Here is a 56,829-nt window from a genome sequence, read left to right as displayed (position 1 = left end):
AATGCCCAGCGCACCATATCTGATGCACCGGGCATTTATATATTTTGTATAATTTTGAACTTAACTCTTACTCAGCCGCACCTTCACCACACACTTGCGGCAGTGGGCGGGCTTCTCCGGTGCAATCCCGGGGGCGTGGGCGTCGCCGGGGAAGAAGACGGCAAACCGATCTCCGGTGAGGGTGATTTCATCCACCGGTCCGCGGTAAAACCAAATGTCGCTGTCCGGGCGGCCCTCCACTTTCTCCACCATATCCTCCAGAGGCGCAATCCCGATCTTTTCCTCCCCCTCCACCAGGAACTGGATATCAATATAGTCCCGGTGGGCCTCAGGGGTATCGTTGGCCGGCTTACTGTCGTAGGATTGGAGGGAGAAGAAGAGATCTCTCCCTTCTACTTCATACAGCTTATCCTCCAGGGTGGAAAAGTCGGTGGTACGCAGCAGCTCCAATCCCCGGTAGAGGCGGGGGAAGAGGCCTTCATACCGCTCCAGACGCTTCAGGCTGTCATAGATCATAATGGATCGACTCCTTTTTCGTCCACGGTCGGACATTTTCCGCCGCTGTACCAGATCAGCCGGTGATCTCCGAGATCTTCACCTTGCGGTCCTCCCGCAGAGAGCGGGTGGCCGCATCGGCGGTGGCGATGGCGGCCCGGGCAGCCTGGCCGGTCATGAGGGGCCGGAACTCGTCGGGAACGGGCTCGCCGTGCATGATGCCGTTAAAATACTTCATCTCATTTTTCATGATGCCGTGCAGCCACAGGGGAGGCTTCTTTCCGGGGTGGCCGTACTGGATGGCGCCGTCCATCTCAGTGCTGTGGTAGATGTGGGTACGGTCGTCGTCCTCCTCCTTGGTCTCGTGGACCAGGTAGTGCTCCTCCTTGCCGTCCTTGGTCTTTACCGTCATACCCACGTTGCACATGTCGATGCGGATGGCGCCCTCGGTGCCCTGGATGAGCACATAGTGCTCCGGCCAGTGGAACGCAGAACCATACTCAATGAGGGCGTAGGTGTTGTTGCCGAACTCCAGGTTCAGGAACAGCATATCGTCCTCGTCGCCGAACTGCTCTCCCTGGTGAGCTACATTGCCGCCGGTCATGGTGACCTCGGTGGCGGGACCCATGATGAACTGGATGCAGTCCACCTCATGGATGTGGTGGTACAGGTGTCCGCCGGATTTGGCACGGATCTTTTTCCAGCTGATCTCCGGCTGCGGCTCCTCCCAGCCGTTGCGGGCGGAGTGGGCATAGAGCACCCGGCCGATCTTGCCCTCAGCAATGAGCTGCTTGGCATGACGCACGCCCCGGAAGAAGTTCATGACATGGCCGGCCATGAAAATCACACCGTTTTCCTGGGCCGTCTTGACCATTTCGTCACAGTCGGCATAGCACAGGGCCATGGGCTTTTCACAGAAGACATGCTTCTTATACCGGGCGGCGGTCAGCACGGGCTCCTTGTGGAGGTAGTTGGGAGTCGCCACCAGTACCGCGTCCACGTCAGGCCGGGCGCACAGGGTATCCAGATCAGTCTCCACGTCACAGCCGTACTCTTTGGCGATGGTCTCCCCGTTTTCCGGGTCCAGGACGGCCACCACCCGGGCGCCTTCCTGCTCGTTCATGATGCGGCCCAGCTCGGCGCCGAAGTATCCCACACCCACAATGGCGTAACCGATGGTCTTCATAGTATGTAACCTGCCTTTCTTATTTTACCGCGCCGTCGGCCAGTCCGCCGGCAATTTTGTTTTGGATCATACAGAAGAAAATGATGGAGGGGAGAACCACAATGGCGCTGGCCGCCATCATGGAGCCCCAGTTGAGGATGTCCGCGCCCTCCAGGGTCTTGACCGCCACCGACAAGGTGGTCTTGGTGGAGCTGCTCACCAGCAGCAGGGCATAGAGGAACTCGTTCCACGCGTTGATGAACACATAGATGGCGGTGGAGACGATGCCGGGCCGGACCAGAGGCAGCACGATGCGGGTGAATACCTGGAACCGGTTGGCTCCGTCGATCCGCCCCGACTCCTCAATGTCGATGGGCACCGTCTTGAAAAATCCCACCAGCATCCACACGGCGTAGGGTACGCTGAAGGACATGTACACCAGCACCAGGCCCACCCGGCTGTTGGTCAGATGCAGCACATTCATGACCACGGCGTAGGGGATGACCAGCATGATGGAGGGGAACATGTAGGTGGTAATCAGGATCTTGGTCATGATGTTGCCCAGCTTGGGGAAGAAGCGGATGATACCATAGGCGGCCAGGGCGGAGATAAAGGTGGCGATGACCGTGGTACACAGGGCAACGATCAGGCTGTTTTTGATGTTGACGGTAAATTTCAGGGTAAACAGGACGGTTTTGAAGTTTTCCAATGTCCAGTCAATGGGCAGGAAGGTGGTGGGATGGGCCAGCATCTCCCCGCTGGATTTGAAGGCAGAGACCAGCAGCCACAGCAGGGGGAACACCGAGATGACGGACAGCACGATCAGATAGACATAGGAAAAACAGCCGCCCGGAGAGAATTTTTTCCGTTTATTCATCTTAGCCATCCTCCTTCTCCCAGCGGTTGATCACCGAGAAGTACAGCACGCACAGGATGATCAGGAAGAGCAGCAGCAGGATGGAGGCCGCCGAGGCCTTGCCCACCAGACGTCCGGTCCAGCCGGTGTCGTAGATGAAGATGGGCATGGTGGTGCTGGCGCCCGCCGGACCGCCGCCGGTGATCATGTAGATGATATCAAAGTTGTTGAACACCCACACAGTACGCAGTACCACCAGCAGACCCACCACGGTGCGGATGTGGGGGGCGGTGACATACCGGAAGGACTGCCAGGCGTTGGCGCCGTCGATCTGGGCCGCCTCGTACTGGTCCCGGGGAATGGTCTGCAGGGCCGCGTACACGTTGACCATGATGAGCGGCGCGCCAAACCAGATGTTGATTCCCACCAGGGTGGGCAGCACCAGGTCGCTGTTGCTCAAAAACTGGATCAGGCCCTCGGTCAGCCCCAGATCCTTCATCATGGTGGGGACAAAGCCGTAGATTCCGTTGAGCAGCCACTTCCAGGTCATGGCGGTGGCAATGGCCGGGAATGCCCAGGGAATGATGGCGAAAATGCGGAACATATTTTTGGCCACGTTGTTCTTTACCCGGTTAAGGCACAGCGCCCCAATAAATCCCACGATAACCTGTCCCAATACGCTGCAGACAGTCCAGAACAGGGTATGACCAAAGGCGGTAAAGAACTCCTCGTCCTTGAGCAGGCTGATGTAGTTCTGAAAGCCCACCACATCAAAATCCGGACGGATCATGGTTTTGTTGGTAAAGCTGTATACCAGCGTGGACAGCAGAGGATACACCAGCAGGCAGATCACGACCAGCATAGCCGGACCGACAAAGACCCACCGGGTCACCTTGCTTCCATAGATGCCGCCGGTGCGGGCGGCATGGCTTTTTGACTTCATAGGGTCACCTCCCACTCTCCCTTTGAGAAGCAGGGGCGGGAAGAGTGTTCTTCCCGCCCCTTCATTTCGGTTGCGAAGTTGTTACATGACCATGGTGCTGAAGATCTCGTTGAGCTTGTCTTCCGCCGCCTTGGCTGCGGTCTCCACGTCGGTGCCATTGGTGATGATGTCCTGGAACATCTCCTCAATGACGCCCTGGCTGGTCAGCAGACCGGCCTGCGCGCTGGGACCGTGCTCAAAGCCGATGGCACTGCCCTCATCCACCGCCTTGGCGATGACAGCGGCCTCGTCGGAGAACTGCTGCACGATGGGGTTGGACAGGTAGGTCTCGTTCTGGTCGATCCCCTTGATGGCGGGCAGCATGCCCACGGGAACGGCGGCCAGAAAGTTGAGGTAATTGTCCTCCTGATACAGGTACTCGATGAAGGCCTGGCAGATCTCAGGATGCTCGGAATTCTTCCAGGTCACCAGAGGAATGTGGGTAGCCTCGGCGCTGTAATAGGGGTCGCCCTCCTTCAGAGTGGGCAGAGGAGCGCAGGAGACATACTGCAGCAGGTCAGGGCGGTTGGACTCCACGCCGCTGATCATAAAGCCGGAGTTGAAGTCAAAGGCCGTGGTGCCCTGATAGTACAGGGTGGCATGGTCGTTGACGGTGTAGTTGATGGTCTCGGCGGGGGAGCAGTTCTTATAAACCTTGACCCAGAAGTTGATGCCGTCAATGGCCAGGTCGCTGGTGAGGTTGGCAGTCAGATCGTCGTTGAGCAGGCTGCCGCCGCCGGAACGGACGTAGTAGTTGAGGTAACGGGTGCACAGCAGGTCGTTGGGGCTGCAGGAGAAGCCGCAGCCATACACGCCGTCCTTGGTCAGAGCCACCGCAGCGTTATAGAACTCATCCCAGGTCTTGGGGACCTCCAGGTTGTTGGCCTCCAGCAGGTCGGTGCGGTACCACATGACCTGAGCGTGGGAGTAATAAGGTACGCCGTAAGTAGCGCCGTCCATGGTCATGTCGGCCAGAGCGTTGGCAGAGAACAGGTCCCGGCCGATGGCATCGATGGTGCTGTCCATGGGCGCCAGCACGCCGGCATTGAGCATTTCCACGACCTCGCCAGTGTTCTGGGCGGTACTGATGTCGGGCAGGTCGCCGGTGGTGATGCCCGCGTTCCACTTGGTGTTGAAGTCGCCCCAGGCCATAGTCTCAATGTTGATTTTTACGCCGGGGTTATCCTTCATGAACTGGTCGGCAGCCGCCTGGATGGCCTCCATACGGGCGCCCTGAGTAAACGAATGCCAGAAGGTGATTTCTCCGCTGAGCTCACCACCGGAGCCAGATCCTGAGGGAGTGCCGGAGCCGCCGGAGGAGGTTGCGCCGTTGTTACAACCAGCCAACAGGGAAAGGGAAAGCGCTGCTGCAAGGGAGATGCAAAGCAATTTCTTCATGTTCCAATCCTCCACTTCTGTTTTGTTTACTTTTACTATGTTTACAGTATATATTGGAGGATATTATTTTACAATATGACAAACCACCTAATACTAGCATAATACAGTCATTATTTGCTCGTTTTGTTTTGACTATTTTTTACAATCTGTTTTTTAATACCTTATTTTCTATTGTGCGTTTTTCCTGTATGCCTGAGGAGACACCCCGAAGTTCTTTTGGAAGATGCGAGAGAAATAGTTTGGGTCCTCAAATCCAACCTGATAGGCGATGGATGATATCCGGTCGTTGGTCACCAGCAACCGCCGGGCCGCCACCGTCAGGCGCAGGTCCTGAATAAAGTCGCTGGGCGATTTCCCGGTGTGCTTCTTAAACAGCCTGCGCAGGGTGGAGGGGCTGACATTGACCATCTGGCACAGCACCTCTGAGGTATAATGTTCGGTAGGGTGGGTGACGATGTAGTCCACCAGCACGTTGATCCTGGGGTCCTGCCGGTAGGCCTCCAGGTCTTCCTCTTTTTGAAGGGTACGCTCAAAGGAGTACTCCACCGTCGGCCGCTCCATGCGCTGAACATCCCCCGCCACCTGGTCTACCAGCCAGGCCACGATCAGCTCCAGATTCCCCCGGATGTGGAACACCTTGCTGGGGTTCTGGCTGGTAGCGTTCCGGTATACCTCCTGAAAGTGGCGCTCCATCTCATCCTGCTGGCCGCAGTTGTTTACCGTCTGGATACGGTAATACTCCTGCAAAAAGTTGTCGGTAGCCAGCTGGGTAGTCACCTTAAACCGAATACTGATAAACTCAAAGTAGTCCTCCAAGGCGTGACACTCCAGATAACACCCCTCCGGGATATAAATGACCTGCTTTTCATGGACGTAAAAGCTCTTCCCGTTCAAAATAAATTCCGCGCTTCCTTTTAGGATATAGCGCACCATGGTATATGGGATATAGCTATTGGGATAGATCCATCCGGACCGAAATACATAGCGGTCTACATATAAAAAGTTAAACCGCATCGCCGTATACAGGGCGTGCTCGATCTCCACTTCATCTTCCCCCTTTTGTGTCAGGTGCTTTTTTCATTCTAGCATCTGCTGTATCGGAACTCAAGGCGGCTCCCATGACATAAAGCGGGCATCCATCCCGATTTTGTGGGAATGGATGCCCGCTTTTCGATTTACAGCAATCAATATTCTCTCTGTACGATCTTTTTCTCGCTGAGAATGGCCTCTATGCGTTCCACATTCTGTGTGGACTGCGGCGCCGTCCGCCGCCCCAGTTCCGCCACCAGAGCCTCAATCACCGCCATGAAAACCATATCTCCGCTGGGATGATTGACGGAATTGGTATCAACAACCGCCTGGGCAAATTTAATAATGGGGTTCAAGCTGGTATTGGTCACCAACGCCACCGGGATTCCCAGCGAGTGGCAGTATTCTGCTACCTCAATGGTTTTCCTGGTGCAGGGCCAGGCGGAAAATACCAGCAGAACATCTGTGGACTTCATCTTCAGTCCAATCCGGTCATAAATAAACTCCGTGTCATTGCTCAGCTGAATCACCTGGGGATGGAATGTGCTCAAGGAGTACTCGCAGTACAAAGCCAATGCCTTGCTGGAGCGCAGTCCGATGGTGAAGATACGGTCAGCCTGGAACAGAAGGTCCGAAATCGCCTGAAACTGCTGGGTATTGGATGTGGTACACAGATTCTGAAGAACTTGCATTCCATCGTTGACCACCCGGTAGAGCAGGTTATTTCCATCTTCGGTCTCTTCGTTATGAAAGGTTTCTTTTAAGCTCAGGTACGACGTGGTTGTACGCATCAAAGATGCATCGAGCAGCTCCTTTTTGAACACGCTAAAACTAGGACGTCCCAGCGTCTGAACCAACCGCATCACCGTAGTGGTACCCACACCTGCGGCTTGGGCCAGTTCCGCTACCGTCATAACGCCAACTTGCTTATAATTCAGCGCCAAATAGGTACAGAGCTTCTGTTGCTTTTTCGGCAGCAGATCCTTTATGCGCACGATTTCATCCAATATATTCTCGGCCATTAAAGATTCACTCCGCTCTTTTTTGTAGAAAAAAATGGGAAACGCTTCCTATAGACACAGAATACTATGCTTCTTCTTCCGCGTCAATAGCAGCAGGCATTTATCTTAATAATCCTAACCCTCTTCATTTCTTTCTTTTTGGTTCGGAACGCTTATTCCTTTCTATTGTAAAAAGGAACAAAACGGGAGCATCCATTCTGTATAAAAGAACAAATATTCCTTTTCTAATAAAAATAGGTTGACTTATTCCTTTTTGGGTGTAGAATATAGCCAAGGTTAAGACCTGATCCCAAACAAAAATACAGCACTATATTCAGAAAGGAAGCTTTTGATTATGCAGCAGCGTGAAGTAATCTTCTACAGCGAAGGTACCAAGATGGTAGGTACCATTTACCTGCCTGATGACTACAAGGACGGCGAGAAGCGTCCCGGCATCATTGCCAACTCCGGCTGGACCGGCCTGAACAAGGTTTATCCTGCCATGTTTGCCCGCCAGATGACCAAGTTCGGCTATGTGTGCATGGGCTTTGACTACCGTGGCTTCAAGCCCTCCGGCGGCATCAGCGGCATGAATAAGTACACCACTCTGGAGATGGAAGTGGACGACGTGAACAACGCCGTGACTTTCTTCAAGCATCAGCCCGAAGTGGACCCCAACCACATCGCCCTGATCGGCTGGGGCGTGGGCGGCGCTGTCTGCGTCAATGCCGCTTATCGCGACAAGACCGTCAAGGCCGTGGCTACTCTGAACTCCTTCACCGATGGCCGCCGCTGGATGCGTATGGGCATGGGCAATGATAAGTTCTACAAGATGCTGCGCACCCTGGAGGAGGACAAGTATAAGCGGGTCAGCACCGGTGATCCCGTCCTGCGTCACCCCTATGAGTTCTATCCCAACATCGATGAGTCCGGTGATTTCTACACCGATCACACCCTGAAGGAGCTCAACGGCGGTCTGGAAGAGTCTATCGGCGGCGACTACCAGGAGCCCTTCCCCACCCCCATGTCCTCTGTCATTGCCGAGTCCTTTGTCCGCTTCAACGTACAGGACATTCTGCCCAAGCTGGCTCCTGACTGCGCTGTCTTCGTGGGCCACGGCAAGTATAACGAGCTGCATGACCGCGAGGAGGCAGAGGATGCCTATAAGCTGGCCAACGAGCCCAAGGCTTTGTACTACGTAGAGGGCAAGCACAACGAGTGGATGTTCGACGGCGACCCCAAGCTGGAGGGTCTGTGCCAGGCAATGAACGATTTCTTCCAGGCTCATATCTGATTCATTGCTGTAAAACCAAAACTGAACACACTTATGACTCCTCCGACAGAAAACTAAATCATTTTCCTTCGGAGGCGCTATTGTATTCGGCTTACTCTTGTTCCAAGAGAGACTAACAAAGGGGAGATTCAGTCCATGGAGCAGTATCCCGTTCCATATCAGGTTGCCATGATTCAAATGGCATCTGATTTCTTAAATCGGAAAGAGAACCTGGCCAAGGCTGAGGGCTATATTCGCACGGCCGCAGCAAATGGAGCCAAACTGATTTGTCTGCCGGAATCCTTTGATGTTGGATATATCAGCACAAGAATTCCCGAGATGATGGCTGCGGCAGAAAACGAGCAGGGCGAAACAGTCCTTTTCATGAAAGCACTGGCCAAAGAACTTGGCGTTCATATTCTGGCTCCCGCCTTCTGGAAAAGCCAGGATGGCGCCGTTGAAAATCGCGCTTATCTGATCGACGATGAAGGAACGCTGCTGGGAAGCTATGCAAAAACTCATCCGGTAGGGGATGAGCGGACTCTTCTGCAGCGCGGAACACAATACCCGGTATTTGATACCAAGCTGGGAAAGATCGGCATCACTATTTGCTATGATGTTTGCTTTCCGGAAACCAGCCGTCTGCTGGCGCTGAACGGAGCGGAGATTCTGCTGGTTCCCGCCGCCTGGAGGGGAAATTTCTATTTTAAAGAGTGGTGGGATATCAATCTGTGCTGCCGCGCCATCGATAACCTGATGTATGTAGCCGCAGTCAACATGTGCGGCCCAACAGGAGATCAGTATTTTGCCGGCAAAAGTCAAATCTGCAGTCCAATCGGTGAGCTTATGGCTTCCTGCGGGGTGGAAGAAGAGGGCATCCTGTATGGAACCATCGATCTGGCCAGAGTGGCAAAGGAACGGGAATTTAATACCGTTTTGATCGACCGGCACCCAGAAGACTATGATGCTTTGACAAAATAGGATCGGCCAAATATTGAGAGAGGAGAAACATCATGAATAAAGATGAACGCGTGAAACTCCGGCCAATGACCTTTTTCCCGCCCTTTATCATTTTGGCCGCTTTTGTTGTGCTGAGTATTATAAGCCAGGAAACCTTCCTTGGACTGATCAACAATATCAATAACTGGATTATTGCCAATCTGGGCTGGGCGGCCAGCGTTTTGGCCCTGGCCATCGTAATCATTTCCGTGTGGGCTATGTTTTCCAAATTCGGAAATGTACGCATTGGCGGTGAAAATGCCAAGCCCGAACTGTCTAACTTTGCCTGGTTCACCATCGCCCTGACCACTACCATGGCTGCCGGTGTCTTGTTCTGGGGACCTGCAGAACCCATTGCCCACTATCTGTATACTCCCACAGAGATTTATGGTATTGAGCCTTTGACTCCGGAGGCTATGAAGTTCTCCATGGAAACCATGTTCCTCCACTGGACCATTGTTCCCTACTGCATGTATACCGTCCCCGCTGTTGTATTCGCCTTCATGTACTATAACGCCAAAAAGCCCTTCTCCATCGCCAGCCAAATCTCTCCCCTCCTGGGCGAGCGGGTGTACTCCAATCGCTGGATGCAGATCATCGATGCGATCACGCTGTTTGCCATTGGTGCAGGCATGGCCGGCTCGGTAGCTCAGGCGTTCATGAACATCTCAGGCGGTGTCTCCAAGCTGCTTGGTATCCCCTCGGATGCCCGCCTGTGGCTGATCGTCGGCATCGTTGTAGGCGTCGTCACCGTTGTGACCGCAGTGTCCGGTATTCAGAAAGCCATGAAGCACGTATCCAACATCAACGTGTATGGCTTTGCGATCTTCCTGCTGTTCCTGCTGCTGTTCTCCAACGCTCCCTTCCTGCTCAACCTGTCCACCGAAGCTATGGGCGGCTTTGCCGGCACCTTCCTGGAGCGCATCCTGGTAACTGGCGCTGCTAAGGACAGCCAGTGGCCCCAGTGGTGGACCACCTTCTACTGGTTCAGCTGGATGGCTTGGGCTCCCACTTCCGGCGCTTTTATGGGCCGCATCGCCTATGGCCGCAAGGTCAAGCATGTGTTGGGCATGTATGTTGGTGTTTGCGCTTCCATCAGCGCGATCTGGATGGTTCTTGTCAGCGGCACTTCCCTTTGGGTTGAGAAGGCCGGTCTGGCCGACCTGTGCGCCTCCTATGACCGCGGCGTAGAGAACGTAGCTTATGACATGCTGGAGGCCCTGCCCGGCGGCAAATTTATTATCCCTCTGTTCGTTATCTTGATTTTCCTGTCCACGGTAACGGCCTGCAACTCCAACACTATCGCCATGGCGGGTATCTCCACCCGGGGAATCAGCCCCGACAACCCCGAGGCTCCCATTTGGCTCAAGTGCGCCTGGGGCTTTGTGGCCATGGCTGTTGGTTATATCATGATCGCCACCGTAGGCGTGGACGGTGTTAAGATCATCGCCAACTTTGGCGGTATGTTTGCCGCTCTGATCATGATCGGCGCCACTGCCAGCCTGGGCATTCTGATTAAGAAGTATAAAAAGTTTGATAAAACAACACAGCTTGACGAAGCAGAAGAGCTTCAAACGAAGGAATAAACAACACAAAGGGGCGGTCCGATGGATCGCCCCTTTTTCTCTGACCAAAATTGATAAGGAGTACATTATGAACCAGAACGAATCGCACCAGGATACCAAGTTCTTACTGTCAGGTGGTTACGATCTCCATACCCATACCATTCCCTCCCATGTCTCCCGCTCCCTGGACGATTTTGAGCTGATTGAGCAGGCAACGCGCGCCGGGATGAAGGGGGTCATGATCAAGTGCCACTATGAACCCACCGGAGCCCGGGCCGCATTGGTAAACCGCAGGATGCCCGCTGGCAGCGCAAAAGCATTCGGAGCCATCCCCTTAAATCATCCCGTGGGAGGAATCAATCCGTACGCGGTTCACAGTGCTCTGAAAATGGGCGCCAGTATGGTCTTTATGCCCACCCGCGATGCAGAAAATTGTCTGTTGTCCGGAGACATGCCCGGCGATTTCTTTCGCCGGCCTGGTATCTCCCTGTTGGATGAGTTCGGTTCTTTAAAACCAGAAGTATACGATGTAATGGATGTAGTCAAAGAGTACGACGCCGCCTTAGCTACCGGACACATCAGCACAGAGGAAAGCGTCAAACTTTGCGTGGAAGGCCGCCGCCGCGGAGTGCGCATGGTTTTGACTCATCCGGAGTGGGATCGTACGACTGTCTCTCCTGAAATCCAAAAAAGTCTGGCCCAAATGGGGGTCTGGGTAGAAAAGTGCTGGTACAACGTAGGGGAGGGGAACTGCTCCATAGAAGAAATGGCGTCACACATCCGTATTGTCGGTGCGGAACACTGCTTTTTATCCACAGACCGGGGACAAGCCGGTCGTGAGACCCCTGTAGAAGGAATGAGTTGCTTTATTTCTCAGCTGCTGCGGCAGGGCATCACGATGGACGAAATCCACACCATGCTATGTGTCGTTCCGGAGTACGTATTGGGAATTCAAAAATAAAAATCCGTCTTTATTCTTGATGTTGACGTTGTTGAGCAGGGGAGTATACTATGGATTCGTATCGCTTTGTCTTTGATGTGGCTGTTATTTTACTTACCACAAAACTCTTTGCCATGCTGACCAAACGGGTAGACCTGCCTCAGGTGGTAGGAGCTTTGGTCGCAGGCATGATTCTGGGCCCGAGCATGCTTGGAATTGTGTCCTCTACAGAATTTCTGGCGCAGGTTTCGGAACTTGGCGTGATTGTTCTAATGTTCGCTGCAGGTCTGCAAACGGATATAAATGAATTAAAAGCCTCCGGCAAGGCCTCCTTCTGGATCGCCCTGTGCGGGGTATGTGTCCCCTGGTTGGGAGGATTTGGCGTAGCTGCGCTGTACAATCAGGGCAACGGCGCATTCTGGGAGAATGTATTTGTGGGCACGGTACTGACTGCCACATCGGTCTCTATCAGCGTAGAAACATTAAAAGAGATGGGAAAACTGTCCACTCGCTCCGGCAGTGCGATTTTGGGTGCCGCCTTGATTGATGATGTCCTGGGCCTGATCCTACTGACCTTTATCACCAGTGCCTCCAGTCAGGGAAGTGAATTAGGCATCGTCCTGATTAAAGTACTGCTCTTTTTTGTAACCACGGCAGTAGTAGGAAAACTGGTCCACCATCTCATTCAGGCCTGGATGGATTGCGCCCAATGGAACCGGAAACGATTTGCCGTAATCTCTTTGGCTTTTTGCTTTTTCTACGCTTATATTGCAGAGGCAGTGTTCGGAGTTGCCGGCATCATTGGGGCATTCTTCGCCGGTTTGATGATTTCCAATACAACCAGAGCAACCTACATCAACTCCCGCTGTGAGACCTTGTCTTACATGTTTCTCTCTCCTATATTTTTTGCCAGCGTCGGTCTCAAGGTTTCTTTAGAATACATGGACTGGAATACTGCCGTTTTAACTCTCATCATTACCCTGGTGGCTATTGTAACGAAAATCATTGGCTGCGGCATCAGCGCCCGTATTTGCCGCTATACCACAGATGAGTCTCTTCGCATCGGCGTAGGCATGGTGTCCCGAGGAGAAGTTGCCCTGATTGTAGCCAATAAAGGTATTGCCAGCGGTATGATGAGTCAGGTATTCTTGGCTCCTGTGGTTCTTATGGTTGTGGTTACTACTGTCATTACCCCGGTCATGCTCCGCGCGGTTTATCCCAAGAGCAAGAAGGCTTTGGAAGGCGATTTGGTATACAGCAAGCTTGTCGATGACTATCAGGAACTCCGGGAATTTGACGCAGCAACTCAGACTGTGCTGGATTTAAATGATGCGCTTCGTGGCAGAAAGCAAAAAAAGCCATAACCCGGTTTATCATTCCATGTCATAGATGATTTTACCCCAGAGGAAGGCAAAAACATGCGTGATTCCTGCTCCGCTATGATTTTTGACGAGGACAACATCTGGAAAATCCTTTTTCGCATTGCACCTCCCGTTATGCTGGCCCAGCTCATCCAGGCCATGTATAACATCGTGGACAGCTACTTCGTGGGCAGATATTCCGGCGACGGACTGACCGCTCTGTCGGTAATTTTCCCAGTCCAGCTTATCGTCACTGCTCTGGCAGTGGGAACCGGGGTAGGCGTAAATACGCTGATGTCCCGGGATTATGCCAGAGGACGGGTGCAGAGAGCAAACCGAACCGCCGGAACAGGCGCTGCTTTGGCTGTGATTAGCTGGGCCATATTTGCTGTACTGAGCAGCCTCTTTATGCGTCCCTATGTGGCAACTTCCGCTGAGTCTCCGCAAGCAGTGGAATATGCAGTCACCTACGGCCGCATCGTATGTGTAGGCAGTCTGGGTGTTTTCTTGGAGAGCATCTGGAGCAAAGTACATCAGGCTGGCGGAAATATGCGCCTGCCCATGTTGGCCCAGATTTCCGGTGCACTGACCAACATTTTGCTGGACCCCATCCTGATCTTCGGACTTGGTCCCATTCCTGCCCTGGGAGTAGCTGGAGCCGGCTATGCCACTGTGGCAGGCCAGGTGGTAGCCGCGCTGATTACTTCTTCCGCTCTGCGCAGACCGCCAAAGCTGCGCGCCTTGAGCCGGTACGCCCGGCAGATCTATAAGCTTGGCTATCCCTCTATTTTTATGCAGATGCTGTACACCGTGTACATTGTGGCACTCAACGTAATTCTGGCCGGCTTCTGTGATGAGGCAGTTACAGTACTGGGACTCTACTATAAGGTGCAGTCGTTCTTCTTTATCCCCATGGCCGGACTTCAAACCTGCATTGTTCCCCTGTTGAGCTATACCAACGCCAAGGGAAATTACCGTCGCTGCCAAGCTGTACTGGTGGATGCCACTCTTCTGGCCATGAGCTTTATGCTGGTAGGAGTGGCCTGTTTTGAACTGATTCCCGATCGTCTGCTGTCTATTTTCTCTCAAGACGTCCGAGTTTTAGAGATCGGTGTCCCAGCCTTCCGTATCATTGGGCTGAGCTTTCTTCCCGCCGTTCCCTCCTTGATGACGCCGGTATTTTTCCAGGCCATCGGCAAGGCCATTCCCAGTGTGATTCTGGCTCTGACCCGACAGATTTTTTGCCTGATTCCAATTTTCTGGGGACTTTCCCAGTTTGGCCTGGGCTACTCCTGGGGCGCGTTCCCCATTGCCGAAACGGTAACCGGAAGTGTTGGCTTGCTGCTCTACCTGCGCCAGCGCAGAGAATGGCAGCTCTACAGCGCCAGAGACTCCAAGCAGAAGCAGAAAGGACGTATTTCCATGAAGATGATTACCGCCATTATCAGCAAGAAAGACTCAGACGAAGTGTGCCGTGCTCTCAGCGAGGGTGGATACTACTTTACGAAAATGGCCTCTTCCGGCGGATTTCTCAGCTGGGGCAACACGACACTGATCATTGGAACTGAAGCCGACCGGGTCAAGCCCGCCATTGAGATCATCCGTTCCAACTGTTCCAAGCGGGTAGAAAACATTCCGTCCACCATGCAGCTGCCCGCACATTCAGTTACTGCCAACACCGAGGTTGTGGTTGGCGGAGCCACTATTTTCGTCACCGAAGTGGAGGAATTTGAGAAAATTTGACCATTTTTTCAACTCTTTCATAAACCATGGCAATCATGCTGCCGCTGGACTATATTCTTTCCACCTCATATCAAAGCAGATTTACCGGAGTCCGAACCTGTAAACGCGCAGAACGCTCAGCATTTTTGCCAAATTGAATCATTCAATTTTCTCTGTTTAAATATGCAGATTGCGATTGACACCTGTTCCAATCTTCGATATAGTAAATTTATCCGATATAGATAAATAATTTTCTAAAATAGGAAAGCGATGATTTTAGAATGGGGGAAAACAGCAGTTATCTGCAGACTGTGGGTCGATCCTTGGAAATTCTGGAACTGATCGGCTTATTTCCCGGGCTCACATTAAGCGAAGTGGCCCGACAATGCAATATGAGCACCACCGTGGTCTACCGGCTTTTATATACCCTTACTGCTTCTGGTTTTCTGCAGCAGGAGCCGGGAGGAAAGCGGTATTTTCTGGGTGACAAGGCGCTTCTCATTGGGGCACAAAGTCTGGATAACCGGGAAGTCAAGCGGATCGCCCAGTACTACATGTGGGACTACTACGAGCGCACCGGCGAACACTGTATTCTGACGATCCCCTGTGCCGGACGCAGTATTTGCATTGAAAAAATTGGTTCCATCCGGGATACTTCCAACTCTGTACGTTCCGGCGGGATCTATCCCATGCACAAAGGCGCCTCGAACCGTGTGCTGCTGGCCTTTTTGCCGCCTCATGAGCAGCAGCGCTATATGGACGGGTTATCCATGCACGGCTCTGCACGGCAAACACTGGAAGCCAAGTTGGAGGAGATCGCCGCGTGCGGCTATGACTTCAGTGAGGGGACCCTTACCCCTGGCCGTTTCGGATTGGGTTTCCCCTTGTTTGACCGCAGCCAAAATCTCGTGGGTGCCATCAGCACAGGCGGCTATATCTCCGAACTCACCGACCAGAGCAAGCAGACTCTGGTACGCAAGTTTGGAGAGGTAGCGGAACAAATCAATTTGGCTATGGGTGCCTTTCCAAGTATGGAATAAAGCAAAACGGGCATGCGCCCGCTTTGTTTTCCTTTTGTCTTTCCGCATATAGAAAATATTTTCTTGTTATTGAAATATACGACGCTTTGCGCCTTATTTTGCTCCCTGTGTTTTCCGTATATCGGAAACTATTTCCTGTGTTCGTTCATTCCCTCACGAAAAGAGGGATGGAGGATAGAAGCATATTACCGAGGAGGGACCACAATGCAAACAAAGGAAGAACGCAAGAAGCAGTACAAACAAGAGACCTACATCTCGGCTTTTGAGCCCGGAACCTTGATCCCCGGAATTCTCATCGCCTTTTTGGTAGGCGCCGTATGTATGAACATCATCGGCAAATTGGGAACGACACCAAACACATCCCTGCTGGGAGCCATCGTAGCCATGCTGGTGGCCCGCATCCCCCTGAATGCCTGTCTGAAATACTGCAATCTGGAGCGTCAGAACTTGCTTCAGACCATTGCTTCGGCAGCTGGATTCTCTGCTGCCAACTGCGGCTTTATCGCTGTGGCCATGCTTTTCCTGATGGGGGAGGCCTCCTCCATTCTGATGATGGGCATCGGATGTATGATCGGCACCTCGGTCTCTATCTACATCATCGGCCGCATCTATGACTCTGCCATCTTCCCCGCCCAGGGCGCTTGGCCTCCCGGAGTGGCTACCGCTACCGCCATTCAGGCCGGCGACGAAGGCGGCAAAAAGGGCCGCCGTCTGCTGGAGGGCCTGGTGGTCGGCGTTGTGGGCAGCTACTTCAAGCTGCCGGTGGCCGGTATCGGCATCGTATTTATTGCCGATATCATTGCCATGACCGGTCTGGGCATCGGCCTGATCCTCCGCGGCTACTCCGAGCAGCTCTTCGGCTTTAACATGGGTGCTTCCAACATCCCCTCCGGCGTCATGATCGGTGCGGGCATGGTGGCCCTGGTCCAGTCTATCATCACTGTGCTCCGCGGCCACAAGAGCGCTTCCGCCCAGAAGATGGAGATCACTGTCTCCCAGGACTCCGCCAAGAAGAGTCTCGCTTTGGCTCTGGGCCTGTTTGTGGGCGGCGCCGCCATTGTCGGTGCGCTGACCGGCATTTTCACCCAGATGCCTCTGGGCATGTCCGTGCTGTGGGTGCTGTGGGCTGGCTTCTCCTCCGCCGTGGCCATGGTGCTGGTAGGCATGGCCGCCATGCACTCGGGCTGGTTCCCCGCCTTTGCCATCACCACCATTTTCATGACTCTGGGTATTCTCATGGGCTTCCCCGCTCTGCCTGTTGCCATCCTCACCGGCTATGTCAGTTCCGTGGGCCCCTGCTTTGCCGACATGGGCTATGACCTGAAGACCGGCTGGATTCTCCGCGGCAAGGGTGCCGATCCCGCCCGTGAGATTCAGGGCCGCAAGGAGCAGGTAAAGGTAGAGATGCTGGGCGGCATCATCGGCATCCTGGTGGTGCTGATGTTCGCCAACATGTATCTCTCCCAGGATATTATGCCTCCCATCAGCTATACCTTCGCCGCTGCCGCTCAGGCCGGCGCGAACCCCAGCCTGCTGCGGGAACTGCTGCTGTGGGCCATTCCCGGTGCGATCATCCAGATCATCTTCGGCACCAAGATGGTGGGCGTCCTCTTTGCCACCGGCCTGCTGCTGAATAACCCCATCTACGGTATCGGCGTGCTGCTGGCTGTGGTAGTGCGTCTCATCTTCGGCACCGAATTTATGGAAGTGCGTGACTCCGGTCTGATTGCCGGCGACGGTCTGTACGGCTTCTTCAGCAATCTCATCCGTTCTATGCTCATGTAACAGGTTTTATGATCTTGGAAAGGAAGCGGTAACCATGCAAACAAACTCCACCCGTCTCACTGCCCAGTCGGTAAGCTGGGCTGCTCTGGGAGGTTCCATCCTGGGCGGCGGCGGAGGCGGCTCGGCGGACACCGGCGCGCAGACTGGCAACCTGGCCGTTGAGTTCAGCGACCTGCACTTGACCCCCATTGACGCGGTAGACCCCGACGCCATTATTGTCACTGCCTCTATGGTAGGCGCCCCGGCTGCCAAGGAGAAGTACGTCAGTCCCGCAGACCTGCTGCGCTGCGTGGAACTGTTCACGCAAAAAACCGGTCTGAAGCCTGGCGGTATTGTCACCAACGAAAACGGCGGCGGTTCCACCTTCAACGGCTGGCTCCAGGCCTCCGTGCTGGGCATCCCCTTACTGGATGCCCCCTGCAACGGACGAGCTCACCCCACCGGAGTTATGGGCAGCCTGAACCTTCACCGGGACCCCAGCTATGTCACCACCATGACCTGCGTGGGCGGCCGGGAGGAGCTGGGCCGCCATGTGGAGTGCACCGTCACCGGCTCCATCACCCACTGTTCCAAGCTGGTACGGGCTTCCGCCGTGGAGGCGGGCGGTCTGGTCGCCGTGGTGCGCAACCCGGTATCCGCCCAGTTCCTGCGGGAAAACAGCGCTCTGGGCGGACTTTCCCACGCCATTGAAACAGGCCGGTGCTATGCTCAGGGTCTAGAGCGTTCCGTAGACTACGCCGTACATGCTGTGGCCGACTTTTTAGGCGGCCAGGTACTCACCCGCGGTACCGTAGAGGACTATCAGCTGCGCAGCGAGGGCGGCTTTGACGTGGGCACCGTAAAGGTGTGCGGCTATGAGATGTCCTTCTGGAACGAGTATATGACGGTGGACGGCCCCGATGGAGAGCGGATGGGCACCTTCCCCGACCTCATCATGACCTTTGACGCCCAGACCGGACGTCCCACACCCACTTCCGATCTGGCGCCGGGGCAGGAGATCTATCTCATCCGCACCAGCTATCGCAACCTGAAGCTGTCCGCCCCCATGTTTGACAAGGAACTGCTGGCCGAGGTGGAAGGCATCATCCACCGTCCCATGCTGGCTCACGTTGACTTTTAATTCATTGACAGGAGGTTTTTCCCATGCTTATCAAGCAAGTAATTGAACTCATCGACATTCTCGATTCTCCCTCCGCCTCCGGCGCGGCCGTGGAGCAGTACCTGCGCGCCATCGATCCCCAGGCCAATATTGAGGTCTACACCCTCCAGGGCCCCAAGGGGAAAACCGACATGGTGAAGGTGCGCATCCCCGGCACGCGGGGCAAGTCCTCCGGCGGCAGCGCTCCCACCATCGGCCTGCTGGGCCGTCTGGGCGGCTTGGGCGCCCGTCCTGAGCGCATCGGCTTCGTTTCCGACGGCGACGGCGCTCTGTGCGCCCTGTCGGTGGCTGCCAAGCTGCTGGACATGAAGGTAAAGGGCGACCATCTGGAGGGAGATGTGTTCATCTCCACCCACGTCTGCCCCAACGCCCCCACCCGTCCTCACACCCCCGTTCCCTTCATGGACTCCCCGGTGGAGATGGCTCAGGTCAACCGGGAGGAGGTCACTGACGAGCTGGACGCCATCCTCTCTGTGGACACCACCAAGGGCAATAAGATCATCAACACCCGGGACTTCTCCATCTCTCCCACCGTCATGCAGGGCTACATTCTGAAGGTCAGCAGCGACCTGGTGGACCTCATGGAGATCACCCTGGGCAAGCCCGCCCATGTCTTCCCCCTCTCCCAGCAGGATATCACCCCCTATGGCAACGACCTGTACCACCTCAACAGCATCCTGCAGCCCGCCACCGCCACCAAAGCCCCGGTGGTAGGCGTGGCCATTGCCACCCAGACCCCGGTGCCCGGCTGCGCCACCGGCGCCAGCCACTTTGCCGACATCGAGGAAGCCGCCCGCTTTATGCTGGAGGCCGCCAAGGCCTTTGGCCGCGGTGAGCTGTCCTTCTACGACAAGGAGGAGTTTGCCCGCATCCAGGCGCTCTATGGCGATATGAGTCACTTCCAGGGCTTCGGCAAACAATAACAGCTATGCGGCCCTGGTCCATCCAGGGCCGCATTTTGCAAAAAGGAGGGTCTTCTACTATGATCAAAGTGGGCGCTATCACCATCGGCCAATCTCCCAGAACCGACGTGACCCAGGACATTCTCCCCCTGCTGGGGGACCAGGTGGAGCTTCTCCAGGCCGGCGGTCTGGATGGTCTTACCCGGGAAGAGATCGAAGCCTTTCAGCCCGGCCCGGACGACTATGTGCTGATCTCCCGCCTGCGGGACGGAAGCTCCGCCGTCTTTGCCGAGCGTTATATCCTCCCCAGACTGCAAAATTGCATTGACCAGCTGGAGCAGCAGGGTGTAGAACTAATTCTGTTCCTCTGCACTGGAGATTTTCCTGCCGTATTTCACTCCAAGGTGCCTCTGATTTTCCCCTGCAAGGTTCTCAACGGCCTGGTGCCAGCTCTGGCCGGTCGAAGCAGGATCGCCGTTGTTACCCCCACGCCCCAGCAGGTGGCCCAATCGGAGAGCAAATGGAGGGAATATGTTTCCCAAGTCACCGTGATTCCCGCCTCTCCTTACGGAAACCCCGAGGAGCTGGACCGGGCAGCCCGCCAGGCAGCAGAAATGGACGTGGACCTGGTGGTGATGGACTGCATTGGATACAGTGCAGAAATGAAAGCCAAGTTCCATGAAATCTCGGGAAAGCTGGTCATTTTGTCCCGCACCCTGGCCACCCGAGTTCTGATGGAACTGTTATCTTGAAAGCGAGGTATATTATGAATCTGGTAGAAATCGGAACCCGTGTACTGACGTCCTGCATGGATGTAAAAGCGGGGGAGACGGTACTGGTGGTGACGGACGACGAAAAGTTTCAGATCGGCCAGGCACTGTATCAAGCAGCTAAGGAACTGGGCGCGGACGCCATGCTGGTAACCATGTCTCCCCGTGAGGTATCCGGGCAGGAGCCTCCCGCCTCCATTGCCGCCGCCATGAAGGCCGCCGATGTGGTTTTGTGCCCCATGAGCACCTCCATCACCCACACCCGCGCCAAGATCGAAGCGGCAAAGGCCGGGGCGCGGATCGCCACCATGCCCAATATCACGGAGGACATGTTCCGTCAGGGCGCTATGACCGCGGACTACGATACCGTGATGGAGCTGACCAACCGGGTGACTGAGATGCTCACCCAGGCTTCCACCGCGCGCATCGAAAAAGACGGCCATGTACTGACTCTGGATCTGGCTGGCCGCCCCGGCATTCCCAGCCCCGGCGTGTACCGGGAAAAGGGCCAGGCCGGAAATCTCCCTTCCGGAGAGGCCTACATCGCCCCGCTGGAAAGCGGCTCCAACGGTTCTATGATCATTGACGGCTCCATGGTAGGCATCGGTCTGCTGGACTCCCCCCTTCAGGTGCAGGTAAAGGACGGAAAGCTGCAGAGTATCCAGGGCGCAGAGGCTGAAAAGGTGGGCTTCCTGCTGAACAATGAGCGCAATGCCACCCTGTGTGAGCTGGGCATCGGCACCAACTACGCCGCCAGACTGACCGGCGTGATTCTGGAGGATGAGAAGGCCTATCAGACCGTGCACATTGCCTTTGGCACCAACATAGGATTTGGCGGAACAAATAAAGCGGACTGCCACATCGACGGAATCATCAAAAATCCCACGCTCTACCTGGATGATGTCCTGGTCCTGAAGGACGGAGCTTTCCAGATCTGAGAGGAGGTTGTCCATGGCGGTCGCACAGTTCACCCTCTGGGGCACGCAATGCCAATGGCTGATTGCCCGCTGCATCCTGGACAGCAGCCTGTTCGCCCCCTACCTCTCCCAGGGAAAAATCCTGTTCAAAGGCTCCTCCACTGTCTCCTGTCTGACTGCGCTGTTGGCTGACACCCCTATGCGTATCTGCGGACGAATTACAAAAAACGGGATGAAACGATCCTACGTGGAGAGCCAGGGCGCCCATTTTCTGCTCTATGAGCGGGGAGAAATCCGAAATGTTGATTCCTGTCTGGAGCAAACCCTGCAAGCAATGGGACCTGATGATCTGTTTGTAACCGGAGCAAACGCACTGGATGCGTTTGGCCATGCCGCACTGCTGATCGGCAGCTCCGGTGGGGGCGGCTATGGGACCTGCATGCCCTTCCTCTATACGGAAGGGATCCGCACCTTGATCCTGACCAGTGTGATGAAGCTCATCCCAGGGGATCTGACCCGGTTGAACCCGCAGATTTCCAGAAAAAAGTGTGATTTTTCCTATGGCATGGCCTGCAGTCTTGCCCCCATACCGGGAGAAGTTCTGACCGAGGCCCAGGCCATTGAGTCCTATGCCCGTGTAAACGCTCTGGTTTTTGCCAAAGGTGGATTTTCCGGTGCAGAAGCCTCCGTAGCGATTCAGATTGAAGGGGAGCAGGAAGAAGTGGAAAAAGTCCTCCACCTGGTAGAACAGATCAAAGCCCTTCCGTCCCAGCCGCCTGTGGATGCAGACAGCTTAGCGGAATGTACCTATCCCTGTTCCGGCTGCAGCCAGCACCGCTCCTGCGCATACGCCAACAAGCAGACTATTTTTCATTCCATTAAAATGTCATAAAGGCAGGGGAGTATGATATGAAAAAATACAGAGTTGGCCTGATCCGCGTATTGACCACAGACGACACCCAGCTGATGCAGATGCACGGGGCGCTGATCGAACAGTATTTCCCCATGCTGCAGGTCGAATCCCGTTGTATCCCAGACCAGCCGGAGGGAATCCACGACGACCAGACTATGGCCTTAGGCGCTCCCAAGGTGGTGGCTATGGCAAAAGAAATGTGGCAAGAGGGCTTTGACGCGATCATTGTCAGCTGTGCCGGAGACCCCGGAGTTGCGCAAGCGCGCCAGGCAGTTCCCATCCCGGTCATCGGGGCTGGGGAGAGCACTGCTGCCCTATGCATGTTCTATGGCAGCCACCCCGCTGTGCTGGGAATCACCGAGGATGTTCCGGCCGGTTATCAGCGAGTCTTTGGCGATCATATTGTAGATAACGCCCGCGGCAAGGGTGTCGAGAGCGTCCTCGACTTAATGGCGCCCCAGGGGTATTCCGCCACCGTGGAGCAGGCACAGCGGCAAAAGCAGCTGGGCGCAGACGTCATCGCTCTAAGCTGCACCGGGATGTCCAGCATTCAAATTGCTCCGGCCCTGGAACGAGAAACCGGCCTTCCCGTGCTGGACCCTGTAATGTGCGAGGGTCTGATGACCCTCTTCGAACTGATTCGAAAAGACGCTCGAACCCAATGAACTATATTGGTCTAGCCCTTTTAAAAACAGAATATTCCTTCGGTGTTATACTCACTGTTATGAGCAATGTCTGAGAATATGAGGTGTTGATATGCATACAGTCTGTTCCAGTGATGTCCTGACCCAATGCAGCTTGGCCCAGGCAGAGTATCAGGATTGGATGAACCAAGGGCTCAAGCTGAACATGGCACGTGGCAAACCCGGCCGGCAGCAGCTGGACCTGGTTTCCGGCCTTCTCACCGCATTGACCGACCCCGCAGAGTGCTTTGACGACGGCATCGACGCCCGGAACTATGGCGAGATCGCCGGTTTATCCAGCGCAAGAAGTCTCTTCGCAGAGCTGCTTGGCTGTCTTCCTGAACAGGTATTCGTGGGCGGTAACTCCAGTCTGACCCTGATGTATGATACCATTGCAAAGGCCATGACCCACGGTCTGCTGCACAGCGAACGGCCCTGGAGTCAACAAAAGGGGCTCAAATGGCTCTGTCCCGCTCCCGGCTATGACCGGCATTTCAAGATCACAGAGTCTTTCGGATTTGAACTGATTACCGTACCTATGACGCCGGAAGGCCCCGACATGGATGTGGTGGAACAGCTGATTCAGGATCCGTGTGTGAAAGGAATGTGGAACGTTCCGAAATACTCCAATCCGGATGGAATCGTCTATTCTGCCCAAACCGTCCAGCGCCTGGCCGCTATGAAACCTGCCGCTCCGGATTTTCTGCTGATGTGGGACAACGCTTATTGCGTACATGAGTTTGAGGGGGAATTCCTCCCCTTTGCCGATATCATAAGTCTCTGCGCACAAAACGGAAATCCGGACATGGTATTTGAATATGCTTCCACCTCCAAAATCACCGTCCCGGGTGCCGGCGTGGCATGCTTTGCCTGCAGCCAGGCAAATATGGAGTATATGCTCCGACTGCTGGATGTCCAGGTCATCAGCTATGATAAGGTCAATCAGCTGCGGCATGTTCGGTATCTGAAAGACAAGGCCCATGTTTTAGACCTCATGAAGCAGCATGCCGAGATTTTAAAGCAACGGTTTGATGTGGTAACAAGCACCCTGGAGAAGGAAATCGCACCCTTGGGACTGGCCACCTGGAATCGCCCCAAAGGCGGCTACTTTGTCTCGGTAAACACCCTTCCCGGGCTAGCTAAACGCACCATTGAGCTCTGCAGGCAGGCTGGTGTGATCATGACCAACGCAGGGGCCACCTTCCCCTATGGCATCGACCCAAAGGATCAGAATATTCGCATCGCCCCCTCGTATCCCTCTGTGTCTGAACTTCAGCAGGCCATGGACGTATTTTGCTGCTGTTTAAAGTGCGCCGCCTTTGAACAGATGAGCCAAAACAGCTAACCCCTGTCTTCTCATTTTCCCCCTCAGTACACGCTATATTTTACAAAAAAGCGTACCGGATCATCTTTTCCGGTACGCTTTTCTCTTTTGGTCGCTATATCGTCCGCTGTCAGCAGCAGGTGCGTTTCCCGCCAAAGGCCGACAGATACTCCGCCAGTGCAGCTGCTTCCTGCTCCACTTCGTCATAAAAGCGGGCAATATGGAAGCCATCTGCCGCTCCATGATGGATTTCAAAGGAGAGGGGCATCCTCATGCGGCCGCCGTCCAGCTCCGCTTTTCCCCAGCTGATCATGGGCGCCAGAAATAGTCCGTCCCCGCAGAGGTTGATATCCAAGGCAGAATACTTGATCCACGGCAGGCAGGAGACGCAGAATGTATTCTCCGGCATCCCCGGCACACGGTAGCCTCGGTATTCCTTGCCCGCCGCGATATCTTCCTGGCACCCGCGGTAGAACACTTCAAAGTCCGGCTCCCATCGGGACCAAATGCAGGTAAAGGTCTCGTCCTCTTCGTGGAAAACCAAATGGGAGGGGAGGACCTCATCCCACTGCACCAGCTTTTCCTCCTGAGGCAGATAGGCCAGCTTGAATTCGCTGTGCCGGTTGATCACCTTGCAGATCACATATAAAAAGGCGATATAAAAGCTTCTGCCGCAGGTTTTTGCCGCAGCCCGAAGCTGGGTGACGTCCACGTCCTTTGTGATGGACAGAAAGCACTTTGCCTGTTGGGTGAAATGGAGATAGTGCTCCTTGCGGGGCCAGGTCTCCAGATTGATCTCTTGATAACCCATCGTCAATTCTCCTTTAAAAAAATACTGTATTTGGGCTCTGCCTGCCCGTCCCGCTCCTTGGGGAAGACCTCCACAAAGGTCTTGTAAAAGTCGTATAACTCTCCATCTTCCCGGGCACACAGCAAAAACCGGCTGATAACGGCTCCCGTCCGGTATGACTTCTGGATATGGGCAAGCTGCTGCTGCAGGTTATTTTTGTAGGGCTGGGTATGTTCTTCTCTCATCAGGCATGCGGCATAGGTGCCGCCGCAATTCTGCCACAAAATCTGCTCGGGCGGGAACTGGTCCAGCTGCTCTGTCGGCACCGTCAGTCCCCGGTGCTCCTGTTGCAAACAACAGGAGTGCTGTACCCGTGAATAGAGATACGGATTTCCGATGTACTGGCGCAGCTTGTCCTGCTCGATCAGGTCAAAGGAGACGATACACTCCGTATCAATATCCTCAATGGCGTAAGGCCGCGTTCTTAACCGCTCCACCTCGTCAATGGCCGCCAGATGGCAGCGCAGTTTTTCCATCCGCAGCCGCACCTGCTCCTGCAATGCCACCAGTTCGCCCATTTTCTCCTCCAGCAACTCCCTGTGCTGACCGGGCGTTGTTTGTTCCATGTCCCGGATCTGCTTGAGGGGGAGCCCCAGGCTCTTATAAAACACAGCATCGGAAATGGCCATCAGGTCGGACACGGAATAGGTCCGGTACTGATTCTCCTTATTTTTGTCCGGCGCCAAAATCCCACATTCTTCCCAATACCGCAGCGTGGATGGGGCCAGATCAAAAAAGCGGGCAATCTCTCCAATTTGAAACGTTTTTTCCATAACATCACCTATCTCAGTGGTTGTTATCGTATCATATGTCCTCTTGACCTTCAAGGGCCTTAAAGGTTTACAATGACATCCGGAGGGATTGGAATGGAAAAAACCTTGATATTTTCTTCTGCAAGTGAGGTCCGGTTTCGCGCGGTTCTGCGTTTTATCGTCCCAACCTACCTGACTTCCTTGTTCAATACATTATATACTATTGTGGACGGCATTTTTGTCTCCTCCTATGTTGGCACCAACGCTCTGGCTGCCATCAACATCGTATACCCCATTGTTAATGTGCTGTACGGCATCGCCCTGATCTTTGCCACCGGCGGCAGTGCGGTAGCCGCTCTGCTCATCGGCTCCAGGCGAGAGGAGGAGGCCAACCGCGCCTTTTCTGTCAGTCTCATTTGCTCTCTTCTTCTGGGATGCGGGATCTCCCTGCTTTTTGGACTGAATCTGTCCCCTGTGCTGTACTGGCTGGGGGCTACCCCCGCCACCATGGCAGACTGTCAAACCTACGCAATCTGGTGGCTGATGGGCGCTCCGCTGGTCATCGGCAAGGAATTGTTCACCTATTTCATTCGGGTGGACGGAGCGCCTACATACAGCTTTCTGACCGCGCTGGCCGGCGGGATCTGCAACATTGTGCTGGACTATCTGCTGGTGGCCCGGCTGGACATGGGCATCCAGGGTGCTGCCGCAGCAACCATTCTGGGACTGCTTCTTTCCTTCTGCATGGGCATATTCTATTTTGCCGCGCGGAAGAAAATCTTTCGTTTTACTACCCGCGGTCTGACAGCCTCTCTGGCCTCCCGCTGTATGGTCAATGGCGTTTCAGAATGTGTCAATCAGCTGGCCATTGCCATTACCACAGTGGTGTTTAACCGCACCGCCATGGTCTTCGCCGGAGAGGACGGCATTGCGGCGGTCTCCATCATCATGTATCTGCAATTTTTGGTCATCGGCATCTACTTTGGGTTCTCCATGGGTATCGCACCGCCCCTTGGCTACGCCTACGGTGACGGTCAGCGGGATGTCTGCCGGGTTTTGGAGTCCTATGCCCGGCGCTTCTTTACGGTTGCTCCCTTTGTTTTATATGCCATGACCTATTTCCTGGCTCCGCTGGGGGTGAGCTTCTTTGCCCAGCCGCAAAGCAGTGTCTACACTCTGGCTGTCTCCGGGATGCGGCTGTACGGACTTGGCTTTCTCTTCTCGGGCATCAGCATCTTCTGCGCCATCCGCTTTATGGCCTATGGAAAGGGACACCTGTCCGGCATCATCACCTTCCTGCGCTCCTTTGCCCTGCTGCTTCTGTTTTTGACGTTGCTCCCCAAGCTGCTGGAACTCAATGGCGTCTGGCTCGCGGTCCCCTTTGCCGAGGTTTTGACCCTATTGGTCGCCCTGGGCATCACATATTTCGACGAAAAGCGTGGAGAGGAATAAGTACCTTTCCGCATCATACGGCCCGCTGCAATCCGCAGCGGGCCTATTTTTGTATCTGTAAACTTGCTCCATGGGACCTTGCATAATTTTTTTGGCTAAAATTATTTAAGTTGCACAAACAATTTTAAATTACAATACAGCATTTGAAAAATTGCACTATAACCATACAACTTTATCGTATTTTTCTCAAGACTTGTTGAATTATGCAGTCCTCAGATGGTAAATTAAATACAACAGGCGCGATATGATGCCTAAAAACTGGATAAATGATACAAATTGAAAAGGAGCGAATAGAATGAAAAAGCGGCTACTTAGTATGACTCTTGCAATGGCCATGACAGTTGGACTGCTTGCCGGCTGCAGCGGCGGAAACGGCGGCAGCTCCGGTTCCGGTAAGAGCTCCAGCTGGAAGGTCACCTGCCCCTGGGCTCCCTCCGGCGTGGCAGCCATGGTCAGCCAGAAGACGGCGGCGAAATCCACCCAGTATTCCGACAACATCACTCTGGTGGCCGAGGCCATTGCCGGCGACGCCGCCACCGTAAACACCTGGGTCATGGATACCAAGGCCAACGCTCCTGAGCTGGTCTTCGTGGGTGAGGGCCTGCTGTCCATCACCTCCATCATCGATCCCGCCAAGCTGCAGTTCACTCAGGACGATTTCGTCTTCGTGGAGAACCTGTATTCCTCCATCTTCGTTCTGTCCGCCGAGGCCAGCCTGAACATCAAGACCATCGCCGACCTGGAGGCCTATGTGGCTCAGGGTAATGAGATCAGCGTGGCCGTCAACGGCGCCGTGGGCTCCGAGGCCTTCCTGGCCGCCTCTCTGTTCGGCAAGATGGGCGCCGGCGACAAGCTGAAGCTGGTTGCCTACCAGTCCGCCGCCGAGGCCGCCCAGGCCGTGGCCAAGGGCGAGACCCAGTTCGCCGTCTCCCACCAGTCTCAGATCCTGGAGACCTATCAGCAGGGCGGCGTGAACATCGTGTGCGCCTTTGATGAGAAGGCCATCGAGAACGGCCCCTTCGCCGGCGTCGAGGGTGTGGGCGAGAAGGGTTATCCCTACTTCCGCAACCGCTGCTTCATCATGGCCCGTGCCGGCACCGATGAGGAAACTGTGGCCCAGCTCAAGGAGCTGTACGACAAGATCCTGGCCGACGAGGAAGTGGTCACCTGGCTGCAGGACACCATGCTGCTGGAAGTTGACACCATGAGCCAGGACGACGTAAACGCCCACGTGGAAAATGTAAAGAGCATCGTCAACGAGTACAAGGATCTCGTTGCCGGCTGATCCTGCCAATCCGTAACAATTGGGGGATGGGATGGGTAAAATCCCTCCCATCCCCTTTTTCTGTGATTTTGGTGTGTGAAGGAGGTTTCTGAATGAAATGGGTCAATGAATTTCACGCCCGCATGGACCGCTGGGGAGAGCGCCTGAGCAAAAAGGAGCTGCGCATCCCGGTGGACCTCACCGTGGGCGTGCTGTTTTTCCTGTTTGCCCTGGCCATCCTGTATGTCCTGCCGCAGCAGGTGGCCATCTCGGAGAAGGACACCGTCAACGGCCGGGCTTTCCCCACCTTGCTGATGGTGGTCATGATGATCTGCTGCGCCATGCTGGTGGCCAAGGAGATCTATAAGCTTATCACCAAGCAGCCTTTGAACTGGAAGGTCATCAACCTGCAGACCGAGCTGAAAGCCCTGGTCATTCTGGCCATTCTGGTAGTAACTTATCTGCTGTGCCGCTACACCGACCTGTTTGTGGTGGGCGCCATCTTCTGCTGCCTGGGCTTTTTGGTCTATTTCCGCTGTAAAAAGCCCTCGTACTATGTCATTACCCTGACCCTTGCGGTAGCCATCTGGGCGGCCTTCCGGTTCGTCCTGCATGTGGACTTTTAAACGAGAGGAGGCCATCTTATGCTGCAATATATCGTTCCGGCCACCGGCCTTCTCTTCACGCTGGAAAATATCCTGTGGATCAACATCGGCGTATTTGTAGGCTCGGTCTTTGCCGCTATCCCCGGTTTGAGCGTCATTTTGTGCGTCATTTTGTTCCTGCCGGTCACCTACACCATGACCGCCATCCCCGGCATGATGTTCCTGCTGGGCATCTACTGCGCCGGCGGCTACGGCGGCAGCGTGTCCGCCATCCTTATCAACACCCCCGGCACGCCCCACGCCGCGGCCACCATGCTGGACGGCCACCCGCTCTCCCGCCAGGGCCGCACCAAGGCGGCGCTGAAAATCGCCCTGTACGCCTCCACCTTCGGCGGCGTGTTCTCCGCCCTGATGCTGCTGTTCCTGGGGCCCCAGGTGGCCAAGATCGCCGCCCAGCTGGGCACCGCCGAGTACTTCATGGTCTGCGTCTTCGGTCTGACCATCATCGCCGGCGTGTCGGGCAAGAGCATCATCCGTGGTCTGGTCTCCGCCTGCCTGGGCCTGCTCATCTCCTGCGTGGGCACCGACCCCATGACCAGCTATGACCGCTTTACCTTCGGCATCCCCCGTCTGTACTTAGGCCTGGACCTGGCTGTGTGCCTCATCGGTCTGTTCGCCTTGGTGGAGATCCTGGCCAAGGCAGAAAAGAAGCTGGGCGAGCTGCGCCTGGATACCGCCAAGATGCATGACGACGGCAAGATCACCCGCCAGGAATTCAAGCGGATGATCCGCCCGGTGCTTATGTCCTCCCTCATCGGCGTGATGGTGGGCATCGTCCCCGGCACCGGCGCCTCCGAGGCCTCCTGGTTCAGCTATAACACCGCCAAGAACCTATCCAAGCACCCCGAGGAATTTGGAAAGGGCTCTGTGGAAGGCATCGCCGCCGCCGAGTCGGCCAACAACGCCGTCACCGGCGCCACCCTCATCCCCCTGCTCACCCTGGGCATCCCCGGCGACGGTACCGTGGCCATCATGCTCTCCGCCCTGATGATCAACGGCCTGAACCCCGGATTGTCCCTCTTCACCACCGACGGCGACATTATGTACGCCATTATGCTGGGCCTCATTCTGGTCAACATCTTCATGCTCATCCAGGGCAAGTTCCTCACCACTCTGTTTGCCAAGGTAGTCTCCATTCCCCAGGAAATCCTCACCCCCATCATCGTGATCTTCTGCTTTGCCGGAGCCTACTCCGTCAACGAGAACTACTTTGACGTGGCGGTGGCCCTGGTGTTCGGCGCCCTGGCCTGGGTGCTGCGCAAGCTGGACCTGCCTCCCGTGCCCATCCTACTGGGTCTGGTGCTGGGCCGCATGACCGAGACCAACTTCCGCCGGGCGCTGCTCATCTCCAACGGCGACCCCAGCATCTTCCTCCAGAGCATCTACTGCAAGATCTTCCTGGCCCTCATCATCATCGCTGTGGCCGCCATCGTCCGCGGCAAGCTGAAGGAACAAAAGGCCGCCAAGATTGCCGCCGCGGCCCAGAAGGAGAACAACTGATATGGCATACAATATCATCTTTTACTTTACCGACCAGCAGCGCTGGGACACCTGCGGCTGCTTTGGCCAGCCCCTGAACATCACCCCCAACCTGGACCAGCTGGCCCGGGAGGGCGTGAAGTTTGACAACGCCTTTTCTCCCCAGCCGGTGTGCGGCCCCTGCCGCGCCCTGTTCCAGACGGGCAAATACCCCACCGAGACGGGCTGCTTCCGCAACAATATCATGCTGCCCTCCAACATGAAGACCCTGGGCAGCTACATTGAGGAGGCGGGCTATGAGACCGCCTACATCGGCAAGTGGCATCTGGCCAGCGACGGCGAGTTAGAGAAAAAGCCTACCATCGACCACACCATCACCGCCATCCCCAAGGAGCTGCGGGGCGGCTACACCGGCTTCTGGCGGGCGGCCGACGTGCTGGAGTTCACCTCCCACGGCTACGACGGCTATGTCTTTGATGAGAACAACAACCGCATCGACTTCAAGGGTTACCGGGCCGACTGCATGACCGACCTGGCCCTGGAGTTCTTTGACCAGTACGACAAACAGAAGCCCTTCTTCATGACCATCTCCCAGATCGAGCCTCACCACCAGAACGACCGTGGCCACTATGAGGGCCCCGAGGGCTCCAAGGAGAAGTACAAAAACTTCATCCTTCCCCACGACCTGGAGGTTTTGAAGGGCAACGCCGCCGAGGAGTACCCCGACTACCTGGGCCAGTGCGCCAGCCTGGACGAGAACCTGGGCCGGCTGGTGGAGCGTTTGAAGAGGGAATGCCTGTACGACAACACGGTCATCATCTTTGCCTCCGACCACGGCTCCCACTTCCTCACCCGCAACCGGGACAGCCACCTCAACGGCTACGACGACTATAAGCGTACCTGCCACGACGGCGCCCTCCACGTACCCCTGGTCATCGCCGGCGGCCCCTACAAGGGCGGCGTGGCGGTGGAGGAGCTGGTCTCCACCGAGAGCCTGCCCAAGACCATTCTGGCCCTGGCGGGCGTGGATGTGGGCGAGGCCATGATCGGGGAGAATCTCCTTGACGTGGTGGAAAAAAGAACGGATAATAGACCTAATCAGGTGTTTGCCCAGATCTCCGAGAGCCGGGTGGGCCGCTGTGTCCGCACCCCGGACTATCTCTATTCCGTGTACGCCCCCGGCGTCAACGGCGGCGAGGCCGCCGCGTCGGACACCTACGCCGACGACTTCCTCTACGATCTGAAGGCCGACCCCTGGCAGCTGAACAACGTGGTGGCCGACCCGGCCTATGCTCAGGCCAAGGCAGACATGCGCGCTCGCCTGCTGGACTGGATCGAAAAGGCGGAGGGATACCGCCCCACCATCACGGACTGAGGAGTGGGTTTGTTTGGCGGGCTCCGGGAAAAAGACGGAAGAGGTCTACCGCTGGCTGATGGCCTACATCGATGAAAACAAGTTTTCCGGCAACCTGAGGCTGCCCTCGGAAAACGCACTGTGCCGTCGGTTGGACATGAGCCGTGAGACGGTGCGCGCTGCTCTGGAGCGCATGGCCCAGGAAGGGCTGGTGCGGCGGGTCAAGGGCAGCGGCACCTACATCAACAAGGAGATCGCCCTGTCCCGGGAGCTGGGCATCGGCTCCGCCCCGCTGAAAATCGGTCTCATTCTCCAGGGCCAGGACACCAACGCCAACTCCGAGCTGCTGGAGGGCATCAAAAGCGTGCTGCCCGCCGACCAGGTGGACCTGCGGGTGTTCTTTACCGACAACAAGTTCTCCAACGAGCGCAGCTGCCTCCAGGCGGTGGTCCACCAGAATTTTCAGGGGTTCATCATCGACGGAGTGAAGGCCAGCCTGTTAAACCCCAATCTGGACTGCTATAAGGAGATCTACCGGCGGCACATCCCAGTGATCTTCTACAACAACTACTACAAAAATCTCCGCTGTCCCCGGGTCATTGTCAACGACACGGAGTGCGCCGACCGGCTCATCGGCCTGCTTATCGAGCGGGGCCACCGGCATATCGCGGGGATCTTTGTCTACGACAACTACCAGAGCATTGAAAAGTTCCAGGGCACCGCCGCCGCCATGCAGAAGCGGGGGGTGGAGTTCCAGGACGACTACATCAAGTGGTGCGTCTCCAACGAGGCCCACGATCAGCGCTTTGCCCGCTCCATCGACCGCTTCTTGAAGGGGCTGCCCAAGTACACTGCCATTGTGTGCTGCAACTACATGATTTACCGCCTGGTGCGCCGGGTGCTGGAGGAGCAGGGCAAGCGGGTGCCCGAGGACTGTTCCCTGGTGTGCTTTGACTACTCCGGGCCGGACTGGGAGGCGGAGGGGATCACCTGCTCCGTCCACCAGGGCAGGCAGATGGGCCGCCTGGTGGCCACCCGGCTGATGACCATGATCGAGCGCCGGGACTGCGACGACAAAAACTATACCTACGTCATGAAGCCCAAAATTTATGAGGGCACCTCTATCCGAACCTTGTAAAAAAGCTCTGAGCGGCCCCCACAGGAACCGCTCAGAGCTTTTACTTATCGCAGAGTTACCGCCGCCTGGCGCAGGCGGGGCAGAGCATAGTCGAAAAATTGCCGGAAAGCGGGGCAGTAGTAGTTCTCCCCCTGGGGCCCGAAAGCCGTCCAATCCCGGGGACAGCCGCCCCGGCAGATGGCCAGGTAGGGGCACTGGGCACAGCCCTCCGGGCGGGTGCGGCCCCGTGCCAAAAATTCCTGGCTCCGGGGGCTGTTCATAGCCTGCGTCACTCCGGTCTCATTGATATTTCCTAAGTACCACTCATCCAGCACAAAGAAGTCACAGGGGTACAGGCTGCCGTCTCCCTCCACCACCAGGTAGCTGCCGCAGGCCCCCGAGGCCGCGCAGGTACTGGGCGGCCTCCCGGCCAGAATACGCAGGTAGTCGTCAAAGAGGCGAATGCTCACATAGCGCCCGGCCTGCCAGTCCCGGTACCAGCAGTCAAACAGGCCGCACAGAAAGTGGCCGTAGCGCTGGGGCGAGAGGGAGTAGGGCATGCTGCCCCTGGGAGCCTCCAGCGGGTCCAGGCAGGGGATAAACTGGAGGGGATGATTGCCCAATTTATTGAGGGACTGGTATACCTTCTGAGGGCTGCGGGCCATGGGCCCAGTGACCACACAGAGAAGGTTTGTCTCCACTCCCGCTTTGTCCAGCTCGTGCAGGGCGGCCACCGCCCGGTTCCAGGTACCCTTGCCCTGGGGGTCCACCCGCAGAGCGTCGTGAAGGTCCCGGGTGCCGTCCAACGAGAGGCCCACCAGGAAACGATTGGTTTGGAAAAACTCCGCCCACTCCGCCGTGACCGCCATGCCGTTGGTCTGGATGGAGTGGTGGACCGTCACGCCGGAGGGGATGAGCTCCCCCTCCATGGCCACAAAATCCCGGAAAAAGTCCAGCCCCGCCAGGGTTGGCTCGCCTCCCTGGAAGGTGATCTGAATAACGTCCCCAGGCTGGGCCGCCTGGGCGGCGGCACGCAGCAGGTTCCGGGCCGTCTCATGGGACATGATGCCCATGCTCTGGGTCTCCCGGCACTGGGCCACGTCCTCATAAAAGCAGTAGCGGCAGCGCAGGCCGCACAGGCTGGAGGCCGGTTTCACTAAAAAGGTGAGCTGTTTCATGGTCTCCCCTCCCTGAGGCTTTTGCTTAGTATACCAGATTCACAGGGTTCAGCCAATGGTTTGCAGCACCAGTCCCACCAGCAGATTGCCCACGCCGCACAGCACCATCACCAGGATGGGGTTCCATTTCAGCCCCCGCAGAGCGGCAAAGGCGGCGGCAAACAGCACAAGGCCAACCCAGTTGACATTGACAATGGCCATTTCTGCTCCGCCGAAGGCCACCTGGATCAGGACGGACAGACCTGCCGAGGCGATGAGAGCCACCACTGCCGGGCGCAGGCCGGCCAGTACACTCTGGAGAATAGACAAATTTTTATACCGATAGTAGATAAAAGCCAGCAGGGAGACGATAAACAGGGACGGAAAGATGCACCCCAGAGTGGCCACCAGCGCTCCGGGCAGCCCGGCAATGCGGATGCCCACAAAGGTGGCCGAGTTGACGGCAATAGGGCCGGGGGTCATTTCCGCAATGGTGACCAGGTCGGTAAACTCGTTCATGGTGAGCCAACCGTGAAGCTGAACGGTTTGGGCCTGAATGAGGGGCATGGCAGCATAGCCGCCTCCCACAGAGAACAGGCCAATCTGGAGAAAGCTCCAGAAGAGCTGCAAGTAGATCACTGGAGTTCCCCTCCCTTCTTCCGCTGGAGCATGGCAAGCACCACGCCCAGCAGTCCGGCGGCCAAAATGATGTAGATCACGTTGACACCGTAGACAAAGGTGGCGATAAAGGCAGCTGCCATTACTACCATGTGGATGGAGGACTTGGTCTTCACCACGTTGGCTCCCAGGCCCCACACCACATCCAGAATGACGGCCGCCACGCCCGCCTGCATCCCTTTAAGCACCAGGGCCACATAGGGATTGGCGGCAAAAGCGGCGTAAAAGAGGAAAATCACCGACAAAATGGTGATGGGGGGCAGCACGGTGCCGATGACCGCCGTGACCATACCCGGAAATCCTCCCACTCGCCAGCCAACCAAGATGGCGGCGTTGACCGCAATGGCTCCCGGGGAAGACTGGGCCAGAGCGGTGAGATCCAGCATCTCCTGCTCATCGATCCAGCCCAGCTCATCCACAAATTTCCGCTTCATAAAGGTAATGATGACAAAGCCTCCCCCAAAGGTGAAGGCACTGATATACAGCATACTGAAAAACAGCTTTAATAAGGTCCCTTTTTTGTCCTCCCGCGCCATAGCATCCCGCTCCTTTCCCCTCCATTATATCTGCCCGGGATGAATGAGTAAAATGCTATCTTTTTATCAGATCCATAACGAAATCAGCATGAAAAGAGGTCCAGGCCATGACGCTCCGCCATATGAAAATTTTTCTGGCCGTCTATCAGACGCAGCACATCACCAAGGCCGCCCAACAGCTGCGCATGACCCAGCCCGCCGTCACCCGGGCCATCCAGGAGATCGAGTCGTACTACGGCATCCGTCTCTTTGAGCGCATCAACCGCAAGCTCTACATCACCCAGACCGGTACCATGTTTTACACCTATGCGGTCCACATTGTGGATTCCTTTGACCAGATGGAGAAGGGCCTGCGGGACTGGGACCAGCTGGGGCTTCTCCGGGTTGGGACCACCATTGCCCTGGGTACCGACCTGCTGCCCCGGGTGCTGGTGCGCTTTCAGCAGTCCCATCCCAATTTGCAGATCCGCTCCGTGGTGTCCAACGGCGCGGCCCTTCAGCAAGCTCTGCTGGACAACGAATTGGACTTTGCCGTGATGGAGGGGAGCGTAGGGCAGGAGGAGCTGGCCCGACGGGCCATTGCCCCCGACCGGCTGGTGCCCATCCTGCCGCCGGATGACCCCAGAGCCCATCAGGAGCGTCTGGAGCTCAAGGATCTGGCCCAAGATTCTTTGCTGCTCCGGGACAAGGGGAGTGTAGGCCGCGCCTTTGTGGAGCGAGTCTTTGCCATTCATGAACTGCCCTTGGTGCCCACCATGGAGAGCGTGAGTACCCAGGCCATCATCCAGGCAGTACACCTGGGGCTGGGTATCTCCTTTCTGCCGGAGCGTCTGGTAAGCGGTGCTGTCCAGTCCGGCTTGGTGGCCACCAAGCAGCTGTGTGACGAGACCTTTGAGCGGGAAAACTACATTGTCTGGCACCGGCACAAGTTTTTGACCTCCTCCGCCCAGGAACTGATGGACTGCTTTGATCAGATGAGCCGGGAGCTTCCCTCTCCTCCGGATACAAGCGATGGGGCCTGCAACACTTGATAGCACAGGGCAAGGCCCACGCACATGAAGTTGCGGGTGGACAGGGAGATGAGGCGGGGATCCAGCTGGAGGGAGGCCTCCACGCTGGCGATGGCTCGCTTGTAGTTCTTTTTCAAGATGAGGTCGGTGATGCGGTTGGTCTTTGCCATGAAGTTGGTAAAGGTGAGATCCCCCAGCATATCCGCCGAGCCTCTGGCCCAGGCCACGGAGCGGTCGGGCTCCATCATCAGGCCCAGCAGATAGGTACGCACGGTCTCTGCCATCTGGGTGTTGATGGCGGTGTGCTGCAGGAAGGGGTAGGCCAAAGCCTTGGTCTCCAGGTATTCAATGGCCTTCTGCAGGGAGATCATGTCCGACTGGTAGATGGCGTTGATGCCCAGCAGCAGGGCCGCGCCGTAGGTCACGGTGGCGTTCTGCCACTGCTCGGACAGCATGGCCGCCCGGTGGGCATAGATGTCCGACTCGTCAAAGCGCCCCTGGACGCTGAGGGCCTCGCCCAGATAGAGCTCGTAGGCCCCGCGCCGTGATTGCCGGTGAGGGGATTGTAGACCTCCAGCATATCCCGCAGCTCATCGGCCGTCTCCATCATCTTGCCCGGCGTGCGGTAGAAGAGATACCACATGGAGGTGGTGCCGAACATGTAGGGCTCCCGCCGATTGAACAGCTGGGAGGGGGCGCTCATCCGCTGGGCGGCCTGCTGATACTGGGCCTTCATGCGGGGAATATCGGGAAACTCCCGGAAGGCAGAGAGGAGATACCACTCGCCCATCAGCTGCTGGCTGCCCAGCTTCTCCACGATCTCCCGGCTCTGCTCCAGCGCGGCTTCAAAGCCCGGAAAGTCTGTGCCGCCAAACAGCGCCAGGCACAAACGCAGCATGGAGAGGGGATAGCGGCCCAGCGTCTCCGGGGGACAGCGCTGCAGCACCCGGCGGGCCAGGGAGGTGTAGCTCACCGAGCCGAAGGTCTCTCCCATCAGACCGGTCAATTCGCAGGAGAGCAGCCGCTCATCGTTGCCCGCCTGGAAAAAGCACTCCACCGCCTTTTTGTTGTTTCCCGTCCGGCGGTAGATCTCTCCGGCCCCCTCATACACCTGACAGCGGAAGTCCGGCGGCATGGTATCCAGCATTTCCAGCAGAAAATGCCGCAGCAGCTCATGGGGATAGCTGGCTCTCGCCCGTAGGTCGTGGTGCATCAGGGGCGTGCGCACCAGGAGATTTTTCAGGGCTACCTCCTGGCCGGGGGCAATGTCCGGCAGCTGGTCCTCCTGGATGCAGTCGTACACCGCCACCCGCAGCAGCATCTCCTGCTCCTTGCAGGAAACCTTTCTCCAGAAGAATTCATGGAGCAGCCCGTCCATATCGCGAAATTCCGGCAGCTTGTCGGGATTGTCCTGCAAGCTCTTCAAATACAGCGCCACCGCGGCCGCCCAGCCCTCCGTATTGCGATAGACGGTATCCGCCTGCTGTTTAGACAAGGTCAGCCCCAACTGCTGGGCGTATTGCAGAATGTCCTTCTTGCCCAGCAGAAAATCCCGGGAGTTTAACCGGGAGACGCCGGAGGAGCTTTCGAACACCGCCCGCAGCTTTTTAAAGTTCTGGGAGATCAGCACCACATGCAGCCCGTCCCGGGGACGGTCCGCCATGGCCTGCAGAAGGGGCAGGGGCCAGTTATCGCCGATGAGCTGGAAATTGTCCAGAATCAGATAGCAGGGAGTGGAAATGGAAAGCCGGGATAAAATATCCGCCGCATCGCTCACATTGCTGCGGTTTAAAAAGCCCAGCTTCCGCAAGGCCGCGCCCGCGTCGCTGTCCAAAGTGCCGATCTGCCGGATAAACCAGTCCAGGCTGGTGTCCTGCAGAAAGCTCACCGCAGTAAACCAGCGGACCTGCTCCGGCGGAATATCCCGCATCACCCAGCGAACGGCCGTGCTTTTTCCATAGCCCGCAGGCGCCTCGATCATGGTCAGACTGCTCTGGTATATGGAAAAAAGCTTCTGTTGAATTTCCTGAGAAAAGTAGAACTGCTCCATTTGCTCACCCCAATTTCACATAGTTTTATTTTACCATAATCAAAGGCGGCAAACTATTACCCATTTCACCCCCAAAAATGGGTCATGCCTCCGGGGAGTCCCGGAGGCATGCGATCAGAGGAGCATATGCTGCTTCAGGTCCTGACGGCGGGTGATGCCCAGCTGCTTCATGGCGCTGGACAGGTGCCGTTTGACCGTATTTACCGAAATATTCATGTGTTTTCCGATCTCTTCGTTGGTCCATCCCCGGGCCGCCAGCATGCACACGGCAAACTCCGTGGTGGTCAGGTCGTCAGCCACATCGTGGCCGGTCACCGGGTTGTGTACTTTGCGCCATCCCGCAGAGAAGTGGTAGGTAATGTCGATGATGCGCTTAAAGTCCTCGGGCCAGCCGGGCTTGATGACCGACTCCAGCATGCCACCCAGCAGGCCGTGGTGTTCCCCAAACCCCTCGATGAGCCCATCGGGCCGGGCCAGGTCCCAGGCTGCCAGGAGATGGGCCTTGGCCCGCTCCGTCTGGCGCAGGCTCATGCAGTTCATCACCGCCACCAGGTGCAGGTAGATGGCCGGGATAGGGTATTGTTCCGCTCCCATGGACAAGGTGGCCTCCACAATGCCGATACTCTGGCCGTATTGCTGCTGCAAATAGAGGTAGTGGGCGTAGACATACAGGGCAAAGGCTCGTGGTCCAGGAGGGAGGAGAGGCAGAAAGCTCTGCATATCCGGCAGCCCCTGGGGCAGAGGCAGATGGAGGAGCACCGCTCCCGCCGCGGCCACAAATCCCGCTGCCGCCTGGAGCTGGGGCGACTGTCCTCCCGCCTCGTTCAGGGCCTTGTCCAGTGCCCGGAGAGCAAACCCGGCCCGCTGGATACGCCCCAGGGACAGGTTAGCGTAGGCATAGATGAGGCATGCGGAAAGCTGGGACCTCATGTGAGGACTGTTGAGATAGGGCTCCACTTCCAGCGCCGCCTGTTCCGGCCTGCCGCTGAAATAGTGGTACTCCGCCAGGGCGATATCCCGTTGGGGCCCCTCTGCCATGGCCTGCGCCGTCTCCAGGCAGCGGCCCGGCAAGAAGGGGGTGTTGATCAGGGGCATGAGCATCCCGCTGTCGCACACGTCCTCCGGCTCGGGGGATTTCAGGGAGGGGGAACCTTCCCCCTGTTGGGGATGGGCGGGCTTTTCCGCATCGGCGGGGATGGCCCATGCCTTTCCAAATTTCCCCGCGCCGGGAATTCGCCCCTGGGTGCACAGCTGCTGTACGCTCCGGGGGGAGAGATTCCATTTTTCGGCGGCCTGCCGTACAGTCATATAGTCTATAGGAACCTCCAAAAATAACCGTTTCTTCCTTTTTATTATAGAAGATGTCGGGCCAGGGGGGCAAGAGAGGGGAAAGAACCCAATGTTCTCCGGACTCTTGGCGTCAGCAGCCGTTACAAAAGATCCTCCTTACTTATGAAACACATAGTTGTCCAGGCGATCAAACGCCTCCTGGATACGGGAGAGGGGAGAGGCCATGTTCATGCGGATGTGGCAGGGACCGTTAAAGGCCCGGCCGTCCTGCCAGCCCACGCCCACGTCCCAGCCGGCCTGGATCACCTCATCCAGTGTCCTTCCGGTGCGCTGGCAGTAGTCGGCCAGGTCCAGGAACAACATATAGGTGCCCTGAGGCATGGCGGCAAACACGCCCTGGTAGTGGTCCCGGATATGTTCATAGGCGTACTTGCAGTTGCCCTCCAGCACCTGGAGCAGCTCGTCCGTCCACGCCTGTCCCTCGTCGGAATAGGCCCCGATGAGGGCGTGCATGGAGAGGACGTTCATTTCATTATAGTGGGTGGCGTCGCCCCAGGCCTTCACCCGGTCCCGGAGATAATCATTGTAGATGATGTGGTAGCTGCCAATAAGGCCCGCCAGATTGAAGGTCTTGGACGGGGCGTAGACGGCCACGGTGTGCTCTCTGGCCCAGTTATTGACCATCAGGGTGGGAGTGTGCTGAGTGTAGGCAATGTCCGCCCAGATCTCATCGGAGATCACCAGGCACTGGTTGGCCTCATACACCTCCATGGCCTTTTCCAGCTCCCAACGCTCCCAGACCCGGCCTGTGGGGTTGTGGGGGGAACAGAAAATGGCCAGGTGGATGTGGTATTTCTTCAGCTTGCGGTCCATGTCCTCATAGTCCATGCGCCACACGCCGTTTTCATCCCGTTTGAGCGGGCTGTACACGGATTTCCGTCCCAAGCCCTCCACATCGGCGCGAAAGCCCACATAGGTGGGACTGTGGAGCAAAATCCGGTCTCCGGGAGCCGAGAGGGTCTGAACGGCGCTGGTCACACAGCCGTGGACCCCGTTCTCGTAGCCGATGTAGTCCCGTTTGAGTCCGGCAAAGCCATTGCGCTTGGTCTGCCAGTTTATGATGCTCTGGTAGTATTCGTCCCGGGGCAGGAAATAGCCGTAGAGAGGGTGCTTGGTGCGCTCCATCACAGCGGCAGGCACAGCCGGACAGGTAGCAAAGTTCATGTCTGCCACCCACATAGGGATGGAATCAAACCCCTCCTTGGGAGCGGTGGGTTCGTTGCCCCAAACCTTGTGGCCGATGCCTTCCACGGCAATGGAATCCATGCCGCGGCGATCAATAATGGATGTGAAATCGTACTTCAAAGTCATCTGCCTTCTTTCTTAAAATCACTTTTGGATGGTACACAGAGTTTCCCGGTAAATGCAGTTTTTTATTGTGTTTTTCTTCATTATACAGATATTTGAGTGCAATTTCAACGCATCACCCGCTGGGATTCCACTTATCTCCAACGCTGCAATAACCAAATTTACAAGCGGCTGCTTTGCACTAAATTTTGACCACCAAAAAAGCCAAAATTTAATACTACGGCTCCCTGCATCTTGACCCAAAATCTTCCGGTTCAAAAAAGCCTTGAAATCGTTGGTTTAACAGCGATAAGGAACTAATTCAACCTTATTACTGTTAGCTGACAGTTTCAGGTGTGCAGAACAGAAGCAAAAAAGCGAAGGCATTCTGGGTGCCTTCGCTTTTTGCTTCAATTTTTTTGTTATTCCGCTCTACCGCGCAGACGGTTGTTCCGGAACTGTATCCCTGATCGCAGTGGTTATACATGCCTGGCATCAGGAAAAGGCGACCTGACCGGTAAATGTCATGATCCCGAAAAACAGCAGGATTAGAGCTCCGAAGAAGAACAGGAATCCGCCCAGGACAGGTTTTCGGGGGCGGTTTTCCGTAATGTGGTCGGGCCGATCGGGATCGTAATAGCCAACCACCTGCCGCCCGAGATCCCGCTTGCTGGAAAGGGCCTGACGGCTTGCGTACTGATAGGTCCTGCCATTTACCGCATACTCATAGGTTGGAAGATAAACCGTCTCCCGGCGCAGCCGATCACTGCCGTCCTTTTGGTGCTCCCACCGTTCATCGGCCGATTCCTCGATCCATACCACCTTCATCATCGTGGTGCCGGTGTACCGCCGCACATCATCCTCGTATTCCTTCTGTGCGCTTTTTCGACGATGGACACCAAGCCATGCCATCAGCACGGCCGCGAGGAGAAAGCCAATGCCCGCTGTGATATACTGCATATATTCTACGGGCCATACCACAAGCGCTATCGCAAGAATGAAACCGATCACGATAACTTTGATACTCTTCATATGTCCTCCTTCCTGCCGCTATGGGCGGGGATCTCTTTTTACGATACCGGCGGCTGGTTCTGTACCGCATCCACAAACAGAAGGGTCAGTCCGATATAAGCGGCGCAGGCTACTGCCAGCAGAACGCAGAGGACGACACAGACCGATTGAACCGGTTTCCGCAAGTAACGGCGGGAGAGGACTATCCCCAGCAGCGACAGCAACAGCAGCGCCGCAGCGAGCCAAAGAGGCATACTGTCCACCTCCTTTACACGTCGCGAAATGCGTCGATCATATCCGTGAACCATTTCAGTTCGCGGGCAAAGCGCTGCCGCAGCTGCGTCGGATTCTCATGGCCTTTGCCGATATCAAAGAAGCCGTGTCCGCTGTGAACCGCGATATACAGCCTGCCGTCCGAGTTGAGATTCACGGCGAATTTACCGATGGAGGAATCTGCCAGCGCCAGAATCCGTTCCATCCGGCCGGGGGACAGGATGCGCAGAGCCGCCGCTTCATCGTCGCTGCTCAGATTGAAGCGCTTGTCAAAGCCCTCATTCCCTGTTTGGATGGTTTTGGAGCTGAACAGCTTATCCAGTCTGTCCCGCGGCCAGATGGTCAGCCATGTGGGAAATTCCCGGTTCAGCTGGCACAGCATCCACTGGCCGGTGTAGACCTCCTGCTCGTTCTTTTCCCACAGGCCGGTCTCCTCCCGCTGAAACTCGCTGACTTCCGTCAGCCGGACGGTACACAGCTCCGTGGTCAGGCCGCGATAAGTTCCGCGGATATACCCGCTGCCGCTGCAATGGGTGTGTCTGGGCAGGGGTATGTTCGTGTCCTCTGCGTCCAGAAGATGCGGCGTGGGGCTCATCTGCACGTTTTCAAGGGCAGCGCTTACGATGTCCGGTGCGATGGCATCGAAGGTCTGCTGGCTTGCCTTGTCCTTGGACTTGCCCTGCACCATCTGCCCCAAGCCAAGGATTACGCCGCCGATGACGACCAGCACAATGTTGCCGCCCAGAATGATGCCTGCGATGGCGACCACACCGCCCACCAGCGAAAGGAGTTTTCCGCCCAATTTGCCGCTCTTGCTTTTGCGAAGCTGCCGCGACAGATGTTCATCCGTCATGTTCCTGCTTTTTTCTTCCATATTCTTCTCCTTATTCTGTCGTGCCGGTCAGTGCGGGGCTTTCCGTTATCAGATCCAGCAGATTGCCCATACCGGTCAGCGAGGCGATGAACCACTTGCGGATGCCGTCGATGTCCCGCAGATCCAGCTCCTCCGGAACGCCCGCAAACACATACCGGGTGTTCAGAGCCAGCGTCAGATCGCCGTCACGGAGAATAAGACCGCACAGCTTGGAAGTTCTGGAAGATTCCTCCAGCTTCTGTACCAGGTCACGCAGCTGCGGTGTGACCTGATCGTCCGCCTCCCGGCCATCCGCCGTGTGAGCGGCAAAGTGCTTCCGGAAGGCGGCAGGGTCGGTGATGTCGTCCTTCTTCCGCTCCTGGAACATATCGTTCAGGGCAATGTCCAGCGTCGGGTCACAGATGTCCTTGCAGCGGACCACGATGCCGCGGAACAGCGTCTCGGTTCGGGTCATCCAGTTGTCGTTGTCGGGGCCGGACTTTTCTTCCACCGTGCGGCGCAGCTCCACGTTGGCGGCGGAGAACCGCAGCCCCTTGTGCTCGCCCTCGTGGAAGTCCGTCACGGTACACTCTGTAAAGGAGACCGTCGACAGCTTTGCCGCCGTCAGGTACGCCCAGTCGATGGGCAGCGTGGCCGGCTCCGGCTCCGGACCGAAGGCTTTTGTCAGCTCCGTGCGGAAGAAGCCGCCCAGCTGCTGCTTCATCAGGGCTTTTTTCTTCTTCTGGGCGGGCTGTGCCACCAACAGGAACAGTGCCACACCGGAAAAGGCCAGAATGCAGATCACAATAATATTGCGATACACAAACATCATGATGCACCCGGTGATCACCAGAATAACGCCTAGCAGGATTCCGATGCTCTCCATTCTCTGATAGCTTCCCAGCTTTTTTGACAGCTCCGTGTCGGTCATGCGCTCGGCGCCCACAGCGTCAAAGTCGTTGCGTTTCTTTCGCATAGCCGTCCCTCCTTAGTAGCAAAGGCTGAAATACAGGCTGCGGTAGGGATCCACAGTGTCGATGTCCATGAGGGCAGCTTCGGGCGAAATGCTGTCCAGCTGCATACGTTTGGCACTGTCTTTATAGTTGTCCGGCTGCGCCTCGGCGGCAAAGACCAGACCGTCATAGTCCTCCGGGAGATAGACGGCGTAGCTCTTGGTCAGGACCTGCGCCCAGTCGCCCACGTTGTACTGCCAGTCAGTGGAGTAGGCGAATTCAATGAGATAACTGTTCCCCTGCCAGCTGATGGTGTGGAGATAATAGTTGTCCCCGCGCTGGCTGTTGCCATAGGCCGTAGAGGTGGTGAGCCACATACCGGTGTAGAAGTCATAGAGCTCACTGCTGGTGACAGTCGTATACTGCTGGTCAAAGTAGGGGATGGAGTCCTCCGGGATGTAGCAGATGGCGTCAAAGTGCAACTCGCGGATGCCGTCGTGGGTGTAGTCGCCGTTCTTCGTGATCTCCCAATAGCAGTCGTCGGTGTTGTAGCCATCGCCGAGGCCCGAATAGCTGCAAACCCCGTCTTCCAGCAGGAATGGCCCCATCTCCACGGCGGCGTTGATCTCAAGGCCGTTTCTCGTGAAGTACGGCTGCTGAGACTGGATGCCCTCCACCGGGAAGAGAGATCCGCCGTTTGTAATGTCCATCAGGTCGCCGCTGACGGTGCGGTCCAGCTGCAAGGTGTCGCCGCTGCCGTCAAAGTGGAGCGTGATGCCATATTCGTCCACCCAAAGCGTACCGTATTCGATCACTTCATCCTGATCGTTTACAAATTCCCATGTGGCGTCGTCGCGGATGCGCAGCCAGAGGTTCTCCCCTTGATACTCCCAAAGGCCCACATACTCGCTGAGATCATCGCCGCTGAGGTCACCGCCGCTGATGGCAACGGTGGAAAGGTCCTCTCGGAAGACATAGCGCTCCACCGGGTCCCAGATCCAGATCAGCTCCGTAGCGTCGCCGTTTTCGTGGATGAAGCTGACCAGCACATCGCTTTCCCCGTCGTCGTCCATATCGTCAAAGGAGATGGCGTTGAATGCCTGCTCCGCGTCTGGGATGTTCATGGGAAAGGACACGCTGTCAAAGAGGACCTGTTCCGGCAGATCCCGGTAGAAGGCCGCGCTGCTCTCGCTCACCGTGACCAGCACATCCACGCTCTCGCCATCATGGGTGATGGTACCGCTGCCAACTACCATGCCGGTCGTGCGCCAGTCATCTCCCGCGACATTGTCAGAATTGCCGCAGGCGGCAAGGCTCAGGCAGAGCGCCATGGTCAGCACAGGGATAAAAATATGTTTCCATCGATTCTTCATGGTTCTCCTTCCTTTCCATCACTCCATCATGTAGTAAACGCCCTCATCGCCCCAGACCAGAGAGTCCTCGTCAACCTCAAAGACCCGGTAAGAAACGCCGTCATACATGGTGGAGTCCGCATAATAGGTGCTCACCTCGTCCATGGAGTAGGTGAAAACTCCACAGTCCATTTCCGCAGGCTCAGCGCCGGGGGCGCGCTGGTAATAGCTCCAGTTTCCGTTACCGTCGATGACGATATAGGTCTCAGCCGAGAGGTCGCCGTCATAGTACCAGATACCCTCGAATTCGGAGACATTCCGCTGGCAGAGGTCGGAATCCCAGCTCCAATAGGAGTCCGGGTCTCCGTCTAAACTGCCGTTCCAGTCGGGCACCTCGTCCCCCGAGGGATCGGGCTCGTCATCCTCGGTGAGACGACCGCCGTCTTCATACCAAAGGTACTCCATCCCTTCGCCGGGGTTGAAGTAGCCGTAAGCGGCGCTGTAGAGCTGGCCGTCCTCCATGGCGATGAGGCTGCCGGAATCGTCCAAGTTGCTGTAGGCATAGATGGCCTCCCACTCCGGCTCATAGCGGAGGTAGCCGTCGTCCACCACTTCACCGCTGAGGTAGAGGGTCCAGTTGCCCTCGGCGTCGAACTCCATGGAGTCGTAGTCATTATTTGCTTCGCCCAGCCAGATACCCTCGAAGCCGCTGAAGTCGTTGACGGTGTCCTCGTTGAGACCACCTCCCAAACCCTCGTTGGGATCATCCTGCGGGGCGATTTGTCCCTCCGCATTGCCGCAGGCTGTACACAGCAGGAAAAGCAGCAATACCAGTTCCGCCAGAAGATATGGCTTTTTTCTCTTCATGTGATATTCCTCCTCATTCTTCATCGCTCAAATACAGCTGCGAAAAAATATTTTGATAGGTCTCATCCATATCCGCCGCAGCATCGGGGGGTACGCAGAAGCCGTAAAGATAGGTACAAATGTCGGTGTCCATGACAAACACGGTCCATTCCCGGGTATCTTCGTTCTCACCGGCGGTATAGGTTACGATGTAAACCGGATAGCTTAAATTTTTGCTGTATTCCTCATTTTCTTCGGCGGACAACAGCTCATAGGTATCCGCACCACTTAAAGACAGAGCGCAGGCTGTCAGATAATCGTCCAGCTCCTGCACATCCGGAACAAAGCAGCTTTGCTCCGCCGCATTGACCACAAGGAGCTGCCCGTCCTCGGTGATATCCTCATAGCGGTAGGTGCCGTCGTCATGATTCTCAGAGAGCAGGTTCTGCATATTGGTAAAAGGCAGTGCGCCACCCATCAAAACCGGGATGCCATCCTGTGAGATCACATCGCCCCGGCCGTCGCCGTCCGCAGCGTAGAGCTCCGCGATCTTCTGGTCATAGGTCTCCCGGTCGTAAGCGGTGTCCATGAAGATGGCGATGCCGAGATCTGGCGGCGAGAAAATGAGGAAATCGCCGTTTTCAAAAAAGGTAGAGGAACTGGGATCGTAGTCCGGGTTGACGGGCTGGCCGTCCTCCCCGTAGAACTGAAGGTGGAAGCCTGCGCTTAGCTGTTCTTCCGTGTACTCGCCCAGGTCGATCCCGGCGCTTTCGCCTTCCTTCAGCGTGGTCTCCAGGCGGTTTTCGCCCCAACCCTCCTCCGAGGTAAGGCTGATGCGGATATCCGCGATGGGGTAGGTGCTGCGGTTCACCACGGTGATCTGCATGGGATACTGCTTCGCACCGCAGGCGGCAAGGCTCAGACAGAGCAGCGCCAGGGCGAATATCAAAATGGGTCTCCGTTGTCTCATTTCATTTTCCTCCTTCTTCCGCGGGACCTCAGATGTCCCAACTGTCCATCCAGTTTGCGCCCCAGTCAACAGCGGGATCATATGGTTCTTCGGGGATCCAGCCCGCAGGATAGACGAGGCCGTCTTCATCGTGGTAGGCAAGGCCGTCGTCGCCGATGGTGTAATCGTTGCCCAACAGGTAGCGGTTCACGCCGTCGTAGTACCAGACATAGAAGGTGGAGTATTCGTCTTCATAAAATTCCGCGTTTTCCATGTCCGTGTAGGTGTAGAAGTCGGCATCGCGGTAGAAGACGCCGTCAAAATGCTGATCGTCCCCGTAGCGGCCGAAGCGATCGGCGGAGAGGGTGAAGCTGTTGCCGTCGTCACCGGGGCAGAGGTAGGCGCGCGTCCCGTTGTCGTAAAGATAGAGGCCCATGCCCTCGCCCTCGCCGTTCCGGTTTGGCAGCAGCACGCCATCGTCGCGCAGGAGGAAGTTGTAGAGAAGACCGTTGAAGAAGATCATCGGCCGGCCGCTCGCCTCGGACAGCTCGAATTCTCCGCGCCCGCCGAGTCCCCAGCGAGTGCGGTAGGCGTAAAAGCCCTCCGTACTGTCAAAGTATAACTTCGCGGTGCCGTCGATGCTCCACATCCCGTCGAGAAATTCCATATCCATGACGGTCTCATAGCCGCTTTGCGTATCGTCAGATTCGGTTTCGCCGCAGGCGGTCAAGCCCAGGCACAATGCCAGCGCCAAGAATAGGACAAGTTGCTTTTTCATCTCTCTCCTTCCCGCAGCCGCTATGCCATTTTTTGATAAAACTCGAACTCACTGCCCCAGCGCAGCGTGTCGTGGTCAAGGAGGGTAAATTCATAACCCACATCGTCGAACTGGGAGGAAACAGCGAGATACATCTCCTCGGAGCCTTCGGGGGCCAACTCGATGGTGCCGCTGTCCACCGTGGTGGGGTCGCCGTCGCCGCCGGGACGCTCCAGCAACTCCCAGCCGCCGTTTTCGTCAAACACAAGGATGCTGGGCGCATCCGCCTCGGCGTCCAGGTACCAGGTGCCCGCCATCATCTCAAAATCGATGTCGCCGGTATTCTCGCCCGGCGCGTCGCCGGTCATCTGCGTAAAGGTGCCAAACTCGGCCACATGCAGGGCGCCGACCTCGTCGAACCAGCTGCGGTAGGCCACGCCGTCGTGCTCATTGTAGAAATAATCATAGTCATACTCCGGTACGAACTGAATAAAGCCGCTGGCAGTCAGCTCTTCGTCGATGTCGTACAGCGCAAAGCGCACCTCGTCGCCCTCATCATTGTTGGAGACGATCAGCGTGCCGCCGTCCTCGCCCGTCCATGCGCCGCCGTAGATATACAGGTTCGCCATCTGTTCGCTGTCCTTGACCAGCCCCTCAAAGGAATCCGGAACGCCGTATAAATTGTAGTCGCTGCCGTCATCGCCGTAGTCTTCGTTGCTCTCGCCGCAGGCGGCAAGGCTCAGGCACAGCACCAGAGCCAATGCAAGAGACAAATATTTATTTACGTGTTTCATCATGTTCTTCTCCTTTTTCAGATCAACTGTGTCAATGTTCCTGTTCCGCCATAGACAATATCTCATCATGGCTCAGCTCCACATCGCCGAAGCGGACAAAGATGCCGTTGGTCACAGCGCTGTTCCATACCCGCGCATCTGCCAGCGGGCGAAACCGGATCTTGTCCAGATACGGCTTCATGTCCAGCAAAAGCCGGCTTCCGGACACAAAATCCACCTGCAAAACATGGTTGGGCAGCGGCGTGACGGCTGTGAGATACCTTCGGTTCAAGTGCGTGCCCTCCTTTCCGCCAAAATAAAAATCCACCGTACATATATTGTACGGTGGATCGTATGGGATAACCATTAACCAAAGGTTAGGTCTTTTGCCCGAATAGCTCGGCAAGCCGCTTCCGCTTGGTTCGGGTGTCACCCTCCATATGAAGCTTGGAATAGATCTGATTCACATACTGCTTGACGCTCCCCTCGGAGAGATAGAGCTTTTCCGCGATCTCGCGGTTGGAAAGCCGCTGCGCCATCAGCTCCACGATCTCGAATTCCCGCGGTGTCAGTGCGTCAAAGACCGCCGGACGGGCGCTTGCCGCGTTTCGCGCCCCTGCCCCTTCGCCAAGCTCGGTGATCTTCGCGATCAGGTCAGTTTTGATCTCCCGCGCCAGCAGGGGCTTCAAATGCGCATAGTTTTCCACGAACGGCATCACAATACCGTCCGGCGCGGCATCAGAGAGGGCCTTCCCCAGCCATGCGCGGGCTTCCTCGCTCTTTCCCAGGCGTTCATAGGCTGCCGCTGTCTGGATGCGGATGTGCAGGGCCACCAGCGCATAGTGCATGGCTTCGCAGACCGGTAGCAGCTCTGCGCTGTACCCCACCACCCGGGCATAAGCGCCTTGGGCAAGATACACCTGATTTTCGATCATTTCCATCATAGGCTTACCCGGCGCAAGCATATTGATATCAGAGAGCCGGTGCTGCGAAAAAATTTCAGGTATTTTATCCGTTTCGCCGCATAGTGCATGGTAATAGGCACTGGTGGCACACCAAAGGTTGATCCATGAGGCGTCGTGATAGCGCAGCAGCGCCGCGTATCGCTCCTCAAAGGTATAATGCTGCTCCACATCTGTATACCGCGAGAGCCGCCACGACAGAAAGTCGCAGCAGAGTGCCATGTTGATCTGCCCGTTGTCCTTGACCTGCGCATAGGCACGTTCCAATTCGATATGCGCATCGGTGAAACGGCCCTGACAGAACAGGGCCTCCGCGCGCATGATGGTTTCCGCACCCTGTCCGTGGTGGTTGGTGACCTTATAGTAATGGGGCATACACTCGTCCATCTCGGCAAGCTCGCTTTCGAGTTCTCCCGGTGCGCGGTAGAACATCATCAGAACGGACGGCGAGCCGAAGGTCCAGCCGCCGCTATTCTGGATGCTGATGGCGGGGCGGGACATCTGCGCGCTGGCGCTGCGGTGCAGGCGGCTCATGTCGCTGATGTCATTGTAGCAGAGAAAACTCAGAATGAGGTCGCATTCGCCCAGCAGGTTGCCGCGTTCTTCTTCGGAAAGCTCCGGGTGCTCCTCAATAGCTGACAGCAGCAGTGCCTTCAGCTCCAGCATCTTCGGAATTTGACGCCATGTGAACATCCGGCGCATCAGCACCAGAATGGCAAGGGGACAGGCCTTTAGCGTTTCGGCGGGGCATTTGTCCAGCGCTGTCAGCACATCCTCGGGCTTCAGCGACGCCAGCAGGATGCCCGCATCGCTGCGAATGACCCGCAGCAGCGCATCGTAGTTTTCGCTTTTCCGGTAAGCAGCGATGGCATGAAGATATTGCTTATGTTCTTCATACCAGAAACCGAACCGCTCCCAATAGCGTTTCTGCGTTTCTGCTTTCATCGTCAGAAAGCTGCGCTCTGCGCACTCCTTCATCATGTGGTGGAAGCGATAGGTCGCGCCGTCAGGCAGGCGCGTGACAAAGGCGTTTTGCGCAGTCAGCATGGAGAGAATTTGCCCAGCGTCCGCGTCGCCTGTGATACACTGCGCCATTTCGATGGTAAATTCATCGGCAAGTCCCATGACCGCCAAAAACTCCCGCTGTTTTTCCGGCAGCGGATCGATCATGGCGGCGGTAAAGGTGGTATAGATGTCGGAATTGCGGCTCGGTAGCACGCCGCGCTCAGAGAGCGTTCGCAGATTCAGGTACACGGCGGAGAACCAGCCCTCGCTGGAATAGAGGAGGCTTTCGACCTGTGCATCGGAAAGATCCGTGCCGCAGCGGTGGGCATAGACGGCAAGCTCCGTATGGTTCAGGCGCAGCTGCTCCGTGCCAATTTGATAGGCCTTTGCCCCCAGCCGCACCGTCTCCGCAGCGGGCACAAAACGGTCCCGGCTGGCGACGATCAAATGCACATTGACGGGCAGCCGGTTTGCCAGCATACAAAGGAAGGTCGAGGCACGTCTGTCCGTCAGCAGATGAAAATCGTCAATGAAAATGTAGCAGGATGTTTCTCCCGCCAACTCATGGCAGAGGTCATCCACCATCAGTCCGCTGCCCGCTGCGTCCGTGGGGCAAGGATATTCCCGCAGGAAGGGGAAGCCCGCGCGGGCAAACGCCTCCTGTACGCTTTTCCAGAAGATCGCAAGGTTATCGGAATACACGCTGATGCGGATGATTTTCAGGGTTTCCGCCTTGGCGCGCTCCTCCAGATACCAGTTCACCGCCGTGGTCTTTCCGTAGCCCATGGGGGCGACCACGGTGGTCATGGCGCAGCGGGAGATGGGCCGCAGGCTCTCCTGCAGCCGCTCGGATATGTAAATGGTATTCAAATTCCATTTTGATTTTGGCATAATGCGTACCTCCGACGATTTATTTTCCCAAAGTCTCCGACTCAAACGGCACGACTACGAATCTCAGCATCCGTACCTCCGGCAAACTCTGGACATATCGTATTGCTGTCTTAGCAAAGACATTGGATTTTATCGTGTCCCAATCTGCCAGCTTCACGATCTCCGCTGTGCCGTTTTCAAAATCAAACCGAATCTCACCCCATTCGCCGTCGTTGTCCGCCCGATACAGGTAGACAGCGGCGGCTATTTTTTTGTTCTTTTTGCGGCACTCGGTCTGCTTCAGCGTTACGGTATGAACAAGGCCGCGTTCCAGCAGCTTCAGGCGCAGCTTGTCCAATGTGCGCCGGTAAAACCTCTCCGCGCCGCTGGCTGTTGTTCCCTCAAAATCCACCGCCAAGTCCTCAAAGGTGGACTGCGTAGACAAAGTGCTGACGCGACCGCAGGTCATGCAGATGGCGTTCCGCTTTTCCAGATACCATTGCTCTTTATAGGATAGCTGGTCAAATGCCGCCGCGACCGTCTTTGCCTGAATCCCGTTCCAGAGGATGTCGGCATAGTTCCAGCTATCGTCGCGCGTCACATCCTCGCCAGTTTCCTCGCCGTCCTCGTCCTGCTCCATTCGATAGAGGGAAACGATACTGCGGTTGCGCCGGGCAATGGTCAGCAGCTCGTCCGCAGAAACGCTTTCGCCCTTATATCCGCTTTGGGCGGCGAACTCAGAAATGACCTCTGCGCGGCTTTTACCCGAATTGTTATATATCGCGCCAATCTGCCGCACACGCCGGTACTCCGCAAGGCTGGCAAAGGAACCGGCTTCGCCCATCATACGGCAGAACAGCAGTCCGTCCCGGATATAGTGTTTCGCGTATTTCAGAAACTCCGTCTCCTGCTCTGGGTCAAACCTCGGCAGACAGTACAGCAGCATTTGCAGGACTTCCAGCTTGTAGTCCAGAAACCGCGCCGGGTCGTAGCGGTCATATCCGTTGCGGGTGAGAAAGCGGTAAATTACACCGTTCAGCCGCTTTTCAAAGTGGTGCAGGAAGAAGGAAAAGTATGCAAGGTCTTTGCGATGGGCTGTTTCGCGTATGTAGTCGTTCAGTTCCATTTTGGGCGGTTCCGGGTCAAGCTGAAAGACGTTCTGGACTTCGCGCATGGTCAGATCATCGGCATTATAGAACGGTACTTTTGCCACATAGCCGGTCAAATCCCATGTCCAGTCCACAAACTGCGCTGGTATCATCTCATTACGATTATCCTTCATCTCCGCACCTCCTTCCGCTGTGGGTTTTGATTACTGCTTCCTATTCGCTTTCGCTTCTGCCAACAAAGCCGTCTGCTCCATTTCGGTGGCATAGCTACCCTGCGCATAGTCATTGTCTTGCAGCGCTTTTTCCAGCTTGCTTTTTGCAAGTACTTTCATCACAGCGGCGGTCTGCTCGTCCAGCGTGCCGCGCCCAAGATACTGCGTGATCGTGTTGAACCGCTTTGTATAGATTTTCTTGATAGGATGGTCAGGGGCAAGCTCCCGCTGCTCCCGCCCGCGAAGATTTCCGACCTGACGGCAGGTGCGACCGCGTTTGTCATTTGGCGCGTAGCCGCTGCAATATTTCGTGTGCCGCGCGTCGGTGGTCAGGAACCATTTCCCGCAGACGGCGCATTTTCTCGGCGCGTGCCCGACGCATAACCCCTCAAAAAGATCGGCGCGAAACATCCCAACAAAGGATACAAAGTGCATCCGCTTGACGAGCTGCGCCTCCGCATTGCCGGGATGGATCGCGGGAACATACTGCACCGTCGCATTGGTCAGCGCCATCCACGACGGATTGCTTTCTTCCAAGGTGGCGTTCTCCCTGAAAAACTGCCCAAACGCGGCGGCATATCCAATGGGCGTCCGTATTTCGGCGTTTTCTTGCAAGAACTCTGCAAATGCAGTCAACGTCATTTTATACTGTCGCAGGGAATAGCTCAGATGCCCCAGCACCGGAATGACGCGGATCAGGAGTGCCGCCAAAGGCTGTGTGCCCATGACACCGCTGAGCGCCTGCTGCTCCATCGAAAGCTGCAAATAATTGTTCAGTTCGGCAAACGCTTCTTCGGAAAACGCCGGCGTGAGGTAATCTTCAAACTGTTTTCTGTCCAAATGGGAAAACGGCTGGACATCGTGTAGCTCGTGAATGATAGCCCGTCCCGCCTCCTGTGCTTTCGGGAGAAGCTGCATATCTACATTCTTTAAGCCAATGCCGGTCAGCAGTTGATTCAGGATCATGCACGGCGCGTCCAATCGCGTGATCGTTTCGTCGGGAATGTTCAATACCGCGCAGCCGATCGTTCCGGTCGGCATGACGCTGCCCGCGTAGGTCACGGTATCCTGCCAGAAATCCAAAGATAAAACCTTGTGGCTGATAAGCTCCTGTGCCATACTGCGTCCTCCTGTCACGTTTTTCTATTTTCATTATACCACGAGAATATGAACGTGGAAAGACCTGTCATGTTTTTTGAAATGAACTTGTCATGCCATCCGCCTGTTATTTACGAATCCGAACATAAAACAGACAGAGAGGGAAGAAAACTTTCTCTTGAATCTATTTTACGGAGGATACAGCATGAACCTTTTTCAAAACGTCAAGTATGGCGTGAGCTGTCGGGAAGCTGCGGAACGGTACGGGGTATCTGTCAGCCGGCAGGGCAAAGCCCTCTGTCCGTTTCACAACGACCGGCACCCCAGCCTGTATGTGGCAGACAATCATTATTTTTGTTTTGCCTGCGGCGCACATGGGGACGTGATTGACTTTGCCGCAGACTTTTTTGATTTGCCGCTTTACGAAGCCGCCCAGCGGCTTGCGGCAGACTTCGGCATTGACACGGACCGACCGCCAACAAAGAAAATTCTTGAAAAGCGCAGACAGCAAACAGAAGCACAGCAGCTCACGGAAAACGAGCGGCTGTGCTTTTCTGTTCTGTCCGATTACGCCCGCGTACTGCGGGAGTGGAAGTTGCGGTATGCGCCGCAGTCGTCTGACGAGACCGTTCACGCACGGTTTACCGCCGCGCCGATCAGGAACGGGACATCCGGGAAGATCAGAAGCACGTGGAGCAGGCAAGAAAACGCCTTGCCAATCTTGATGTGGTCATGTCCCGGCTCTATGAGGACTATGCTCTTGGTGAGATCAGCAAGGAGAAGTATAAGAAAATGACGGCTGACTATGAAGCGGAGCAGGAACGGTTAAAGCTCGAAATTGAAACGACGGAAGAATGGGTCGAGCAGCGTCAAACAATGGGCGACGATCTGGACGCTTTCATTGCGCTGACAAAAAAGTATGTGGATGTCACGGAGCTGACGCAGACGATCGTCAACGAGTACATCAAGAAGATCATCATTCACGCACCTGATAAGTCTGGCGGCAAGCGCAGACAGAAGGTGGAGATCATCTTCAATTTCGTAGACGAGGTGGAAATTCCCGTACTGGCAGAACCCATGATCGCAGAATCTACCCTTGGACGCAGAAAAACGGCGTGACCTTCACGGTCACACCGTTCTCTGCCCCACCGCAAGACTTATAGTTCCTTACGACTGTTAAGCCTTTGATTTCAAGGCTTTTTATGGAGTGTAAGACCAATTGAGATATTTGCGGAAATCCATGACTTTCAAGGCTTTGCGGGTCTTCACCCATTATTTTTTTGCCGTTTTGCTGCGATGGCTGCGGATTTTCCACCCGAGGGTCAATTTTAGTGTTCGACCAAAAAAGATGTCCGCTTTATCCATGCCGAAAAATTGACTGAGGGAAGCGCCTGCTTCATCGGACACATCATCCAAGGAGTTCGTCCAGCAGGTAGTTGTATTCCGGCAGCTGATCCGTGTACTCTTTCATCCATTCCCGCATAGCTCGCTTTTCCAGATTGGTGGCTTCCGTGTAATCCTCGCTGTGCCCTTCCTGCTCCATAAAATCGTATGCAAGATTCTGATAGATCTCTTTCACCAATGTTTCGGGATCTTCCAGTCGTGTTACATCGGAGTCATCAATGGAATCCGCCGCAGGCAGGCCAAGCAGAACATACCCGAACTTTTTCGAATAGACCACATCGAGCAATTCAGAGCCTTCAATGTAGTTCTGGAATACCCCAAGGACCCTCTCAAGCTCACTTTTCTTTTCCTCTAATGAACTCATGGCAACATCTCCTTCCGCCGGAATGAGCAACTTTCCCGGTCTGGTGTATGTGGTTCTTTTATTATACCGCATTTTCTTTGGCCGTGGAAGAGAGGTGGGACGGGAACTTTTCCCAATCACATGGTCTGTTCCATCGTTGCCACCCGGAAATAACCATGAGAATATGCGGGGGCCAGATCAATTTCGCCATCTGGGCAATAGACCCGGACTCCTGCTGCGGTCAACTTTTCTCCAATCGCCGCCAAACCTTCGGCGTCACGAGCCAGACGGTCGCCGTTCATCACCAGCACCCGGTCATAGACTCCATGTCGTGCATCACGGATCAGCGTTCGAATGCTCTGTCGGTTTGCGTCCAAGCCGCTCTCATATTGGAGCATCTCTGCGGAAATCGAAAAACCAAGCTGGCCGGCGAGGCTTCGGAGTGCGGTGAGCTGCTGGTTTATGGCGAGACAGTTGCTTTCCGTAGACGCTCCATCTACCCGGCAGTATAGGCAGCACTTAGACATCTGATTTGACCTCCTTGAACGAATTTGGGGAGACGCTACCACTCAGCCCTGACATTCATCCCGGATGAAATCATACAGGGCTTCCGGTTCTTTCAGGCACCACTTAGTTTTTTCATCATCGGTCCAGACTTCATATGCCATCATTGCATTGGGCGAAGATACCCGTGTCATCATGGAAGCCACAGGGCGTTACCATGAGCCGGTAGCTGCGGCACTGCACGAGTACGGGATCTATGTCTGTGTCTTGAATCC

56 protein-coding genes are annotated in these 56,829 nt (G+C 56.0%); 24 read left to right on the top strand and 32 right to left on the bottom strand.

Annotated elements, in window-relative coordinates:
* Positions 1–60 precede the first annotated feature (60 nt).
* The 7 genes from ACEVJL_RS14200 to ACEVJL_RS14170 form a co-directional block, all read right to left on the bottom strand.
* Positions 61–516 (bottom strand): NanQ anomerase/TabA/YiaL family protein, encoded by a 456-nt coding sequence (locus tag ACEVJL_RS14200; protein ID WP_374738215.1) that lies wholly within the window; start codon positions 514–516, stop codon positions 61–63.
* Between the two features lie 55 nt (positions 517–571).
* Positions 572–1,681 carry a Gfo/Idh/MocA family protein gene (locus tag ACEVJL_RS14195; RefSeq protein WP_325207830.1) on the bottom strand — a complete coding sequence of 370 codons (1,110 nt, stop codon included), beginning with the start codon at positions 1,679–1,681 and terminating at the stop codon, positions 572–574.
* Positions 1,682–1,700: 19 nt separating this feature from the next.
* Positions 1,701–2,537 (bottom strand): carbohydrate ABC transporter permease, encoded by an 837-nt coding sequence (locus tag ACEVJL_RS14190; protein ID WP_110442285.1) that lies wholly within the window; start codon positions 2,535–2,537, stop codon positions 1,701–1,703.
* A 1-nt stretch (position 2,538) separates the two neighbouring features.
* On the bottom strand, positions 2,539–3,459 hold the full coding sequence (locus ACEVJL_RS14185; RefSeq protein WP_374738214.1) for a carbohydrate ABC transporter permease: 921 nt from the start codon (positions 3,457–3,459) through the stop codon (positions 2,539–2,541).
* A gap of 81 nt (positions 3,460–3,540) precedes the next feature.
* Positions 3,541–4,896, bottom strand: a complete 1,356-nt coding sequence (locus ACEVJL_RS14180) for an ABC transporter substrate-binding protein (protein WP_374738213.1) — start codon at positions 4,894–4,896, stop codon at positions 3,541–3,543.
* Between the two features lie 168 nt (positions 4,897–5,064).
* Entirely contained in the window at positions 5,065–5,940 is an 876-nt protein-coding gene (locus ACEVJL_RS14175) for an AraC family transcriptional regulator (protein ID WP_235398748.1), read from the bottom strand.
* Positions 5,941–6,080: 140 nt separating this feature from the next.
* Complete coding sequence (locus ACEVJL_RS14170) at positions 6,081–6,947, bottom strand: MurR/RpiR family transcriptional regulator (protein WP_235398747.1); 867 nt, start codon at positions 6,945–6,947, stop codon at positions 6,081–6,083.
* A 334-nt stretch (positions 6,948–7,281) separates the two neighbouring features.
* Between ACEVJL_RS14170 and ACEVJL_RS14165 the strand changes: the two genes are divergently transcribed.
* The 15 genes from ACEVJL_RS14165 to ACEVJL_RS14095 all read left to right on the top strand — a co-directional run bounded on the left by ACEVJL_RS14165 (position 7,282) and on the right by ACEVJL_RS14095 (position 24,300).
* Positions 7,282–8,220 (top strand): alpha/beta hydrolase, encoded by a 939-nt coding sequence (locus ACEVJL_RS14165; RefSeq protein ID WP_374738212.1) that lies wholly within the window; start codon positions 7,282–7,284, stop codon positions 8,218–8,220.
* A 135-nt stretch (positions 8,221–8,355) separates the two neighbouring features.
* Complete coding sequence (locus ACEVJL_RS14160; protein ID WP_325207812.1) at positions 8,356–9,180, top strand: carbon-nitrogen hydrolase family protein; 825 nt, start codon at positions 8,356–8,358, stop codon at positions 9,178–9,180.
* 32 nt (positions 9,181–9,212) lie between these two features.
* Entirely contained in the window at positions 9,213–10,784 is a 1,572-nt protein-coding gene (locus ACEVJL_RS14155; protein WP_325207813.1) for a BCCT family transporter, read from the top strand.
* 67 nt (positions 10,785–10,851) lie between these two features.
* Positions 10,852–11,724: a DUF6282 family protein gene (locus ACEVJL_RS14150; RefSeq protein WP_374738211.1), complete on the top strand. Its 873-nt coding sequence runs from the start codon at positions 10,852–10,854 to the stop codon at positions 11,722–11,724.
* 50 nt (positions 11,725–11,774) lie between these two features.
* A complete protein-coding gene (locus ACEVJL_RS14145; protein WP_374738210.1) occupies positions 11,775–13,067 on the top strand; it encodes a cation:proton antiporter in 1,293 nt (430 codons plus the stop codon).
* Positions 13,068–13,121: 54 nt separating this feature from the next.
* The gene (locus ACEVJL_RS14140; RefSeq protein ID WP_374738209.1) at positions 13,122–14,807 is read left to right on the top strand and encodes a cyclic-di-AMP receptor; all 1,686 of its coding nucleotides are present in this window, start codon (positions 13,122–13,124) and stop codon (positions 14,805–14,807) included.
* A gap of 260 nt (positions 14,808–15,067) precedes the next feature.
* The gene (locus tag ACEVJL_RS14135; RefSeq protein ID WP_325207817.1) at positions 15,068–15,826 is read left to right on the top strand and encodes an IclR family transcriptional regulator; all 759 of its coding nucleotides are present in this window, start codon (positions 15,068–15,070) and stop codon (positions 15,824–15,826) included.
* Positions 15,827–16,030: 204 nt separating this feature from the next.
* A complete protein-coding gene (locus ACEVJL_RS14130) occupies positions 16,031–17,611 on the top strand; it encodes an OPT/YSL family transporter (RefSeq protein WP_325207818.1) in 1,581 nt (526 codons plus the stop codon).
* Between the two features lie 34 nt (positions 17,612–17,645).
* Positions 17,646–18,731, top strand: a complete 1,086-nt coding sequence (locus tag ACEVJL_RS14125) for an S-methyl thiohydantoin desulfurase family protein (protein WP_110442297.1) — start codon at positions 17,646–17,648, stop codon at positions 18,729–18,731.
* Positions 18,732–18,754: 23 nt separating this feature from the next.
* Complete coding sequence (locus tag ACEVJL_RS14120) at positions 18,755–19,693, top strand: DUF1177 domain-containing protein (protein ID WP_325207820.1); 939 nt, start codon at positions 18,755–18,757, stop codon at positions 19,691–19,693.
* Positions 19,694–19,752: 59 nt separating this feature from the next.
* Positions 19,753–20,424 (top strand): AroM family protein, encoded by a 672-nt coding sequence (locus ACEVJL_RS14115; RefSeq protein ID WP_374738208.1) that lies wholly within the window; start codon positions 19,753–19,755, stop codon positions 20,422–20,424.
* A 14-nt stretch (positions 20,425–20,438) separates the two neighbouring features.
* Positions 20,439–21,380, top strand: a complete 942-nt coding sequence (locus ACEVJL_RS14110) for an aminopeptidase (protein ID WP_325207822.1) — start codon at positions 20,439–20,441, stop codon at positions 21,378–21,380.
* Between the two features lie 13 nt (positions 21,381–21,393).
* Positions 21,394–22,251 (top strand): hypothetical protein, encoded by an 858-nt coding sequence (locus tag ACEVJL_RS14105; RefSeq protein ID WP_374738207.1) that lies wholly within the window; start codon positions 21,394–21,396, stop codon positions 22,249–22,251.
* A gap of 17 nt (positions 22,252–22,268) precedes the next feature.
* Positions 22,269–22,937 carry an aspartate/glutamate racemase family protein gene (locus ACEVJL_RS14100; RefSeq protein WP_374738206.1) on the top strand — a complete coding sequence of 223 codons (669 nt, stop codon included), beginning with the start codon at positions 22,269–22,271 and terminating at the stop codon, positions 22,935–22,937.
* A 91-nt stretch (positions 22,938–23,028) separates the two neighbouring features.
* Complete coding sequence (locus ACEVJL_RS14095) at positions 23,029–24,300, top strand: aspartate aminotransferase type Ic (RefSeq protein ID WP_374738205.1); 1,272 nt, start codon at positions 23,029–23,031, stop codon at positions 24,298–24,300.
* Between the two features lie 109 nt (positions 24,301–24,409).
* Here ACEVJL_RS14095 and ACEVJL_RS14090 read toward each other — a convergent pair whose 3' ends face one another.
* Both ACEVJL_RS14090 and ACEVJL_RS14085 read right to left on the bottom strand, forming a co-directional pair.
* The gene (locus tag ACEVJL_RS14090; protein WP_374738204.1) at positions 24,410–25,090 is read right to left on the bottom strand and encodes a CatA-like O-acetyltransferase; all 681 of its coding nucleotides are present in this window, start codon (positions 25,088–25,090) and stop codon (positions 24,410–24,412) included.
* Between the two features lie 2 nt (positions 25,091–25,092).
* Positions 25,093–25,902, bottom strand: coding sequence for a MerR family transcriptional regulator (locus tag ACEVJL_RS14085; protein ID WP_374738203.1), 810 nt, complete (start codon positions 25,900–25,902; stop codon positions 25,093–25,095).
* 93 nt (positions 25,903–25,995) lie between these two features.
* Here ACEVJL_RS14085 and ACEVJL_RS14080 point away from each other — a divergent pair, with 93 nt between their 5' ends.
* From ACEVJL_RS14080 to ACEVJL_RS14055, 6 genes are all read left to right on the top strand, one after another.
* On the top strand, positions 25,996–27,333 hold the full coding sequence (locus ACEVJL_RS14080) for an MATE family efflux transporter (protein WP_374738202.1): 1,338 nt from the start codon (positions 25,996–25,998) through the stop codon (positions 27,331–27,333).
* Positions 27,334–27,628: 295 nt separating this feature from the next.
* The gene (locus ACEVJL_RS14075; RefSeq protein ID WP_110442308.1) at positions 27,629–28,618 is read left to right on the top strand and encodes a tripartite tricarboxylate transporter substrate-binding protein; all 990 of its coding nucleotides are present in this window, start codon (positions 27,629–27,631) and stop codon (positions 28,616–28,618) included.
* Positions 28,619–28,710: 92 nt separating this feature from the next.
* A complete protein-coding gene (locus ACEVJL_RS14070; RefSeq protein WP_110442309.1) occupies positions 28,711–29,223 on the top strand; it encodes a tripartite tricarboxylate transporter TctB family protein in 513 nt (170 codons plus the stop codon).
* An 18-nt stretch (positions 29,224–29,241) separates the two neighbouring features.
* Positions 29,242–30,762 carry a tripartite tricarboxylate transporter permease gene (locus tag ACEVJL_RS14065; RefSeq protein WP_302668192.1) on the top strand — a complete coding sequence of 507 codons (1,521 nt, stop codon included), beginning with the start codon at positions 29,242–29,244 and terminating at the stop codon, positions 30,760–30,762.
* Between the two features lies 1 nt (position 30,763).
* On the top strand, positions 30,764–32,116 hold the full coding sequence (locus ACEVJL_RS14060) for a sulfatase family protein (RefSeq protein ID WP_374738201.1): 1,353 nt from the start codon (positions 30,764–30,766) through the stop codon (positions 32,114–32,116).
* Positions 32,117–32,129: 13 nt separating this feature from the next.
* Positions 32,130–33,233, top strand: coding sequence for a GntR family transcriptional regulator (locus ACEVJL_RS14055; protein WP_302668194.1), 1,104 nt, complete (start codon positions 32,130–32,132; stop codon positions 33,231–33,233).
* Positions 33,234–33,277: 44 nt separating this feature from the next.
* Here the strand turns inward: ACEVJL_RS14055 and ACEVJL_RS14050 are convergent, their stop codons facing one another.
* Genes ACEVJL_RS14050 through ACEVJL_RS14040 form a run of 3 tightly spaced genes read right to left on the bottom strand, consistent with a single transcriptional unit; the run spans position 33,278 to position 35,583 of the window.
* Positions 33,278–34,390: an anaerobic sulfatase maturase gene (locus tag ACEVJL_RS14050; RefSeq protein ID WP_374738200.1), complete on the bottom strand. Its 1,113-nt coding sequence runs from the start codon at positions 34,388–34,390 to the stop codon at positions 33,278–33,280.
* A gap of 48 nt (positions 34,391–34,438) precedes the next feature.
* Positions 34,439–35,008, bottom strand: coding sequence for a chromate transporter (locus ACEVJL_RS14045; RefSeq protein ID WP_374738199.1), 570 nt, complete (start codon positions 35,006–35,008; stop codon positions 34,439–34,441).
* Positions 35,005–35,583, bottom strand: a complete 579-nt coding sequence (locus tag ACEVJL_RS14040) for a chromate transporter (RefSeq protein WP_302668197.1) — start codon at positions 35,581–35,583, stop codon at positions 35,005–35,007. The genes ACEVJL_RS14045 and ACEVJL_RS14040 overlap by 4 nt, the downstream gene beginning before the upstream one ends.
* A 122-nt stretch (positions 35,584–35,705) precedes the next feature.
* Here ACEVJL_RS14040 and ACEVJL_RS14035 point away from each other — a divergent pair, with 122 nt between their 5' ends.
* Entirely contained in the window at positions 35,706–36,614 is a 909-nt protein-coding gene (locus tag ACEVJL_RS14035) for a LysR family transcriptional regulator (protein ID WP_374738198.1), read from the top strand.
* Here ACEVJL_RS14035 and ACEVJL_RS14030 read toward each other — a convergent pair.
* The 17 genes from ACEVJL_RS14030 to ACEVJL_RS13950 all read right to left on the bottom strand — a co-directional run bounded on the left by ACEVJL_RS14030 (position 36,554) and on the right by ACEVJL_RS13950 (position 54,324).
* A complete protein-coding gene (locus ACEVJL_RS14030; protein WP_325207074.1) occupies positions 36,554–37,048 on the bottom strand; it encodes a hypothetical protein in 495 nt (164 codons plus the stop codon). The two genes, ACEVJL_RS14035 and ACEVJL_RS14030, sit on opposite strands and share 61 nt — an antisense overlap.
* Complete coding sequence (locus ACEVJL_RS14025; protein ID WP_374738197.1) at positions 37,015–38,643, bottom strand: hypothetical protein; 1,629 nt, start codon at positions 38,641–38,643, stop codon at positions 37,015–37,017. The genes ACEVJL_RS14030 and ACEVJL_RS14025 overlap by 34 nt, the downstream gene beginning before the upstream one ends.
* A 114-nt stretch (positions 38,644–38,757) precedes the next feature.
* Positions 38,758–39,951 (bottom strand): LuxR C-terminal-related transcriptional regulator, encoded by a 1,194-nt coding sequence (locus ACEVJL_RS14020; protein WP_374738196.1) that lies wholly within the window; start codon positions 39,949–39,951, stop codon positions 38,758–38,760.
* A gap of 138 nt (positions 39,952–40,089) precedes the next feature.
* On the bottom strand, positions 40,090–41,298 hold the full coding sequence (locus ACEVJL_RS14015) for a MalY/PatB family protein (protein WP_374738195.1): 1,209 nt from the start codon (positions 41,296–41,298) through the stop codon (positions 40,090–40,092).
* Between the two features lie 477 nt (positions 41,299–41,775).
* Positions 41,776–42,312: a DUF3592 domain-containing protein gene (locus ACEVJL_RS14010; protein ID WP_235396357.1), complete on the bottom strand. Its 537-nt coding sequence runs from the start codon at positions 42,310–42,312 to the stop codon at positions 41,776–41,778.
* A 38-nt stretch (positions 42,313–42,350) separates the two neighbouring features.
* Complete coding sequence (locus ACEVJL_RS14005) at positions 42,351–42,545, bottom strand: hypothetical protein (protein WP_235396359.1); 195 nt, start codon at positions 42,543–42,545, stop codon at positions 42,351–42,353.
* A gap of 14 nt (positions 42,546–42,559) precedes the next feature.
* Positions 42,560–43,438, bottom strand: coding sequence for a DUF3137 domain-containing protein (locus tag ACEVJL_RS14000; protein ID WP_374738194.1), 879 nt, complete (start codon positions 43,436–43,438; stop codon positions 42,560–42,562).
* A 10-nt stretch (positions 43,439–43,448) separates the two neighbouring features.
* Positions 43,449–44,393: a hypothetical protein gene (locus ACEVJL_RS13995; RefSeq protein WP_302667793.1), complete on the bottom strand. Its 945-nt coding sequence runs from the start codon at positions 44,391–44,393 to the stop codon at positions 43,449–43,451.
* A gap of 12 nt (positions 44,394–44,405) precedes the next feature.
* On the bottom strand, positions 44,406–45,743 hold the full coding sequence (locus tag ACEVJL_RS13990; protein WP_374738193.1) for a hypothetical protein: 1,338 nt from the start codon (positions 45,741–45,743) through the stop codon (positions 44,406–44,408).
* A gap of 18 nt (positions 45,744–45,761) precedes the next feature.
* Positions 45,762–46,589, bottom strand: a complete 828-nt coding sequence (locus tag ACEVJL_RS13985) for a hypothetical protein (protein WP_374738192.1) — start codon at positions 46,587–46,589, stop codon at positions 45,762–45,764.
* A gap of 13 nt (positions 46,590–46,602) precedes the next feature.
* Positions 46,603–47,538, bottom strand: coding sequence for a hypothetical protein (locus tag ACEVJL_RS13980; RefSeq protein ID WP_235396369.1), 936 nt, complete (start codon positions 47,536–47,538; stop codon positions 46,603–46,605).
* 28 nt (positions 47,539–47,566) lie between these two features.
* A complete protein-coding gene (locus ACEVJL_RS13975; RefSeq protein WP_302667790.1) occupies positions 47,567–48,295 on the bottom strand; it encodes a hypothetical protein in 729 nt (242 codons plus the stop codon).
* Positions 48,296–48,315: 20 nt separating this feature from the next.
* Entirely contained in the window at positions 48,316–49,071 is a 756-nt protein-coding gene (locus ACEVJL_RS13970) for a hypothetical protein (RefSeq protein ID WP_374738191.1), read from the bottom strand.
* A 28-nt stretch (positions 49,072–49,099) separates the two neighbouring features.
* Positions 49,100–49,339, bottom strand: coding sequence for a DUF2442 domain-containing protein (locus ACEVJL_RS13965; protein ID WP_302643415.1), 240 nt, complete (start codon positions 49,337–49,339; stop codon positions 49,100–49,102).
* Positions 49,340–49,424: 85 nt separating this feature from the next.
* Positions 49,425–51,905, bottom strand: a complete 2,481-nt coding sequence (locus ACEVJL_RS13960; protein WP_374738190.1) for a helix-turn-helix transcriptional regulator — start codon at positions 51,903–51,905, stop codon at positions 49,425–49,427.
* Positions 51,906–51,924: 19 nt separating this feature from the next.
* Positions 51,925–53,166: a hypothetical protein gene (locus ACEVJL_RS13955; RefSeq protein ID WP_374738189.1), complete on the bottom strand. Its 1,242-nt coding sequence runs from the start codon at positions 53,164–53,166 to the stop codon at positions 51,925–51,927.
* Positions 53,167–53,196: 30 nt separating this feature from the next.
* Positions 53,197–54,324, bottom strand: a complete 1,128-nt coding sequence (locus ACEVJL_RS13950) for a DUF6076 domain-containing protein (RefSeq protein ID WP_374738188.1) — start codon at positions 54,322–54,324, stop codon at positions 53,197–53,199.
* Between the two features lie 184 nt (positions 54,325–54,508).
* On the opposite strand from ACEVJL_RS13950, the gene ACEVJL_RS13945 reads away from it, so the two are divergent.
* A complete protein-coding gene (locus ACEVJL_RS13945; RefSeq protein WP_374738187.1) occupies positions 54,509–55,099 on the top strand; it encodes a CHC2 zinc finger domain-containing protein in 591 nt (196 codons plus the stop codon).
* Positions 55,036–55,422 carry a DUF4368 domain-containing protein gene (locus tag ACEVJL_RS13940; protein WP_374738186.1) on the top strand — a complete coding sequence of 129 codons (387 nt, stop codon included), beginning with the start codon at positions 55,036–55,038 and terminating at the stop codon, positions 55,420–55,422. Before ACEVJL_RS13945 ends, ACEVJL_RS13940 begins: the two co-directional genes overlap by 64 nt.
* Before the next feature lie 153 nt (positions 55,423–55,575).
* On the opposite strand, the gene ACEVJL_RS13935 is transcribed toward ACEVJL_RS13940, so the two are convergent.
* The 3 genes from ACEVJL_RS13935 to ACEVJL_RS13925 all read right to left on the bottom strand — a co-directional run bounded on the left by ACEVJL_RS13935 (position 55,576) and on the right by ACEVJL_RS13925 (position 56,577).
* Complete coding sequence (locus tag ACEVJL_RS13935; RefSeq protein WP_164706804.1) at positions 55,576–55,719, bottom strand: hypothetical protein; 144 nt, start codon at positions 55,717–55,719, stop codon at positions 55,576–55,578.
* The gene (locus ACEVJL_RS13930) at positions 55,712–56,071 is read right to left on the bottom strand and encodes a hypothetical protein (RefSeq protein ID WP_087334825.1); all 360 of its coding nucleotides are present in this window, start codon (positions 56,069–56,071) and stop codon (positions 55,712–55,714) included. Before ACEVJL_RS13930 ends, ACEVJL_RS13935 begins: the two co-directional genes overlap by 8 nt.
* A 116-nt stretch (positions 56,072–56,187) precedes the next feature.
* Positions 56,188–56,577 carry a recombinase family protein gene (locus ACEVJL_RS13925; protein WP_071430640.1) on the bottom strand — a complete coding sequence of 130 codons (390 nt, stop codon included), beginning with the start codon at positions 56,575–56,577 and terminating at the stop codon, positions 56,188–56,190.
* Positions 56,578–56,829 lie beyond the last annotated feature (252 nt).

This window comes from Flintibacter porci (assembly GCF_041925195.1).
GTDB classification, from domain to species: Bacteria; Bacillota; Clostridia; order Oscillospirales; family Oscillospiraceae; genus Lawsonibacter; species Lawsonibacter porci.
The sequence above is the reverse complement of the archived record's forward strand: the minus strand, read 5'-3'. Positions and strand labels throughout refer to the sequence as shown.

Coding starts and splice junctions, on each gene's coding strand:
- ACEVJL_RS13980 (WP_235396369.1), bottom strand. CDS start 47,538: ATGAGACAACGGAGACCCATTTTGATATTCGCCCTGGCGCTGCTCTGT.
- ACEVJL_RS13945 (WP_374738187.1), top strand. CDS start 54,509: ATGAACCTTTTTCAAAACGTCAAGTATGGCGTGAGCTGTCGGGAAGCT.
- ACEVJL_RS14135 (WP_325207817.1), top strand. CDS start 15,068: ATGGGGGAAAACAGCAGTTATCTGCAGACTGTGGGTCGATCCTTGGAA.
- ACEVJL_RS13985 (WP_374738192.1), bottom strand. CDS start 46,589: ATGAAGAGAAAAAAGCCATATCTTCTGGCGGAACTGGTATTGCTGCTT.
- ACEVJL_RS13970 (WP_374738191.1), bottom strand. CDS start 49,071: ATGATGAAACACGTAAATAAATATTTGTCTCTTGCATTGGCTCTGGTG.
- ACEVJL_RS14075 (WP_110442308.1), top strand. CDS start 27,629: ATGAAAAAGCGGCTACTTAGTATGACTCTTGCAATGGCCATGACAGTT.
- ACEVJL_RS14195 (WP_325207830.1), bottom strand. CDS start 1,681: ATGAAGACCATCGGTTACGCCATTGTGGGTGTGGGATACTTCGGCGCC.
- ACEVJL_RS14035 (WP_374738198.1), top strand. CDS start 35,706: ATGAAAATTTTTCTGGCCGTCTATCAGACGCAGCACATCACCAAGGCC.
- ACEVJL_RS14150 (WP_374738211.1), top strand. CDS start 10,852: ATGAACCAGAACGAATCGCACCAGGATACCAAGTTCTTACTGTCAGGT.
- ACEVJL_RS14165 (WP_374738212.1), top strand. CDS start 7,282: ATGCAGCAGCGTGAAGTAATCTTCTACAGCGAAGGTACCAAGATGGTA.
- ACEVJL_RS14145 (WP_374738210.1), top strand. CDS start 11,775: ATGGATTCGTATCGCTTTGTCTTTGATGTGGCTGTTATTTTACTTACC.
- ACEVJL_RS14080 (WP_374738202.1), top strand. CDS start 25,996: ATGGAAAAAACCTTGATATTTTCTTCTGCAAGTGAGGTCCGGTTTCGC.
- ACEVJL_RS13955 (WP_374738189.1), bottom strand. CDS start 53,166: ATGAAGGATAATCGTAATGAGATGATACCAGCGCAGTTTGTGGACTGG.
- ACEVJL_RS14065 (WP_302668192.1), top strand. CDS start 29,242: ATGCTGCAATATATCGTTCCGGCCACCGGCCTTCTCTTCACGCTGGAA.
- ACEVJL_RS13950 (WP_374738188.1), bottom strand. CDS start 54,324: ATGGCACAGGAGCTTATCAGCCACAAGGTTTTATCTTTGGATTTCTGG.
- ACEVJL_RS14060 (WP_374738201.1), top strand. CDS start 30,764: ATGGCATACAATATCATCTTTTACTTTACCGACCAGCAGCGCTGGGAC.
- ACEVJL_RS14025 (WP_374738197.1), bottom strand. CDS start 38,643: ATGGAGCAGTTCTACTTTTCTCAGGAAATTCAACAGAAGCTTTTTTCC.
- ACEVJL_RS13960 (WP_374738190.1), bottom strand. CDS start 51,905: ATGCCAAAATCAAAATGGAATTTGAATACCATTTACATATCCGAGCGG.
- ACEVJL_RS14100 (WP_374738206.1), top strand. CDS start 22,269: ATGAAAAAATACAGAGTTGGCCTGATCCGCGTATTGACCACAGACGAC.
- ACEVJL_RS14110 (WP_325207822.1), top strand. CDS start 20,439: ATGAATCTGGTAGAAATCGGAACCCGTGTACTGACGTCCTGCATGGAT.
- ACEVJL_RS14185 (WP_374738214.1), bottom strand. CDS start 3,459: ATGAAGTCAAAAAGCCATGCCGCCCGCACCGGCGGCATCTATGGAAGC.
- ACEVJL_RS14070 (WP_110442309.1), top strand. CDS start 28,711: ATGAAATGGGTCAATGAATTTCACGCCCGCATGGACCGCTGGGGAGAG.
- ACEVJL_RS14020 (WP_374738196.1), bottom strand. CDS start 39,951: ATGACTGTACGGCAGGCCGCCGAAAAATGGAATCTCTCCCCCCGGAGC.
- ACEVJL_RS13940 (WP_374738186.1), top strand. CDS start 55,036: ATGTCCCGGCTCTATGAGGACTATGCTCTTGGTGAGATCAGCAAGGAG.
- ACEVJL_RS14155 (WP_325207813.1), top strand. CDS start 9,213: ATGAATAAAGATGAACGCGTGAAACTCCGGCCAATGACCTTTTTCCCG.
- ACEVJL_RS14085 (WP_374738203.1), bottom strand. CDS start 25,902: ATGGAAAAAACGTTTCAAATTGGAGAGATTGCCCGCTTTTTTGATCTG.
- ACEVJL_RS14090 (WP_374738204.1), bottom strand. CDS start 25,090: ATGGGTTATCAAGAGATCAATCTGGAGACCTGGCCCCGCAAGGAGCAC.
- ACEVJL_RS14130 (WP_325207818.1), top strand. CDS start 16,031: ATGCAAACAAAGGAAGAACGCAAGAAGCAGTACAAACAAGAGACCTAC.
- ACEVJL_RS14180 (WP_374738213.1), bottom strand. CDS start 4,896: ATGAAGAAATTGCTTTGCATCTCCCTTGCAGCAGCGCTTTCCCTTTCC.
- ACEVJL_RS14190 (WP_110442285.1), bottom strand. CDS start 2,537: ATGAATAAACGGAAAAAATTCTCTCCGGGCGGCTGTTTTTCCTATGTC.
- ACEVJL_RS13995 (WP_302667793.1), bottom strand. CDS start 44,393: ATGCGAAAGAAACGCAACGACTTTGACGCTGTGGGCGCCGAGCGCATG.
- ACEVJL_RS13930 (WP_087334825.1), bottom strand. CDS start 56,071: ATGAGTTCATTAGAGGAAAAGAAAAGTGAGCTTGAGAGGGTCCTTGGG.
- ACEVJL_RS14120 (WP_325207820.1), top strand. CDS start 18,755: ATGCTTATCAAGCAAGTAATTGAACTCATCGACATTCTCGATTCTCCC.
- ACEVJL_RS14030 (WP_325207074.1), bottom strand. CDS start 37,048: ATGCTGTCCGAGCAGTGGCAGAACGCCACCGTGACCTACGGCGCGGCC.
- ACEVJL_RS13975 (WP_302667790.1), bottom strand. CDS start 48,295: ATGAAAAAGCAACTTGTCCTATTCTTGGCGCTGGCATTGTGCCTGGGC.
- ACEVJL_RS13925 (WP_071430640.1), bottom strand. CDS start 56,577: ATGTCTAAGTGCTGCCTATACTGCCGGGTAGATGGAGCGTCTACGGAA.
- ACEVJL_RS14040 (WP_302668197.1), bottom strand. CDS start 35,583: ATGGCGCGGGAGGACAAAAAAGGGACCTTATTAAAGCTGTTTTTCAGT.
- ACEVJL_RS14200 (WP_374738215.1), bottom strand. CDS start 516: ATGATCTATGACAGCCTGAAGCGTCTGGAGCGGTATGAAGGCCTCTTC.
- ACEVJL_RS14115 (WP_374738208.1), top strand. CDS start 19,753: ATGATCAAAGTGGGCGCTATCACCATCGGCCAATCTCCCAGAACCGAC.
- ACEVJL_RS14005 (WP_235396359.1), bottom strand. CDS start 42,545: ATGCCTCTTTGGCTCGCTGCGGCGCTGCTGTTGCTGTCGCTGCTGGGG.
- ACEVJL_RS14160 (WP_325207812.1), top strand. CDS start 8,356: ATGGAGCAGTATCCCGTTCCATATCAGGTTGCCATGATTCAAATGGCA.
- ACEVJL_RS14095 (WP_374738205.1), top strand. CDS start 23,029: ATGCATACAGTCTGTTCCAGTGATGTCCTGACCCAATGCAGCTTGGCC.
- ACEVJL_RS14050 (WP_374738200.1), bottom strand. CDS start 34,390: ATGAAACAGCTCACCTTTTTAGTGAAACCGGCCTCCAGCCTGTGCGGC.
- ACEVJL_RS14140 (WP_374738209.1), top strand. CDS start 13,122: ATGCGTGATTCCTGCTCCGCTATGATTTTTGACGAGGACAACATCTGG.
- ACEVJL_RS14000 (WP_374738194.1), bottom strand. CDS start 43,438: ATGGAAGAAAAAAGCAGGAACATGACGGATGAACATCTGTCGCGGCAG.
- ACEVJL_RS14125 (WP_110442297.1), top strand. CDS start 17,646: ATGCAAACAAACTCCACCCGTCTCACTGCCCAGTCGGTAAGCTGGGCT.
- ACEVJL_RS14105 (WP_374738207.1), top strand. CDS start 21,394: ATGGCGGTCGCACAGTTCACCCTCTGGGGCACGCAATGCCAATGGCTG.
- ACEVJL_RS14170 (WP_235398747.1), bottom strand. CDS start 6,947: ATGGCCGAGAATATATTGGATGAAATCGTGCGCATAAAGGATCTGCTG.
- ACEVJL_RS14010 (WP_235396357.1), bottom strand. CDS start 42,312: ATGAAGAGTATCAAAGTTATCGTGATCGGTTTCATTCTTGCGATAGCG.
- ACEVJL_RS13990 (WP_374738193.1), bottom strand. CDS start 45,743: ATGAAGAATCGATGGAAACATATTTTTATCCCTGTGCTGACCATGGCG.